Genomic DNA, 57,671 nt, shown 5'->3' on the forward strand with positions numbered 1-57,671 from the left:
ACCGCTTGGTTTTGTTGGTTTTTTCTGGATTCCTTCGGTTCCTGTTTTTAGATTTCTGAAAAATTTCTCTGAATTTGTCATAATCCAGTGTAATGATAAATCCTACGCCTGTTTCCACGATCTGCCCCTGAAGCGCAACCTGATATTCATTCTTACGGTACGCTCTAAGCATATATCTTCCGTCTCTGGAAAGGCTGTAATCTACCGTTACGTCTCCTGCAATATTCGTCATATTTTCATTTTGTCGGGCTTCTCCTTCCAGTGCAAAATTACTTCCTACAGAAACTTTCAGACGGTCGTTCAGCAGTTTTTTGCTGACTCCGACATTCAAATCTGTTCTTGTATTTTTAGATCCTGTAGAATAATCTTCAGAAGATTCAAGGTCAAAATTCAGATCTACTCCTTTAATAAGATCCGACGCAAGATTATTTAACTGTTGGGAAAGAATTTTACTCACACTCTGTCTTGCCAGCATTTCTCCCGAAAGTCCAGCTCCGGATTCGAAAGGATTTTCTCCCACAAATCTGTTGAGAAGAAGAAGGGCAAAAACCTGTTTGTTCATTTCAGATTCCTGAGTTCTCAGCTGAGAAAGTTTCTGATCTACAATATCTGTAACCGTAGAAGAAACCGCATTATTTTTCTTATCGGTGGTTATATCAAAAGTGATTACCGGCTTCAGCAGTTCTCCTTTCATCTTCAGTAGTGTGCTGAAAGGAATTCTCTGCTTAAACTGATTGAGTGTAGAAGCCTGTTCTCCGCTGATCTGCTGTTCCACAAGATCAATCGGTGCGGCTTCGGTTTTATAAACAGCGGTAATATCCAGATTTGCTGTTGTCGGTTCTCCGGTCCATGTAATCGTACTTCCTTTCTGGATATCAAATTTACGTTTCAGGATGCTTACCGTCATTTCATAACTTCCGGATTCCACTTCATAAACTCCTACGAGTGTCGTTTTTCCGGACGGATCGATCCCCCCTGTTAATTCTGCCTCCCCCTGAAGTTTTACAAAATCTCCGTTGGCTTTGTCAATCAGTAAAGATATTTTTGCTTTCTTGCTGATCTCAATATTCACATTAACGTCCATTCCCTTAATTTTACTCTGGGAATTTAATGAATCTGCTTTTACGGTCTTATTTAAAACAACCTGATCCTGATCGATAAATTCTACAATTCCGTCTCTTTCCTGAAGCGTAGGAGAAGACTGCGGAAGCACAAAAGTAAAGTCGGTGTTGTCTGCAACAGCCAGTCTTCCGTCCACCTTCGGCAAATCTAAGTTTCCGCGGATGTGCAATCCTGCATCAATAGAGAGAACGCCGTACATTATCGCATCGTTGGATTTTTCAGAATTCACTACTTTGAAATTCTGTGCATCTACATCGAGATTAAACGCAAAATCTCTGTATGTCTGCGTAAGAACCTGTCCGTCCACTCTAAGCGCGTTTCCGTCTTTATCGTTAATTTTAAAATTATCAAACTCAATTCCGCGGTTGGTAAAGTTGATTTCGTCATTCAGTTTTCTGAAATCGCTTCCTGTTTTGGCAATTTCCAAACCTACATCATTGAATTTTACTTTACCTAAAATATTCGGTTTGGATGCTGTTCCTGTAATCTTCAGATTTCCTGACAGATAGCCTTCCGTATTGGTAATTGCATTCATCGAGAATCCCTGTACAGATTTCATCTGAAGCTGATTGATCGCCATATTCATATCGAATGTGCTGGAAGAAGTATTGTAATCTCCCAGAATTTTCACATCATTATTATTTCCGGAAAGTGCAATATCCGCATTCAGAAGATTCGGAGCATTATTATTGACTTTTACGGCAAGGTTTCCGACAGGATTTCCGTAGACAATCAGATCAGATACATTGAGATCTGAAGTGAAGGTCATGTTTTTCGTAATATTTTTAAGCTGAGCCGTTCCGTTGATGGTTCCTCTTGCCAAAACCGTATCTTTTTTAATTAATTCGGTGATGGTTTCAATCTTAAAATCCTTCAGAGAAACATTCAGCGGAGCATTCGGAGTCTGGCTTTCAGATTGTAAGGCAATTTCGCTTCCTGCGTTGGAAAGTCTGAAATTATCTGCCAGAATTCCGTTTTTGCTGATCAGTATTTTATTTCCTTCAGAAACCGTCCAGTCAGAATAATTTAATTTTAAACCATTTGGATTTAGAGAAATTTCCGTGATGTCGTTCAGCGATTTTGCATTTCCGGCAATCAGGAATTGGGTAACTTCTTTCTGGTCTTTCGTGGTGATGTTATAATTAATGATATTATTGGCAACATCCCCTGTAATTCCTACTTTATTCAGTGCGAAGCTGGAGCTTTTTAACCCTGCAACATAAAGATTATATTGTAAAGCCTGATTTTCGTTCGTTACTTTTATGGTGGCATTTTCAATGGAATTTTCCCCGTAAAGAAGCTGCGGAATCTGTCCGTCGATCTCAATTTTCTGAGAATCTGCGTCGTAATTTCCATTTAAATTAATCGTTTCAAAACTTTTCAGTTCCGGAACAAATTTTCTGATCAGATCATCATTTTTAATTTTTGCATTGAAGGTAAAAAACTGTCCTGCCTGAATTTTCTGTGCTTTTCCGGACTTTTGAAACTGATAATATTGGTTAATTGTATTCGATAAAGCTCCGAAAATCTGCGTCAGCTTATATTTTCCTTTTAATTCTACATCTGCAATCTGGGAATTGAAAATAATATTAGTGGAATCCGCAGTTGAAGACGCTTTTAAATTCATTTCCTGAATCGGGTATACTTCTTTGGTATCAGAAAAAGCAAAGTCTTTTAAATTCAGATAACCGTTCAGATTGTCGGGATCAAGATTAGAAAAATCTCCGTCAATTTTTCCGGCAAGAATCATCGGATCTTTATAGAATCCCAGTTTGTTGAGGTCTAATTTTATGACTTCTCCGTTTACTTTTACCGTCGGATTTTTTTCGTTGTACACTCCGGAAGCGGTTAACATCATGTTCGCATTCGGATCTTTTGAATTTAAAACAACATTATACACACCGCGGCGGATTTTTCCGGTAAGATTCATGTTCTGATAACGGTATCCTTTATAAACAGCCGAAGCAACATGACCTTTAAGATCGGCATTGGCATTTTTAAAATCGAAACTTTCTCCTTTCGCGTAAATCTGTGCAGAAATAGCCCCGATTTCTTTATTCTGAATGATTTTCCCCAACTGAAGTCCCTGAAGATTGGCTTTTACATCATACAGTTCTCTGTTTTTTCTGCGCATATCCACATTTGCCTTAACGGAAGCATTTCCAAGCGTAGAGTAGAGGTTAAGGTCTGTTGCAACTACTTTCGTAGTTCCTTTTGCGATTCCTTTGATGCTGAAATTGGAAGGAAGCGAAATATTTTTCGGAATTGTATTTTTGGGAACTAAATTGTAAATGGTTTTTGCAGATGAAGATAATTCTGCTATTTTCAGATCGTAATACAACTGATCCGGATTTGTTGCATTTTTCACTCTTCCTGATGCGGCAACTCTTAGCTGATCGATACCTGAAATTTTCAGATTATTAATCAATAAATCATTGACGCTTCCTTTTACATTGGCATTAATATTTAAAACCGCGTTGGGATATTTGTTGAAAGGTGTGGTATTTCTTAAGGTCGGAACAATATTCAGGATATCAGAAAATCCGATTCTGGAATCTTTGATGTTGGCTGAAATCTGTACGGCTCCTAAATTAGAACTCAACTGTTCGATTGAATTGTAATTTAAAACCACCTCATCGCGAAGAATGGTTTTCGGAGTCTGTAAATAAAGATCTTTTAAGTACGCCTGTTTATCATTATATACAAAATCTGTATTGAATTTTTGAATATCCAATCCTCTTGCTTCCTGAATTTCTGCGGAATTTACGTTTCCTGCAAAAGTATTGTTCTGCATTTTAAAACTTCTGACTTCAAGATTCAGCTTGGAAAAATTCAGATGATTGAAATCCATTCCCTGTTTGGTAGGAGCAATCGCTGTATTGTTGTAGGCGACTTTTACATCATTTAAAACAAATTTTCCTAAAAGAAGGCTGAGTGCTTTTTGCTGTGCTGAATTTTTTGAAACTTCCGGCTCCGTTTTCGGATTGGCATTTTTTGCAGGAAGATATAAGTTGGCGTTAATATCGGCTCCGGAAAGAAACACATTATCCACATTGTAAGCGTTGTTTTCCAGATCGAGTTTGTTCACTTTCGTGCTTAGTTCTTTAAATAAAACTTTAGCGAAAGTTTTGGTATTGTCATCTCCGTAATCGATGTTGAAATTGGTGAGTTTAATTCCTCGTAAGCCAATCTGCATCGGCTTTTTGTTATTCAGGGAATCTACTTTTTTCTCTACTTTTTTTGAAACTTCTTCTACAAGATCCTGCTTCAGTTTCAGTTTTAAGCCGTCTAAATTGATGTCGTTGACGGCATAAGAATTCTTCTGAAGATCAAAGGTTTTTACGCTCGTATCAAAAGATTTAAAGTAAAGCTGAATATCATTTCTGGATTGCTGATCGTTGAAGGTAACGCCGATGTCTTTCAGATTGATTTTATCTAAAGAAATAATGAACGGTTTGGAAGTGCTTTCTTCCTTATCGCTTGTTGCAAAAGCATCCAGAATATAATCGAAGTTAAATTTTCCGTCGGGTTTTCTCACTACATTGGCTCTTGCTCCTTCCAGATCTACAGAGGTAATATCTGCGGTGGAGTTGATGAGTTTAAGCATATTTAAACCGACATCCAGTTTTTTTACCGCCAAAAGGGTGTCGATATCCTGACCTTTAAGATAAAGATTTTCCATCACAAGACTGTTCGGGAAACCGACGTAGACTCTTTCGAGACTAACTTTTGTTTTGATTTTTTTCTCCAGATAAACCACCAGTTTGTCTTTTATAAAATTCTGAACAACAGGAAGTCTCAGGCTGAGTATTAGTAACGAAAAAAATACCAGTATGGATATAATGGTAATTGCAAAACGCTTAAAGAGTTTTCTTTTATTGATTTTCAGTTTCAAAAGTGATCGGGTTTAAACAAATATAACAATACTTATCGTACTGTTACTATGTTGTGGTACACTTTTGTGAATACAAAAACCCTGCCTTGACTGCCAATTATGGAATTTAGTTTAGTTAATTGTCAAGTGAATAGTTGAAAATGGCAGTCAAGGCTCGGGTTTGGTTTTCTAAAAAGCCCCCTTTTAATCATTTTTCTGTTGAAAAGGTTTAGCAAAAATGAATATTCAAAATATTATGTTAGGTTTATGGATAGGGGGCTTGGCATGGTTTAAGTGTTGAGATAATTATTTTTTATTCGTTTCCGTTTTCCCATTTCACCAGCTCACCCTGTGGTGCAGCACCGCCCTGAGCCGGAGTAATAGGAGGAGTTTCCTGATTGATATGGTAAATATAGGCTGCAATTTTTTCTGCGTCTCTTCCGGTAATGGTTCCTTCTTTAATTAAAGGTCTCATCGTAGGATTGTTGGGAGAACCGTTTTCCAGCATCCAGATTACGTTTTTAAACAGGCTTTTCTGTTTTACATTAATCCAGTGTGTGTCTGTAAGGTTTGGTCCGATTCCGCCTTTTCCGTTTTCTCCGTGGCAGGTTACGCAGTTTGTTTTAAATAATTCCTGACCTTCCGCGATGTTATCTGCACTGTACTTTGCATTTTCCAGTGTTACCTGCGGAGCTGTTTTTTCAAATTCTGCAATGGAAGCCAGCATTGTCTTGGTTTCTGCATTCAGTTCTGCATCCGGATGTGCATAATCTGTGAAGGCAAAAGCGGTAAGGTATATGGCGCAGAAAATACATCCGAAGTAAAATAAACCGATCCACCATTTTGGAAGAGAATTGTCCAGTTCGGTAATTCCATCGAATCCATGATCGATAAGAATATCTTTTTCCTCTGTTGCAGACTGTTTTTTGAATGCTGAATTCCAGAGTTTCTGAAAGTAAGGCGTATTTTTATCTTTAATATAGGCTGCTTTTTCTTCGTCAGATAATTTCTTAAAATTTTCACCTTCAATTAAATCTCCGATGGAGTTCATAATCAGGAGAAGAATAATGGCAATAAGCATTAATCCCCAGAAAAAAGGTGAAGAAAAATATCCTGAATCGTGCGCGAACATTTCGAACGCCATAATCGTTAAACCTACTGTTACGAGAATGTAGATTGAAATCGGGGTTCTTGTTTTCATGTCAATTTAATTTAAATTATTCTGCACTTGCAGTTTTAATCTGAGTAGTTTTAATATCGGTTCCCAATCTTTGCAGATAAGCGATCATGGCTACGATTTCTCTTTTTTCCAGAGGAACGAATGAAGCTCCTTTTGCCGCACGGTCTTTTTCCACCTGATCTTTTACGTCTTTCGCTTCAGAATAAATTCTTTTTACGATAGCACCTGCCTGATTGTCTGCCCACTGGTTTGCGGAATCTATTTCTGCTTTTGAATAAGGAACGTCAAAGTAATTTTTCATTAATTTCATCTTGTCTACCGTCTTTGTTCTGTCCAGTGTATTGCTGATCAGCCATGGGAAACGCGGCATGATAGAACCCGCTGAGGTAATTCTTGGATTATACATATGTTTGAAATGCCATGAATCCGGGTTTCTTCCACCTTCTCTCTGCAGATCCGGTCCGGTTCTTTTAGATCCCCAAAGGAATGGTCTGTCATAAACAAATTCTCCTGCTTTGGAATACTGTCCGTTTTTGCCTTCAAATCTTACAATTTCATCACGGAAAGGGCGGATCATCTGAGAGTGACAGGCGTTACAGCCTTCACGGATGTATAGATCTCTTCCTTCAAGTTCCAATGGTGAGTAAGGTTTTACTGCGGTAATGGTAGGAACACTCTGTTTTAAGGTTAATGTCGGGATAATTTCTACCAAACCTCCAATGGCTACGGTAATGAAAGCCAATATCGCCATAACTCTCGGAGTTCTTTCGATCCATAAGTGAATTCCTTCGCCTTCTTTTCTTGCAGATCCGATATTTGCCAGTGCCGGAGCTTCTGCCGGAACGTTTTTCTGGAAAGATCCTGCTTTGATGGTTTTAATAACATTCACCACCATTAAAACAGCTCCTGAAATATAGAACAGACCTCCTAAGAATCTCATTTTATAGTAAGGAATAATTGCAGTTACGGTATCCAGCCAGTTTTTCCAAACTAAAGTTCCGTCCGGATTGAACTGTTTCCACATTAATCCCTGAGTAAATCCTGAAATATACATCGGAACCGCGTAGAAGATAATTCCTAAAGTTCCCAGCCAGAAATGCCAGTTGGCTAATTTTCTGGACCAAAGCTGTGTTCTCCACATTACAGGAATCAGATAATAAACGATACCGAAAGCCATGAAACCATTCCATCCTAATGCTCCGATGTGTACGTGACCGATTACCCAGTCTGTATAGTGGCCAATTTTATTTAAAGATTTTGTTGCTAAAAGCGGACCTTCAAAAGTTGCCATACCGTAGCATGTCACCGCAACAACAAAGAATTTTAAGATAGGATTTTCTCTTACTTTATCCCATGCTCCTCTAAGAGTCAGCAATCCGTTCAGCATACCTCCCCAAGACGGAGCGATCAGCATGATGGAGAAACCTGTTCCCACTGCCTGTGCCCAAGCCGGAAGCGCCGTGTATTGTAAATGGTGTGGTCCTGCCCAAAGGTAAACGAAGATCAGAGACCAGAAGTGAATGATTGATAATTTGTATGAAAATACAGGTCGGTCTGCCGCTTTTGGTAAGAAATAATACATTAAACCAAGAACCGGAGTTGTCAGTACGAACGCTACCGCGTTATGACCGTACCACCACTGAACCAACGCATCTTTAGCTCCTGCGTAGATAGAATAAGATTTCCATGTGGTAAAAGATAACGGAACTTCAAGGTTATTGAAGATATGAAGCATTGCTACGGCAAGCCAGGTTCCCATGTAAAACCAAATGGCTACATAAAGATGTCTCACTCTTCTTTTGGCAATGGTTCCGAACATATTGATCCCGAAAATCACCCATGAAATGGTAATTAAAATATCAATCGGCCATTCGTGTTCTGCATATTCTTTTGAGGTATTGATTCCCATTAAGAACGTAATTACCACAGAAACAATCATGATCTGCCATGTCCAGAAGTGAATCCATGACAATGTATCACTGTACATTCTTGTTTTAAGAAGTCTCTGCATACTGTAATACGCACCGCAGAAAAAGGAATTACAGACAAATGCGAAAATCACAGCACTCGTATGAAGCATTCTGATTCTCCCGAAACCTAAAGCTCCCTGAGTATTAATAAGCCCCTGAATATTACCGGATGCTAAACTTTTAATCGTTGTATCATCGGTTCCGAATAAAAATTCCGGAAGTTCAGGATAAAAAAGCATCAGCGCAGCAGTAAGCCCAAGTAAAAAACCCACCAAACCGAATGCGATTGTAGCATAGAGGAATGCTCTGACAATATTATTGTCATAATTAAATTTTTGCGTCTCCATAATTCCTATTGTGTTGTACTGAAGTTGATATTTTTCTATTAAAGCTTAATTTCACAAACAAATTTTAAGGTAATATTAAATATCATGTAGTGTAATAATGTTTTGACAAAGGTATTTACTAACTTTGTGTAAGTCTAATAGATATACTTCTAAAATATACCGAAAACTACTAAAACCGGAAGACATGAAAATATGTGGACAAAATATCAGAAAAATAAGACGGAGTAAGGATTTTACTCAGGAATATATGGCTTTTGAGATGGGGATTTCTCAGAAAGCATATTCCGATATTGAAAATTCCAAAGTAAAGATCAATCTCGATATTCTTACCAGAATTTCGGGTATTTTAGAAATAAAACCTTCTGACATATGCAGTATTTCAGATAAGTGCGGTAACGGCTATGAAGATAAATATAATGATCTGGTAGAGTATATGAAGAAAAAAGGAATTGAAGTTCCTAAAGAATATTTATAGTATTGTTAGATATAAATCGGAAAGGCTGCTTCTTTTGAGGCAGTCTTTTATTTTTTTAAACGAATTAAGCTTGAAGAAAATAAAAAATTAAACACGCTCATATTTTTTTCTTTTTTTCTTTTTCTTTGTTGCATTTAATTATTACCATTTAATGGTAGTAATTAAATGTAAAATTATAAATTTGCAATTATAATTTATTAATATGATAATAGAATTCAAGTTTAGGAATTTTCTTTCATTCAAAGATGAAGTCAATTTTTTAATGACGCCAGTAAAATCATTTAAGGAACTCAAACAAACAAATATCATAGAGACAGATAAGATTGACTTACTTAAAGTTGCCGCTATATATGGAGCAAATGGAAGTGGAAAAAGTAATTTTATAAAAGCATATTCACTTTTTATTAATTTTATATATAGTTCATTTATTGATTCTTTAAATAAAAAAAATAATGGAAAAATATTTAATAAACATTTTAAATTAAGTACATTATCTGAAAATGAGAATACAATGTTTGAAATTTCTTTCATACAAGGGAAATATATTTACAGATATGGCTATGAAATATATCAAAATGATGTGAAAAAGGAATGGCTTTACAGAAAACAAGAAAGAGAAATAATGCTCTTTAAACGTGAGAATCAAATTTTTGAGATTAATCAGGAATCTTTTAAAGAAGGAGCAAAATATAGTGGAGAGGTTAATAGTAATGTACTATTAATTAGCCATCTTGCTCAATACAATCGACCTGTAACCAAAGAAATTTTTAAATGGTTCAGTAAGACTGCTGCAATTAGTGGAATAGATGGAGGCCTTTATTCAGATTATACAAAAGATCTTTTAAAGGATGATAAAAACTTTAAAGAATGGGCTACTCTCGTACTTAAGTATTTAGAAATTGCAAATATAGAGGCTGGTGAAGAGGATGGAGAAATAATTACTTATCATAGAAAATATGATCAGAATAAATTAATTGTTGAAGCTGTTGCTTTTAAGCCATATATGGAATCAGACGGGACAAATAAACTAATTCATATTCTTGGTCCTTTATATTTTACTCTTCGAAATGGAGGAGTGTTATTTATAGATGAATTTGATTGTAAATTACATTCTAACCTTTCTAAAAAAATTTTAGCACTTCTACAGCAATTTAATACTGGAAATGCACAATTTATATTTTCTGCACAAGACACAAATCTTTTAGATAAGTCTTTATTAAGGAGAGATCAAATATGGTTTACAAATAAAGATCAATTTGGGGTATCTTCAATATACTCATTATCTGAATTCAATGCTAGGGCAGTACGAAACACTTCAGATTTCGCAAAAAAGTATCTTGATAACACTTTTGGTGGGGCTGATACTTTAGAAATAACAACTAAACTAACTGAAGTTCTATATGGCTAAGAAAAAACAAAAAAATGACCCACAATATGAAAGGCGTCAAGGAAATCGTGGCCCACAAACATCAGAAAAGCGTAAATTACATTTTTCTTTAGAATTTTTAATTGATAATACAGGAGAAGGTCAAACCTTTGCCGAATGGCAAGAATTAGGGCATATCGCAGAAATGCTTGAAATGATGAGGCACTTAAGTAAATTTACTTGTGAAGAAGCTTTACAGGATGGAAGTATTAAACAATACAAAAAATGGCCTATTAATTCAAAATTTAAGGAACCTAAATACTTACCAAACAAAAATTGGGGATCTATGCATATTACAAAAAAAAGCAAAGAAGTCGTGGCTGGATTTCTTGAAGATAATGTTTTCCATATAGTTTTCCTCGATAAAGATCATTTGTTCTATCCTATCTCCAGTCGTTAATTGTTTTAAAATATATTTATTGTCGTCTATTAAATTAACCAGAATTTTTAAAAACAGAAACAAAAAACCACCCTTGAAAAAGGATGGTTTTTGTAGACTCACAGGGATTCGAACCCCAGATGACTGAACCAAAATCAGTAGTGTTACCGCTACACCATGAGTCTCTGTTTGTTTTAGTGGTGCAAATTTACAGCTTTTTTTATTACATACAAGAAAATATTAAACTTTTTTTTAAATTTACTGTATATTTTATTCTCGGAAATGATGCAGATCGACTTCAATAATCTCAATATTAATCAATTATCCTTTGAAACAGAATTTGAAATCAAGGTGAAGAATTTTCTGAACGAATGGTTCTCGGATTCTGATACGGTAAAAGTACAGACTTCCGGTTCTACAGGAACTCCAAAAGTTTTTGGTATTGAAAAAAGCAGAATGATAAATTCCGCAGAGATGACCTGTGGTTTTTTGAGATTGAAAGAAGGAGATATTGCTTTAATCTGTCTTCCGGTCGAATATATTTCAGGGAAAATGATGATGGTTCGTTCGATAATGAGAAAATTAAAATTAATTGTTGTCGATCCTTCGATTAAACCCGTTGAAACTTTAGATCAACCTGTTGATTTCTGTGCTATGACGCCGCTTCAGGTAGAGAATTCTTTAGATAAACTGTATCTGATTAGAAATCTGATTATTGGGGGAGCCGCAGTTTCCGAAGGCCTGAAAAAAAAGATGAAGGAAGCTTTGAAAAAATCAGATTCTGAAACCTTTATTTTCGAAACTTACGGAATGTCTGAAACCCTTTCTCATATTGGTTTGAAACAAATTTTGCCACAGCCGGAAGAATATTTTACGGTTTTTGAAAATGTAGAAATATCTTTGGACGAAAGAAACTGTCTGAGAATTTTTGCCCCCAAATTAAATCCCGAAATTCTTCAAACGAATGATTTAGTTGAAATTAAAAATGGAAAACAGTTTAAATTTCTCGGGAGAATTGACAATGTTATCAATTCAGGAGGTGCAAAAATATTTCCGGAGCAATTGGAAGCCTTGGTAAAAAAAGAAATTCCGAATGAAGTGGTTTTCTTAGGAATTGATGATGTAAGTCTCAGTCAAAAATTAATTGCAGTAATTGAAGGCGAAAAATCGGACGATTTAATTAAAAAAATAAGAGAAATTCAGTTTGAAAAAAGTTTTCACAAGCCGAAAGAAATTGTTTTTGTTGAAAAAATTCCGAGAACGCCCAATGGGAAAGTATCGAGGAAAGAACTTTTAAAATTGATTTTATGAAAAGACAATTGATAAAAATTACAGTTATTTTTGTCATTTTTCTTACCTGCTCGATGTTTTATTTTCAATGGAGTGTAAGAGAAGCTGAAAAACAGGATCAGTATGAAGAGCCTTTATTCCAAAATAATATTGTTATAAAAGGAATAATTGATGATATCAGCGATTCCGGTAATCATTGTTTTAATATTATTTATCTGAAAAGTTTTAAAAGTACAGCACATTATTTTAATCCTTTCAGGAAAAATACTTATCCCTATGCAATTAATGGCAGAAATTGTGAAATATATTCTTGGGCTTGTGTGCATGATGTGGAACGTGGAGATTCAATAATTATAGACTCCAATAAAAGAAGTTTTTTGATTATTAAAAAAAATACGGTGAACAATTTAAGAAGCGATTTGTCTTTTGTGGATGGAGAACTCAGTTATATAAAAGAACATTCAAAATTGAAATTTTAAATGAAAGATTTTACCAGAGAACTAAGTTATAAGACTTCCCGCAGCAGCGGAGCAGGAGGACAGAATGTGAATAAGGTGGAAACTTCCGTAACTGTTCTTTGGAATGTTCAGGAATCCGAATTTTTTAATGAATTTCAGAAAAATTTAATTCAGGAAAAACTCAGGAACAGAATTAATGCAGAAGGATTTTTATTTTTAACTGTTTCAGAAAGCAGAACGCAGCTTGCCAATAAAAATAAAGCGACGGATAAAATTCTGGAAATCGTCAACAAAGCTTTAATTATACCCAAAAAACGTTTGGCAACAAAACCTTCAAAAGCTCAGAAGCAAAAAAGATTAGACACGAAAAAGAAATTATCGGATAAAAAAGAAAATCGGAAGTTTAAATATTAAACGAATTTCAGTATTACGGTTGATTTTTTTAATGTTAAACTTTATTTTCTTTGACATCAATTCACATATTCGTTTTATTTTTGCGGCAAATTTTTTAACTAATGATCAAAAAACTATTCGCATTGGGTTTATTCTCAATCTCAGTATTCTCTTTTGCACAAAAAGTTTCCATTTCTCCATCGGTAGGTTATGCGTGGAGATTGGCAAAAACTCCGGGTAACATTCCAAGAGATCAGAAAGAATACATTAAAGGAATTAAAAGCGGTCTTAATTTCGATGTTGCATTGCGCTACGAAGTAAAAAGAGGACTTCTTATCGGTTTTAAATATTCCAACTACAGTGCTTCTACAAGCGGAAGATTAAGTGTTGCAGACAATACGGGAAATATTGTTTCGGCAAATGTAAGTACAAAAGACCAGATTAATTTTTACGGTCCGGAACTTACCCTAACCAATGATGCTCACGAAACAAAGCACAAACTGTTTATGGATGTCGCTTTAGGAGCAATGACCTACACCACAAAAACAGGAACGGTAAAAGGAAAAGGAACAACATTCGGGGCGGAACTGGATCTTGCCTATCAGTATGAAGTAAGCAAGAACTTTTTAATCGGTCCGAAAATCGGACTTTCCGGAGGAACCCTTAGCAAAATGAGCTTTAACGGACAGTCTGTAGAATTTGGAGAAGACCAAAAAGAAGGTTTAACGAGACTTTCTTTAAGTGCAGCCGCTACATTCCGTTTTTAAGTTTTATCTTTGCAAAAATTATAAAAAATGAGCAAACCGATAACTGAGTTCATAGAAAAGTACTACCTGCACTTCAACGCAGCTGCATTGGTGGATGCTTCTAAGGGATATGTTGCACATCTTAAGGATGGCGGAAAAATGATGATTACTCTTGCCGGAGCAATGTCTACTGCGGAGTTGGGGAAAATTCTTGCAGAGATGATCCGTCAGGATAAAGTAGATTTCATTTCTTGTACAGGGGCAAATCTTGAAGAAGATTTAATGAATCTTGTAGCACATTCTCACTATGAAAGAGTTCCTCACTACAGAGATCTTACGCCACAGGAAGAGTGGGATCTTCTGGAAAGAGGTCTGAACAGAGTTACAGATACCTGTATTCCTGAAGAAGAAGCTTTCAGAAGATTGCAGAAACATATTTTTGAAATCTGGAAAGATGCAGATGATAAAGGTGAAAGATATTTCCCGCACGAATACATGTACAAAATGATCCTTTCCGGAGTTTTGGAACAGTATTATGAAATCCCGAGAGAAAACTCATGGATGATTGCTGCTGCGGAGAAAAATTTACCAATCGTCGTTCCGGGATGGGAAGATTCTACAATGGGTAATATTTTTGCTTCTTACTGCATCAAAGGAGAACTTAAATTCTCTACGATGAAATCAGGGATCGAGTATATGGCTTATTTAGCAGACTGGTACACTAAAAATTCAGCAGGAAAAGGAGTAGGATTCTTCCAGATTGGAGGAGGTATTGCCGGAGATTTCCCGATCTGTGTGGTTCCGATGCTGTATCAGGATATGGAAATGCATGACATTCCGTTCTGGTCTTATTTCTGTCAGATTTCAGACTCAACGACTTCTTACGGTTCTTATTCCGGAGCAGTTCCGAACGAGAAAATTACCTGGGGTAAACTGGATATCACAACACCGAAATTTATCGTTGAAAGTGATGCTACCATTTGTGCACCATTGATGTTTTCTTATATCCTTGAAAACTAATTGGATAAATTTCAATTAATTATATTTAAAAGGCTTATTTATTAAGCCTTTTTTTGTATCATACTTTTAATTTAACCGCAAAAGACTCAAAAGAACTCATTGAAAAAAATAGAAATTCAAAAGTTTGCAAAATGTGACTTTGTTAATTTTTTCATGTTTTGTAACCTTTTGAAATACTCTTTACATTCAAAATTCTTTGTTTCTTTTGTGGTTTAAAAACTAAATAACTTTTACTGTTATAAAACTTGGAAGCTTTTCAGAAAAATAAATTCGATGCTCTTACAGGAATGCGTGCTGTTGCTGCGATTATGGTATTTGTATATCATAACCGTAAATACTGGCGTAATGATCTTCCCTTTGAAATCATGCGTTTCATCAGCGAATGGCATATCGGAGTAACGGTTTTCTTTGTCCTGAGCGGATTTTTACTCGCTTACCGTTACGAAGAAAAACCTCTGGAGTCCAAAAAATCTTATTTAAAATACATTTTACTGCGGATCGCCAGAATTTTTCCGCTGTACTGGATTTTGCTGAGCGCTTTTTTTCTGGATGTAAAATATTCCAAAGATGTAGATACATATTTCTTACAGTATTCACTTTTTTACTCTTTATTTGAAAAGTACTCTGTCTCAGGAATCGTTCAGGCTTGGTCGCTTACGGTAGAATTTTTCTTTTATCTTTTCGCTCCGTTTTTATTTCTTTTGCTTAAAAAAAACTGGAGCTACTGTATTCTTTTTTTAGCCGGATTTTTTCTTGTAGGTTGGGGAATCGGTTATGGTCTACATGAATATAACGGAAATCCAAAAGGCTTTTTATATCCTCTGAAATTCATGACAGGAAGCACGTTTTTCGGAAGAAGCTCTGAGTTTTTCTTCGGAATGTTGCTTGCTTATGTAATGAAGAAAGAGAAAGGTATTCAGTTTTTAAAAAAATTAAAACGGTCTACTTTGTTGGGCGGTATTTCAATTATTCTCTTGACCATTGCCATTGCATTTTTTGCCCGAAATAACTTTGTTCATGGAGTAGAGCGATGGGAAGGAAGACTGATTCACGAATTTTTGCTTCCGGTCGCGATTATCACTTTCTTTTGGGGACTGATGTCTGAAAAAACATGGATTTCAAAGTTTCTTTCTTCAAAACTATTGATTCTTTTGGGAAATGCCTCATTTGTGTTTTACCTGATCCATCTGAGTTATTTCAATATGAAACTTAAGTCTTTCGTTTATCTTCCCGATAAAAATTTTGTTCTGTTGTGGATTTGTTCGATCATTATTTATCTGCTCATTGAAAAACCTCTGTATGAAAAATGCAGAAAATTAATTGCTAAAATTAAATAAACTTTTCTCAGTCTAATCCATCGAATTTATCAGGACAAAATAACGGTAGGCAAGAATTCCTTTCTGAATTTTTGTCAGTTTGCTTGGATCTTTATCACTTAATTTGGGTAAAATTGCCTTATTTATTTTATTCAAAAAGCGGAAAAACGATTTTTTCATAACTTTATATTTTACAGATTGAATTTCAATGGTCAATTCAAAAATAATGCAAAACAAAAATGGACGAAATATTTAAAAAGCAGGTTTGGGAAATCACTAAGTTAGTTCCGAAAGGCAGAGTAACGAGTTACGGAGCAATTGCCAAAGCAGTGGGTTATCCCAATCATTCCCGCCACGTTGGAAAAGCAATGGGAGGCTGTCCGAAAGACGTTCCAGCCCATCGTGTAATTTCAAGTTCAGGAACTTTATCGGTTCCGGAATTTCAGGAAAAACTGGAAGCGGAAGGAATTACTGTTGAAAATTTCAGGATTAAAAATTTCAAAAACCTGTTCTGGAATCCGCTGGAAGAACTGTAAGAAAAGAATATTTACCATTCAGAAGAGAAAAATTACGGCTGAGTCTGTTTTTTTGGCGAAAGACTTTTGTAAAGGCTAGTTTTGCTTCATAAATAATACGCTATGAAAACAAAACTTCTATTCTCCGCACTTTTTTTAATGACAGTCTGCTTTTTTAAAGCACAGATGGATGATAATTTCTACAAGCCGGGCAAGACACTTCGTCCTGTAGAAAATCTGGTTTACGAAGATTTTTCCATTCCAGTGGAAAAAGATACCATTACAGGAATTATTTTAAAGCCAAAATCGGGAAAAGCCAAAGGAACGGTTCTGTTTTTTCACGGTGCAGGAGGAAATGTAACTTCTTATCTTTTCATGACGAAACCTTTGGTTGAAAATAATTTTCAGGTAGTAATGGTCGATTTTCGCGGTTATGGAAAATCAACAGGTAAACCGACTCACCTTAACATCGCATCAGACGGACAGATTTTCTTTGATAAAATGATGCAAAGACCTGAAATTGCCGATATCAAAATTATTCTGTACGGAGCTTCCATGGGATCGCAGATTGCGGCTCATTTAGCGAAAAATAATAAAACCAAAATTGCAGGACTGGTAATGGACGGAAGTATTTCTTCTTTCACTGATATTGCGATGTATTACAAACCTGAACTCAAGGAAGTCATTTCCCGATATGTTATTTCTCCTTATTCTGCTAAAGAGGATTTACAGGATACGGAAGGTCTTCCTAAACTTTTTATCCACAGTAAAGATGATAAGGATGTTCCTTACGAAGAAGGATCTGAGAATTATGCCAAAGCTTCTTTGCCGAAAGAGTTTTTGGAATATTCTGGCAAACATCTGGAAGCAATGAATACTCAGGCTGGAAAAATTGTTTCGGCTATTGATAAGATACTGAATAAATAAAGAGGTTTGGGTTTCGGCGGCTTCGCCGCCGAAACCCAAACAAAAAATCCGGCGGAGCAAAGCTCCGCCGGATTCAATATAAAAATAGTCAATTTACTTTTCCAGTTGCTTATAACTTCTCTGGATGAAGTCCGTAAGCTCTTTTCCTTTCAATAGATTCTGCGAAAGTTTAGCAAGATCCAAAGCGTATTTAATCAAATCTGATTTCGCTTCTATATTTTCCGTTTTTAAAATCTGACCCGCAAGTTCGCTGTTGGAATTTACCACCAGATTATACATTTCCGGGAATCCTCCCATTCCGAACATTCCGCCGCCTCCTGTTGCCTGCATATCTTTCATTCTTCTCATAAATTCAGGCTGGGTAATTGTGAAAGGCGCATCGCTGCTGTCTAAATCTTCAAGCTGAACGGTAAATTTGGTATCATTGATAGACTCTTCAACGTTCTTCTTTAAAGATTCCTTTTCAGTCTCTGTTAATTTTGAAATAACAGGTTCGTCTTTTTTAATCAGATTGTTGATGTGATCTGCATCTACTCTTGCAAAAGAAATTTTATCTTTCGATGTTTCCAGTTTTTGAATCACGTGAGGAATAATCGGAGAATCCAAAAGAAGAACCTCATATCCTTTATCTTTTGCAGACTGGATGTAAGAGTGCTGTTCATCTGCGTTGGACGCATAAAGAACGACCAGTTTTCCGTCTTTATCGGTCTGAGTAAGTTTAATCTTTTCTTCCAGTTCATTCCAAAGGAAATATTTTCCGTCAGTGGTTGGATAAAGAGTGAATTTATCAGCTTTTTCTGCAAATTTTTCTTCGGTAACAATTCCGTATTCGATCACTACTTTAATGTCGTTCCATTTTTTCTCATAATCTTCACGGTTTTCGTTAATTAAAGATGCCATTTTGTCGGCAACTTTTTTTGTGATGTATGAGGAAATTTTCTTCACGGCTCCGTCTGCCTGAAGATAAGAACGGGAAACGTTCAATGGAATATCCGGAGAATCGATCACACCGCGAAGAAGCATTAAGAAATCAGGTACAATTCCTTTCACTTCATCGGTTACAAAAACCTGATTCTGATACAACTGAATTTTATCTTTTTCAATATTTAAATTGTTGTTCAGTTTCGGGAAAAATAAAATCCCCGTTAAATTGAACGGATAATCTACATTCAGGTGAATATTAAACAAAGGTTCCTCAAACTGCATGGGATACAATTCGTGGTAGAACTTCATATAATCTTCATTCGTCAGTTCGCTCGGCGCGATAGTCCATGCCGGAGTCGGATTGTTGATAATATTGTCAACTTCTTCCGTTTCTGCAACCGCATCTTCAGGAGCATCTTCCGGTAATGGAAGCGTATGTGTTTTTGTTCCGAATTTAATGGGAACAGGCATAAATTTGTTATACTTCAACAGCAGTTCACGGATCTTTCCTTCTTCCAGAAACTCTGTAGAATCTTCTGCAATATGAAGAATAATTTCAGTTCCTCTGTCTGTTTTATCCGTAGTTTCCTCTAAAGTAAATTCAGGACTTCCGTCACAGATCCAACGAACAGCAGGCTCATCTTTATAAGATTTGGTAAGGATTTCTACTTTTTCCGCAACCATAAAGGCAGAGTAAAATCCAAGTCCGAAATGTCCGATAATTCCTGAATCTTTTGCCGTGTCTTTGTATTTTTCCAGAAATTCTTCAGCACCCGAAAAAGCAACCTGATTGATGTATTTTTCAACTTCTTCACCCGTCATCCCGATTCCCTGATCGATGATGTGAAGTTTTTTGTTTTCTTTATCTACTTTTACCTCAATCTTCGGATTTCCGTATTCCACTTTTGCTTCCCCGATGCCTGTTAAATGTTTCAGCTTTAACGTAGCGTCCGTTGCGTTGGAAATTAACTCTCTTAAGAATATTTCGTGGTCACTGTAAAGAAATTTTTTAATAAGCGGGAAAATATTTTCCACAGATACATTAATATTTCCTTTAGTCATAATAATTTTGGGTTTTTAATTTTCTATACTTTCTCAAAAAAAATACCGTTTCCAAGAAAGTGACATTTTGACATTTTTTCAGAATAGGATTGTTGAAGATCAAAATTTTTCAAAAGAATAAAAATCAGCAATTTTTTAAGACTGATATTTTCTTTTTTTCCAATCAGATATCTAATTTTTAAATAAGACATTCCATTTTTGGTTAAATTGTTTATCCTGAAAATACCTTTATAATGCAGATTTATCCGCAAAAAGCCTTATTTTTAGTTCTTAAAATATTTAATAATGAATTTGAAAAGTGCAGTTTTGGTTCTGCTTCTCATGGCTTCGTATGTCTATGGGCAGAAAAAACCGTTGGATCATTCGGTTTACGATAATTGGCAGAATATCGGAGCCAGAAAAATATCCAATGACGGAAAATGGGTAGGATATTCAGTAGATGTACAGGAAGGAAATCCCGATCTTTACTTACATTCTGCAAAAAATAAAAGCACGAAGAAATTTCCGAGAGCCACAAAAATGGAATTTACCAGCGATTCCAGATTTGCAGTTTTCCAGATCCGTCCTTTTTACAAGGATATAAAAGCGGTAAAAGATAAAAAATTAAAACAGAACAAACTGACCAAAGATACCCTCGCTGTTTTTGATTTCACGAAAGGAACGACAGAGAAAATTCCTAATGTAAAAGGATTCAAAATTCCGGAAAAAGGAGGTTCTTTCGTAGCTTATCTGTTAGAAAATATGAAAGATAAATCTTCCGAAAGTCCTTCAGATAAAGATGATGACGACGAAAACAAAGATGATGATACAAAGGCAAAACCATTACAGCTGGTTGTCAGAAATCTTTTGAACGGAAAAAGTACAACGTATGACAATGTTGTTCGCTATCAGTTTAGTAAAAACGGAAAAGAGCTTGTTTTTGTTACAAAAAAACCGGAAGAAAAACCTAAAAAAGGGAAGGAAGAGAAAAAAGATTCATTGGAAGATAAATCTCTGGCTATAAAAGAAACAGATAAATCCAAACCGAAAAAATATACGCTTCAGACAGTTCAGGTTGTTGATCTTAAAACCGGAAACGTCAATAAAATCTCAGAAATGGAGGGAGATTTCTCACAGCTTGCATTTGATGAAGAAGGAAATCAGTTAGCTTTTGTTGGAACTTCTTCTGCACAGAATGATCTCGTAAAACTTTACCAATTGTATTATTTTAATTTTAAAGGAAATAAAAATAAAACCGTTACCAACGATCATTCTCAGATGAAGAAAAACTGGGTAGTTTCTGAAAACCGTTTACCGATATTCAGTAAAAACGGAAAACAGTTGTATTTCGGGGTGGCTCCGAAACCTGTTGCAAAAGACACTACATTGATTGCAAACGATCATGCTGTGGTTGATATCTGGAATTATAAGGATGATTATCTGCAAACGGTTCAGTTGAAAGAATTGAGAAATGATCTTAAAAAATCTTATGCTGCCGTAATGCAGACCGACAAACCGGAACATTTCACAAACATTGACGGAGAAGATCTCGATACTTTACGGCTGGTGAATGAAGGAAATGCAGAGTTTGTATTGGGAATTACCAGTATGAATAACCGCATTCAGTCACAATGGGAAGGTTCTGAAAAGAAGACTTATTTTATTATCGACAATAAAACAGGCGAAAGAACAGAAATGATAAGAAACCTGAATGGCTCAGTTGCCGTTTCTCCATTGGGAAAATTTGTCGTGATTTTCGACAGGGAAAAAGGACAGTGGCTGAGTTATAATGTAAAAACAAAACAGACAGTACCGCTCAATAAAGATTTGTCCGTTTCTTTTGTAGATGAAGAGTTCGACATGCCGGATTTTCCTAGCGCATACGGAATTGCATCTTGGACGGATAATGATGAATCCATAATCATCAAAGACCGATACGATCTTTGGGAATTTTTTCCGGACGGCTCTACAAAGCCCAGAAACATCACCAACGGATTCGGGCGCAAAAACAAGATTACTTTTGATACGTACGATTTAGACAAAGACATTAGAAGTGTAAACCGAAAAAAATCGATTTATTTGTCAGCATTTGATAATGTTTCCAAAGCCAACGGGGTTTTTAAAACAACCGTTCAGGTCGGTTCTGATCCTGTGAAAATTCAGATTGAAAATGTTTGGGGATATCGCAGTCTTCAGAAAGCAAAAAATGCAGAAGATTATATTTTAGTAAAAGAATCCTACACCGATTCTCCGAATATTTTCACCACTTCCGATTTTAAAAATCAGGAAAAACTAAGCAACACCAATCCTCAGCAAAGTCTTTACAATTGGGGAACAAGTGAATTGGTTAACTGGAAAACTCCGAAAGGAAATTCATCGACAGGCGTTCTATACAAACCTGAAAATTTTGATCCTAACAAAAAATATCCGATGATTGTTTATTTCTACGAAAAACTATCGGATAATCTGAACCGTTACGTAGCACCGTCTCCGACTCCTTCAAGATTAAATATCTCTTATTTTGTAAGCAACGGATATCTCGTTTTCACACCCGATATTTCGTATGTAGATGGCTTTCCGGGGGAATCCGCAATGGAATATATCAATTCCGGTGTTGAAAAGCTGAAAGAAAATTCATGGGTGAATGGCTCAAAAATAGGAATTCAGGGACAAAGCTGGGGCGGTTATCAGGTTGCCTATCTCATTACGCATACGGATATGTACGCTGCAGCATGGAGTGGTGCACCTGTCGTGAACATGACTTCTGCATACGGCGGAATAAGATGGTCTTCAGGAATGAACCGACAGTTTCAGTACGAAAAATCGCAAAGCAGATTAGGAAAAAATCTTTGGGAAGCTCCTGAACTGTATATTAAAAATTCACCGCTTTTTACCATCGATCAAGTGAAAACTCCGGTGGTGATTATGAGTAACGACAAAGACGGAGCTGTTCCGTGGTATCAGGGAATTGAGATGTTTACCGCATTGCGCCGTTTAGGAAAACCGGCTTGGCTGTTGAATTATAATGGTGACGACCATAATCTGATAAAACGCCAGAACCGAAAAGATATTCAGATCCGTGAACAGCAGTTTTTCGATTATTATCTTAAAGATGCAAAAGCGCCTGTCTGGATGACGAAAGGGATTCCTGCAACCCAAAAGGGAAAAGACTGGGGATTTGAATTAACCGATGAAAAGCCTTAGTGTGTAAACAACAAATCGGCGGAGCTGAAAGCTCCGCCGATTCATTTTATCGCGTTATCAAAAAACTTATTTATTCTTAAGTTCCTCTTTAATTTTGTTTTCCAGTTCTTCTGCAAGTTCAGGATTGTCTTTTAAAACATCTTTTACTGCATCACGACCCTGTCCAAGTTTCGTTTCTTCGTAACTGAACCATGAACCGCTTTTCTTTACAATTCCCTGTTCTACAGCCTGATCCAGAATTTCTCCCGTTTTAGAAACCCCTTCACCATACATGATGTCGAATTCTGCCTGTTTGAAAGGCGGGGCAACTTTGTTCTTAACAATTTTCACTTTCACACGGCTTCCGATCGCTTCATCACCCTGTTTTATTGGCGCACTTGCTTTTCTGATGTCCACTCTTACGGAAGCATAGAATTTTAAAGCGTTACCACCCGTTGTCGTTTCAGGATTTCCGAACATTACTCCGATTTTCTCTCTCAACTGGTTGATGAAAATAACCGTACATTTTGTTCTTGAAATGGTTGCTGTTAATTTTCTTAAAGCCTGAGACATCAATCTTGCGTGAAGACCCATTTTAGAATCTCCCATTTCCCCTTCGATCTCTGCTTTTGGCGTAAGCGCAGCAACCGAGTCAATTACCACGATATCAATCGCTCCCGAACGGATCAGGTTATCAGCAATTTCCAGTGCCTGCTCTCCGTTGTCCGGCTGAGAAATAATAAGGTTTTCAAGATCGATTCCCAATTTCGCGGCATAAGTTCTGTCGAAAGCGTGCTCTGCATCAATAAACGCTGCAATACCTCCTGCTTTCTGAGCTTCTGCAATCGCGTGAAGCGTTAAAGTTGTTTTACCTGAAGATTCCGGACCGTAGATCTCAATGATTCTTCCTCTCGGATAACCACCCACTCCAAGAGCGATATCCAATCCCAAAGATCCTGAAGGAATCACCTCAATTGTACTGTCTACGGAATTTTCTCCTAAGGTCATTACCGTTCCCTTTCCGTATGTTTTATCTAGTTTGTCCAGCACCAAAGCCAGTGCTTTTTTCTTATCGTCTATATTACTCATCTGATGTTTAAATAATTTATCAAAAATACAAAAATTTACGCTCAAAAACTAATCTTTCCTACCACTAAAAGTTGTTTTTATAGTTAAAAAAACATAAAATTCAGATGCACATCAAAAAGAAAAACGGAATCTTTAAAACTTTTGTTTTATGCTTTATCAGGAGCTTTTTCGCGCTTTCCGCTGCAATCTTTTTTTTCAAAAAAGGATTTTCGCTGCAATCTCGGCTAGGGTAGAAGTCATCAAATAAATTGCAGTCTTTGCAGTAGATTTTTAATGGAAATTAGAATTTTGGGTGATGCTGAGATAATCGCTCAAGACTTTCATCTGATCTTTATTCCCTTTTTTTATTCTTGCTTCACGGCTCACGAGTCGGTCAGCAATTTTGGTAATCATTCTTTTCGTTACAGGAAAAGCCTTTCTGTTGGAAACTTCCGGAATTTTCAGTCTTTTGCACACTTCATCATCCAGTAAAAACCATGTACAGCAGATGTGGAGATAGCGAAGATTCTTTCTCTGAAAGTTGTATTTCAGGATCGGGTTTTCCAGCGATTCATTCAGAAGAGAATGAGCCAGCAAAACAGAATCTGCATCTGCAGAAGACTGAACCGAAGTCCACAAATAGAAATACTGCGTTGCCTGTACTTTATCATTCGGTAAAAGATCTTCCGGAATTCCCAGAAGATAACCTACATATTTCCAAAGGTGGAAAAGTCCTTTTTCTTCCTCTTCAGAAAACGTGTTTCCCAGTTTGTGCAGACTGTGCATAAAGACGAGACTGAAACCAATATACGTTGCCATCATATCCCATGAATTAATGGGTTCTCCCCAGTTTTTCGTGTCCCATTCTTTATAATATTTCTTAATGGAAACTCTTGCGTAAGAATGGATCAGGCGGGTTTTTATGGCAAATTCATATCCTTTTTTATGAACTTCCAAAGCATCATATCGGGTAACATTTACCCAAAAATCAAGCGTTTCAGAAAGTCTTTTTACAGCGCCTTTTTTTAAGGCTTCCGTTGCAATAAGGGGTTTGTTGAGGTAAGCATAATCATAACCTCCGATCAGGCAGTAATCGCGAAGAGAGATCAGAGAATCCACATTGCTTCTCATACAGAGTTCAGCACCGCTTTTAATCAGATCATAATCCAGCCAGTCAGGAATTTCCTGAGTCTGCAGGAAAAGCTGTTTTACACTTTCCGGAACATCATCATTCTCAGAAACGCCATTTCGGATGTAGCCTTCAATTTCTCTAGAAGCTTCATGAAATTTTTGAGTCAGATAAACATCTTTTACAACCTGATCTCCGACTTCATCCACATCATAAAAATAAGATGAAAATTTTTCAAAATCTTTAAAACTGACCTCTGCTCCTGAAAAATCAAGAAGCTGCCTTCCGTTGCCTTTTGTCCAGAAATCTATAAAATGCTGCGAATCTTTAAAGCGTGGCTGTAAAACTGTTTTCTCCATTGAAGGCTAAAGTTACAAGTTTTGCGCCGCAATTCCAGAGTGAGATTTATCAGGAAAACTCTTGTTAATAAACTGATTATTCACAATTAATAATTCACTATTCACATTTAACATTTTATATCAATCCCCATTCAAACGCTTTTTTCAACAGTTCTTTGCTGTTTCTGGAGTTTGTTTTTGCTAAGATATTCTTTCTGTGAGTACGGACAGTATGTTCTGATAAAATCAGCATTTTTGAAATTTCCGGTCCGGAATATCCTTTGGCAATAAGCGAAAGAATTTCTGTTTCTCTTTTGGTTAAATTAATTTCCGAGCCGAATTGTAGAACCGGATTTTCAATTTTAACCTGAATAAAATCTTTCCGATGACCGATTCCTGTCATGAGAACCGTATACGGATTCTGCTTTGTAATATGATGGATATTGGTATGAATATTAATGGACTGTCCCAGGTTTTTATCCTCATCTTCCCATGTAAGAACCGCCTGATGATGAAAAAGCTCGTAATTTCCTGAAGCGGTTTTCATCCGGAAACAGTAACTGGGTTTAAGAAAAAGCTGATGTTCTTTACCGATATTCATTAAAATTTCTACCACTTTCTGTTCTGCTTTGGTAATGAATTCTATATCATCGGGATGAACCAGATCAATCACATCTTTTAGATTCTGCGGATATTCTTGTAACCCATGAATTTTTAAAATATCAGGATGATGGTTAGAAATTACACTGTTGGTAAGATTTAATACGTAATAATAAAATTCTCCTATCGCAAACATTTCACCAATGATACGCTCAATCGGAGGGATATTGGAAATGTGTTTCTCCTGTCTTCCTACGCCTGAATAGGAATTCCAGACTTCAACCAAGGGATGTTTTTTTTCCGAATTATCCATATAAAAGATTTGTAACTAAAATAGTTAAAGTTTCTTTAAAATACCACAAAAGGGGGATTTTTTTATATCAATAAAATTTGAAAATTTGTATACGCCAATAATCATGAAAACTCATTCTAAATTTTTTTTCCGTTTTTTCGGGTAATGTTTTCATATTTTCTTTAAAAAAACAAAATTTACATAATATCATTAATATGTCAGAAATAGTTTAGAATTTTCTGTTAGCTGTTTGAAAATGATAAACTGGAATCCTCTGCAATTTTGCAGGGGATTCATTATTGTATAATCTTACTGTTTAAAATTAATTTGTCGAACTTAACTGTCAGGTCCACGATAGCCGAACATTTGATAAATATAGAAACCCAGAATGAGAGCATAAAATACCGAAGCTACCGTAAGAATAAGAACAACAATATTATTTTTACTTTGCTTGGTGAAAAATTTAATAAATCCATACGATATTATTACCAAGCCGACCGCAAAAAGATAAAATATATGTCCTGAATATATCATTTGTAAGCCCCATAAAATTCCGCCGATAGTGCCGCCAAGAATTCCTCCCCAGAATACTTCCTATATAAGTACTTGTCTTTATTTCTACATCTTTTTTCTCAGCTTCTATTCTGCTGCTCACAAGGTCTGTAATCTCCTGAACTTCTTCTCTGGACAGTATTTCAGAATGTATGATTGAATTAATGTCGTTTTTGGTATTTCCTTTTTTATAGAGCTGATTTGCCTCATGATGAACTCTTCTCTTTTCCTCTTCTTTTTCAACCAGTTTATAATATCTTTCCTTCAGAGCACTGAATCCGCCTCTTTCTTCTACCACTGTTTCAAGCGCTTTTTTCGCGTCTTCGGTATATCCGTTTGAATTCAGATAGACATTCATAAGCTCAGAATCGGAATATTTAGAATATCTTTCAATAAGTTCATCCAGCATGTTTACTAATTTTAAGCGGTTAATTTAACCAAAAAAACCTTCCCATCAGGAAGGTTTTCATATTTTAAGCTGATACTTTATTAGTTAGATAAAGAAGCAGCATGGATCAGCATATCTACTAACTTGTTAGAATACCCCATTTCGTTGTCATACCAGGAAACAAGTTTTACAAAGTTTGGAGAAAGCATAATTCCTGCATCTTTATCAAAGATTGAAGTTCTCTTATCTCCTACGAAATCCTGAGAAACTACAGCATCTTCAGTATATCCAAGAATACCTTTCAATTCACCTTCAGAAGCAGCTTTAATAGCAGCACAGATTTCATCGTAAGAAGTCGCTTTTTCTAATCTTACTGTAAGATCAACTACAGAAACGTCAACAGTTGGTACTCTGAAAGACATTCCTGTTAATTTTCCGTTCAAAGAAGGGATAACTTTTCCTACCGCTTTTGCAGCACCTGTAGAAGAAGGGATGATGTTGTTTAAAGCAGCTCTACCACCTCTCCAGTCTTTCATTGAAGGACCGTCAACCGTTTTCTGAGTAGCCGTTGTAGCGTGTACCGTAGTCATTAAGCCTTCTACGATTCCAAAGTTATCGTGGATCACTTTTGCTAATGGAGCCAGACAGTTAGTTGTACAAGAAGCGTTTGATAAGATTTTGATATCATCTGTAAGTTCTGTGTGGTTTACACCCATTACAAACATTGGCGTATCATCTTTAGAAGGAGCAGAAAGAATTACTTTTTTTGCACCTGCAGCAATATGTTTTGCAGCACTGTCTTTATCTAAAAATAAACCTGTAGATTCTACAACGTAATCTGCACCTACTTCGTTCCATTTCAAATTGCTTGGATCTTTCTCAGCAGTTACTCTGATTCTTTTTCCGTTTACCACAAGGTCATTACCTTCTACAGAAACCTCACCCGGAAAAATTCCGTGTACAGAATCGTATTTAAGCATATAAGCCATGTATGTAGCATCGATAAGGTCGTTGATTCCTACTACTTCGATGTTATCTCTTTCAGTCATTGCTCTGAAAACAAGACGTCCAATTCTACCAAACCCGTTGATACCTACTTTAATTGTTGACATAATAGTTTGTTTTAAATTATATTAAAATATTAGATTGCTAAAATTTCTGAAATCAGTAAAAGATCTTTATTGATTTCGTTGTGTTTTTTAATGGCTTCTTCAATCGGAGTGTATACCAAATCATTGGAACGCATTCCTGCCATTACGTTGGTTTGTCCTTCCATTAATCCTGTTACGGCTCCAAACCCCAGTCTGCTTGCTAAAACTCTGTCTGCACAGCTTGGAGAACCGCCTCTTTGCATATGACCTAAAATTGCGACACGAATATCGTAGTCTGGGAATTCCTTCTTTGTTTTTTCTGCAAGTTCATACACGTTGGCCAATTTCTCACCCTCTGCAACGACAACTATGCTTGAAGCTTTTCCTGTTTTTTCCGCACTTCTGAAATTAGCAAAAAGTTCATCGATGCTGTCTTTTTTCTCAGGAATCAAAATATCCAGAGCTCCGGTTGCCAGTCCGCTGTTCAGAGCGATAAAACCTGCATCACGACCCATTACTTCCACAAAGAAAACTCTGTTGTGGGAAGTTGCCGTATCACGGATTTTATCAATCGCTTCCATTGCAGTATTTAAAGCAGTATCATAACCAATGGTATTATCCGTCCCGAAAATATCGTTATCAATCGTTCCCGGAACACCAATTACACGGATTCCGAATTCCTCGTTGAAGATTTTTGCTCCTGTGAAAGTTCCGTCTCCACCAATACAAACCAAACCGTCAATGCCATATTTTACACAATTGTCGTAGGCTTTTTGACGGCCTTCTTTGGTTCTAAATTCCTGTGATCTGGCAGATTTCAGAATCGTTCCGCCCTGGTTGATTATATTTTTTACGGAACGAGGCCCCATTTTAAGGAAATCATCGTTGATCAAGCCATTATAACCTTCTCTTACTCCGTAACATTCTATTTTATAATAATTTGCGGTTCTTACTACCGCCCTTAATGCTGCATTCATACCCGGAGAATCTCCTCCCGAAGTAAGAACTGCAATTTTTTTTACAGCACTCTCTTTCATCTAGTAAAAAATTTCGAACACAAATTTACAAAAACAAGTTCAGATAATCGCAGTAACTTAAGAAGAGTTTTACATATAAATGATGAAACCTGAATAAAATTTATCGGTTTATAAAAAAATATCAATGTTTTTACGTGAAAATTATCGAGATGAAAATTATTTTAATGCTTTTCGGTAAGATATTTCCAGTATCTTCTCGGAACGTGCTGAATATGAAGCTTCATATTTTTTCTCTCCACAATATTGGTTTTTGTAAAATATCTTTGCCAAAGCGTCTGATAATTTTTTTCTTCATCGTGAAACTTTTGCTGATATCGGTTCAGATCTATTTTTTCATCGGGATAGAAAAAATCGCAGGTTTCCAAGTCGTACAGAATTCCGTAATTTCTTCTCAAATCATAAATCATCCATTTCTGATCCTGATAACGGTCTTTGAAATGTTTCCGGATTAAAGGGAGTACATTGAAATCAGGATCTATTTTGGCGAAGAAAACACCGTCCTGCATTTTTTCAAAACGGACAAAAGCCGTCATTCTGTGTCTTTCCCGACTGACGGATTTACAGATTTTTGAGATCTTCAGAATGTCATTATCTGCATAATTTTTCAGAATATTTTCATCGGAATGTTTTACGGATTGTTTTACGGCAGACAAAATAAGCTGTTCCAGTTCCGGATCTTCAGATAAATAAACTTTCAGAAGCTCGTGAATTCCGGCTTTTCCGATATTCTGTTCTAATTTGTTTAAAACCCTTTCAGATTTATCATTTTGAGTAATGACTTCATGAATTTCCGCAAAGATATTTTCCTGATGAAACCTTTCTTTACTTACAATTTCCACGTCCTTATATTTATATTCAAAAACTTCGAATACAGCGGTTAAAAGTCCGTCGAAACTGCCGTCGTAGAGTAGGGTAGTCATCTGAGTTGAAAGGGAGTGTTTTAGTGTTTTAGAGTTTGTAATCTTTTGTTATTATGTTGATGTTATTTCATTATTTATAATATTTTGCTACAGGAAAAATTTCGGAATATCTCTGCTTCCGTGCAAAACTCTCACAATTCTGATATGATGATCTAAAATCCTGTAAAAAATAACGTGATTGTCTTTCGGAAAGCTATATAAACCTTTTTTTATTTCATCTCGCTTTTTGCCTAAATATGGATTTAAAAATAAATTCTGAAAAATTTCTTCAATTTCCAAAAGATATGTTTCTGCCTGATTGAATCCAAATTCATTCAAAGTATAATCAAAAATATCCTCCAGATCTTTATCAGCAATTTCCGATAAGATATAGGTTTTCTCAGACATTGCTGATTCTGTTCTTTTTAGCCTGAATAATATTCTTTACAGAACGAGAGCTTTCAACATCATTCCAGCCTTTTTCTATTTCAGCTTTTAAATCCTGAATTACACGGTGCCGGTAAACCTCATGAAGCCGCAATGCATCACGCACAACTTCACTGGCATTCTGAAAATCACCGGATTCTATTTGTTTTGAAATATATTCTTCCTGCTTTTTTGTGAAACTGACATTCATAATAAATTCTTTCTTCGAAGTTATAAATAATATCCAAATTTAGCAAATATGGACATTGGGAATTATTTTCTGCGATTTAAGATAAGATCAAAGGAGTGAATTTAAAACAACGTCAACTGTTGCGAAAACTGATTATGAAATTTCGAAGAACTTCCGCCAATCAGCAATTTCTTAAGATTTTGATTTGTCAGATATTTTAAAAAGGCGTTTCCTGCGTTAAAATCAATGAAATATTTGGCGCGGTTTACTGCAGCTCCCAACTTTTTAAGATGATCCATATTCAGAACCTGAAATCGTCTTGCGCTTACAATTTTCTGTGCTGTTTTTACTCCAATTCCCGGAATTCTCAAAATCATCTGATAATCCGCAGTTTGAAGATTAACAGGAAACTGATCTAAATGTCGCAGAGCCCAGCTTAATTTGGGATCTACTTCAAGATCTAAAAACGGCATATTCGGATCCAGTATTTCTTCAGCTTTAAAACCATAAAAACGCATCAGCCAATCCGACTGATACAAACGGTTTTCACGAAGCATCGGAACTTCAGTCGTAAGAGCAGGTAATCTTTTATCTTCTAAAACAGGAACATAACCGGAATAATACACTCTTTTCAGGCTGAAATTTTTATAAAAATGATCGGCAACTTTAATGATCTGTAAATCATTTTCATTCGTAGCACCGACAATCATTTGCGTAGATTGTCCTGCAGGAGCGAATTTGGGCGTTTTCCTGAACAGTTTTTTCTCATCTTTATATTGTGCAATTCCGTTCTGAATATATTTCATCGGGTTAAGCATATCCTGTCTGTTTTTTTCAGGAGCCAGCAATTTCAGTCCGCTTTCGGTTGGGATTTCAAGGTTGACGGATAAACGGTCGGCGTACAAAGCGGCTTCCTGCATCAGTTCATCACTTGCTCCCGGAATGGACTTTAAATGAATGTAACCATTAAAGTTTTCTTCAAGACGCAGTTTTTTCGCCACACGAACCAGACGTTCCATGGTCGTATCTGCATTTTTAAAAATTCCTGAACTTAAAAATAAGCCTTCAATATAATTTCTGCGGTAAAAATTGATCGTTAAATCTACCACTTCTTCAACGGTAAAAGCAGCTCTTTTAATATCATTTGAACTTCTGGAAACACAGTAAGCGCAATCGTAAATACAATGATTGGTCAATAGAATTTTGAGAAGAGAAACACATCGTCCGTCTTCCGTATAAGTATGGCAGATTCCGCTTGCGGAGCTGTCTCCCAAAGCACCTTTTTTATTCTTTCTCGAACCACCGCTTGATGAGCAGGAAACATCATATTTCGCTGCATCGGCAAGGATTTCAAGTTTTTCTTTCAGGCGGTCAAAATTCATTTCGCATTCTTTTTTTACTGATTTCTATTATCCATAAATCACATTAAATTTCAAGAAAATATTCAGATGATAAAAGTCTTTGATTTTTTAAAACTGATGTGTCTTATTTTTTAGTTCATTTAATTTAATTCTAATGTGACTTAAGTGTTTAAAAAATAAACTTAATTAGATTTAAAATTTTATATTTTCCGTTCAAATTTAATTCCAAAATTGATAAATGTCAATCTTTTTTGATAGAAGTTATCAACAGTTTAAAGTGACAAATTTAGTATATTTACGCTCATTAAATTTATGTTATGAATCATAAACCCGTTGAAGGTTTTTCCAAATTAACAAAACAGGGGAAAATCGACTGGCTCGTAAATGAGTATCTTGAAGGAAACGAAGAATATCAAAATATATTAAACCAATACTGGAACGAAAATGCTGATTTGCAGAAACTTCACGACGAATTTTCTGAAAATACCATTTCCAATTTCTATATGCCTTACGGAATTGCTCCGAATTTCCTCATCGATGGAAAACTGTTTGCGCTTCCGATGGCAGTGGAAGAAAGTTCTGTAGTAGCGGCAGCTTCAAAGGCAGCAAAATTCTGGATTGATAAAGGAGGTTTTAAAACTACAATCATCAACAACGAAAAACTGGGACACACCCACTTTATTTTTAATGTTGAATCTCATAAGCTGCTTCATTTTTTCAATTTTAAACTGAAGAAAAAATTACTGGAAGCAACGGAAGACATCACAGCGAATATGAGAAAGCGCGGTGGTGGAATTTTAGACATTAAACTGGTCGATAAAACATCCGAAATGCCCAATTATTATCAGTTGAAAGCAAGTTTCGACACCGTAGATTCGATGGGTGCCAACTTCATTAATTCCTGTCTGGAACAGTTTGGTAAAACTCTGAAGCAGGAAGTTGCGGTAAGCGAGGATTTTTCTCAGGAAGAAAAAAATTCTTTGCAGATCGTGATGAATATTCTGTCCAATTTTACTCCGGACTGTATCGTAAGAGCTGAGGTTTCCTGCAAAATCGAAGATCTGAAAGACGACAGCGGAATTTCCAACGAAGAATTTGCATGGAAATTCAAACAGGCGGTAACGATTGCTGAAATTGAGCCTTTCCGTGCGACCACTCACAATAAAGGAATTATGAATGGAGTAGATGCGGTTGTTATTGCAACAGGAAACGATTTTCGTGCAACGGAAGCCTGTGCTCACGCCTACGCAGCGAGAAATGGGAGATATTCTTCTCTTACGCACTGTACAACAGACAACGGAATTTTCAGATTCTGGATCGATCTTCCGATTTCGGTAGGTGTTGTTGGCGGTTTAACGAATCTTCATCCTTTGGTAAAGTTCTCTTTAGCTCTTCTTGGAAAACCTTCGGCTCAGGAATTAATGAGTATTTTGGCGGTTTCCGGATTAGCTCAGAATTTTGGAGCGTTACGATCTTTGGTGACGACTGGAATTCAAAAAGGGCATATGAAAATGCATCTGCTGAATATTTTAAACCAGTTAGGCGCGACAGAAGAAGAAAAGCAGCACTTTGTGACATATTTCAAGGACAAAACCGTGAGTCATCATGAAGTGATCAATGAGTTTAACAGATTAAGGGATAATTGAATGAAATTATTATTTCAATTGTATAAAAATCTAATAAAAAAAGGAGGTTTTTTTTTATTTTTAATTATTTCTTTAAATGTTTTTAGCCAAAATAAAAATTCTGACATAAAATTTAGTTTAGCCAAAATATATCAGAAATATGATTACAAATTACGTCCTTATATAAATAAAGTACAAGATTTTAGAAAGATACATGATAATCTGCCATCAGAAAAAAGACTAGAATACGCTTTTAAAATAGAAAAAGAAGAAAGAGAAGCTCTTGATATTTTGTCTAAGGGAGAGAAGCTTAGATTAAAAGAATTGAAAAAGCTGTTAGAGAATATAAGGGATAATGAGAAACTCATTAAAAAAAATGTTATTAAAAATAATCGGAATTACAAATTTGACAAGAATAGCCCTGAGTCTATTTTTAAATTTGTTAAAACCTTAATTACTGAACAGTGTAAAAACAAATATTCAAAATATTTTGAAACTCATAACTTTCAATATTTTTCAACTATATCAATGCTTATTGATGCTGATGGAAAAGTGAAAGAGGTCACAACAACAGGAGATAATGAAGAGTTTAATGTTTTTTGTGCTTTACTTGTGTATGAACAAAATTTACTGATTAAGCCCCAGATAAAAGATGACTATTTTGTTTTAAGCGGAATTACAATCATGGTTAGAGAATATTAGAAATAATTATAAATGAAAACAATAACATTAATTTTCGGTGCTGTTTACGGGATGCTTTCTGTTATTCTGGGAGCTTTCGGAGCACACGCTTTGAAGAAAATATTATCTGTGGAAAGACTGGAAAGTTTTGAAACGGGAGTGAGATATCAAATGTATGCTGCATTTTTTCTTTTAATTGCAGGCTACATTTTAAAATTTGAAACCAAAACAGAAAACTGGATTTCGTGGTTTATGATTTTCGGGACAATGCTTTTCTCATTCAGTATTTATGGATTGAGTATGCAGGATTATTTCGGAATGAATCTGAAATTTCTCGGACCGATTACTCCGCTTGGAGGATTATTGATGATCCTGAGCTGGACGCTGCTGATCTTTTACTTCGTGAAGATGAAAGCTTAAAAATAAAGAAACTTCAGTTTTAGATAAAATTTAATGAATCGCAAGGTTAGACAAGAGTTTAATTCTTCATTTTTCAGATATTTAAGTTAAACAAAGGCGTAAAACTTATCAAAGAAATACAAAACTTTGTATTTCTTTACTAAACAAAGTGCCTTAGTTTTTCTTAAAATAATTCCCAAAAATGAAATTTCTTTGTATGCCTTTGCGGTAAATTAATAAACACAATCAATCAAAAACATAGAAATCATTTTATCTTAAAATAAATTAAAAAAGGAATTCTGCAGTCAGAATTCCTTTTTTATTACCTCAAAAAATTTTCATTCAGCCATTTCAGTTTATTGTAGCTTTTCAGGAATTTGGCTTTCAGCTCAATGTTTTTTTCTCTCGCATCCAATAATTTATTTTCTCTGGAATTGATCAGGAACAAAGAACTTTCCCCATTGCTGAACCTCGTTTCCTCCGCATTTAGAAGCCTTTGGTAATTATTCAGATTTTTTGTGGAAATATCAATCTGGGTGAAATAATTATTCACTTCATTTTTATAGGTTTCAATTTTCGTGCTCAGTTCACGCGTTTTAAGCTGAGAATCCTGCTGGTTTTGAGAAATCTTCAGCTTGGCAATTTCATAATCTGCTCTTGCCTGTCTCTGAAATATGGGAATCTCCAATTTCAGTCCGTACTGAAAATTATTATCAAACAAAGGAAGAAAATCGACACGGTAATTTTCTTTATTGAAAAAATTATACGTAAAATCCAGTTTCGGAAGGAAGCTTTGCCATTTCAGTCTTTTTTCACTTTCGAGGATATTCTGCTTCTGAAAATAATATTCCAGTGAAGCGTGATTCTGTAGCTGTTTCGATTCTAAATTTTGCACCAGAAATTCATAATCGGTATATCCGGAATGCTCATCAAGATTCGAAGACGGAAAAATAAGCTTTGAAATTTCATAAAACTCCTGATTTTCTTTCCAGAGGTACATCTGAAGTTCCTGCGTACTTTTCACAAAACTTAAATAAGCATCTCTTTCCTGAAGCTCAAAACTCTGCAGTTGCGAAGAGGCTTCCACCGTATCTATTGCCGGTCTTTCTCCAAACTCGTACGTCTTTTTGGTAAGTTCGAGTCTTTTTCGGTTAATTTCTACCGCAGATTTCTGCAATTTGTAGATCTCATAATTTTTCACCCATTCCCAATACGTATTTTCAGCATCCAAAAGAAGTTCATTGGTGAGAACGGTCTGTTCTGCTTCTGTCATTTTCAATCCGAATTTTGCCTGATCCAGCATGGCTCTTCTTTTATCATACAGAAGATTTTTTGCCAAAGGAATTGTAACTCCGAATTGGTATAAACCTCCTTTTGTTTCGCTGCTGTTCAGTTTTTCGCCATCCAGATAATTGTAGCTTCCGGTAAGGTCGATTCCGTACCACGTTGGAATGCCGAGTTCTAGATTTCTCTGTTCGTAATATTTTGTTCCGTCAATATTTTTCTCTCCCAGTTTTCCTGCGAGTACCGGATCAAAATTTCCTCTCGCCTTGGTAATTTCAGCATTGGCAATTTTATTCTGAAGCTGATATTTAAAAGCTAACGGATGATAATTTTTTACAATATTCAGAAATTCCTGATGCGAAAGTTTCAGAGAATCCTGCGCAGACGAAAACTGAACACACAACAGAATGAGAAGTGTGGTAACTATTTTTTTAGCATAAGCAACATTCATATTTCTATTTATTTGGGCAGCTATTCCGCCCTCCGTTCCCGCTTTTTGCTCGTCGTTCCTCCTCACAAAAGAGCTCCACTCAGGTCGGGCTGCACCATTATTGTGGAAAAAATACTCAAGAATAAATTGTAAGTAATTCATAAACAAAGTTTTATTATGAGTTTTTCGTTGTTTTTTTAATTTTATTTTTAATAAAAAAGGCTTCTATAGTTCGACAAGCTCACTATAAACTGAGCTCATCCTGACAGTATTTAAATAAATCAGTTAGTATTAGAAATGTCATCCTGAGCTTGTCGAAGAATCTATGAACTAAACCGCTTCTACTGTTAGAGTTTATACAAATTAGTAAAATTTGAAATTATCAATAAGGTAGGGTTTTAGCCCATTCACAAATAGAACGATTTAGTTGGCTTTAGTCAAAGCCTGTTTTAAATTTCGGCTAAAGCCTGTGTAAAACGTCCCTGTTGATATCGGGCTAAAGCCCGACACTATTGATAAAAAATAAACTCCATTTATTGATTTCTGAATATTGCCTGTAACGATAAGTCAGATTATTTTTTAGACTTTTCATCTTTTGCAGATTTTTCGGTTTTTACTTCATAATAATCGGGAGGGAATCCGTTGATGTTTCGCCATAATTCGTACCAGATCGGAACGTCATTAAGAATCGCAATTCCCTGAACTCCGGTTCCCATTTTAATTTTCGGAGGCCATTGTTTTTCATTTTTATCCTGAATTACCAAGGCTTTGAACATTCCGTTTGCGCTGATGTTGTTTTCTACCGCGATTACTTTTCCTGCAAAAGTTCCGTAGCTGGAATTCGGCCAACCAGAAAAGACAATTGCCGGAAAACCATCGAAAATACACATTACACGCTGTCCTTCTTTTACCAGAGGCAAATCGACAGGTTTAATGTAAATTTCAACAGCGTAATCTACTTTTTCAGGAACAATAATTCCGATGCTTTCACCGTCTTTCAGGATTTCCCCGATTCCGGCTTTATTGATCTGTACAACCTGTCCGTCCTGAGAAGCGATCACGAAATACAAACCTTGTCTTGCTTTGTAATTCGCAACCTGATTTTCAAGTTTCGCAATATCGCCGTCGCTTCCTTCAATTTGTCCCATACTTTGGAAACGTTCTCCTTCCGTTTTGCTCAGTTTCTCATTATAATCCTGAATGGTAGCATTCTGTTCGATGTTTACATTCACAATTTCCTGCCGTGTTTGCGCCAACTTATTTTCGGTTGCCGTTTTTTTGGCTAAAGCATTCTGATAAGAAACACTTCTCTGCTGGAATTGCGTAAGCGAAACCAAACCTTCATCGTACATTTTCTTCTGTCTTTCGTATTGGTCGGAACTCATTCTCAACTCGTTTTTTGCTGCTTCCAGTTCGGCTTCTTCTCCGGCTAATTTATTATTGAGCTGACTGATTTTCACTTTAAGCTGATTTAGTTTTAAATCTCTTGCGGAATTTAAAGCCTGCAACTGGCTATTGGTGGTTCCAACTTTGGCTTCGTAATAGTCTCTAACGCCTTTTTTGGCTTCTACCTGCATTTCGGTTCTTTTCACCAAAAGCGGATCCAGATAATCTTCTTTTACTTCGGAAAGTTGAAGCAAAGTATCGCCTTTTTTTACATAATCCCCGTTTTTCACATACCATTTGATAATTCTTCCGGGAATCGGCGAATTTAGTTGTTGTGGACGCTGTTCCTGATAAAGCGTACTCACATTTCCCATTACCTTAATATTTTGTGTCCACGGTAAAAACAGAGTGATAATTCCGCCAATCAGGATGAAAAGAAACCATCTTTTAACCCTTGATTTTCTGTGGATGTGGTATATTTTATTGACTGACTGCAGTTCCATCTCTTTTAGTTTTTGTTAAATAATTTTTTCACATTTCCGTCTTCTACCTGAAGATGCTGATCGGCTTCCAGAATAAGATTTTTATCTTCTGAAACAATGATAATGGTGGTTTTTTCTTTTAGTTTTAAAAGATATTCCGTCATTTTAGTTTTAAATATATCATTCATTCCATCTAAAGGATCTTCAAGGATTAATAATCTTCGTTCGCCTGCCAAAGCTCTCAGGAGAAGAATTTTCTTTTTGGAACTGAACGAAATTTCCGTATCGGTTTCGCTGACGTTGGTGAAAAATCCGTTGCTGAACTGACTGGAGAAATCTTCGATGCCTATTTCTTCTGCAATTTCCAGAATCTGTTCTGCGGAGGTTTCATTTTGTCCGAGAGTGATGTTTTCGTAAACCGTTCCTTTAATGATCGTCATGTCTTCCAGATACATCCCGATCTGGCTTCTGAGCGATACTTTATCAATATTTTTCAAAGGGATTTTATCAAATAAAATACTTCCGGAAGTCGGATCGTAAAATCCGGTCATCATATTCAGCAGTAAAGATTTTCCTGCGCCGAGCTGCCCCGAAATGACGGTTAAACTATTTTCCGGAATCTTAAAATTGATGTTTTCCAGAATCCTGTGATGATCATTGAAAGCAAAATTTACGTCTTTAAATTCAACTTCAAAACCATCATTGTTCTGATCGAAGGTAATTTCCCCGAATTTTTCTTCCTGAAGCGTGGTCACTTTATTCAGTTTTGCTAAAGCTGCAATCACGTCATAATAACTTTCCAGACTGATGATAAGCTTTTCCACAGCAGACATAATGCTCAGAACAACGATTTCCGTAGCGATAAACGCTCCGATGTTCAGTTGCTGATTCACCAAAAGGTAAGTCCCGATCACAAGCATCACCAAAGTAATCACCACTTTAAAAGCAATAATAGTTTTATACTGGAAAACCAGAACGCGGAAGTGAGAAGTTCGGTCATCGAGATATTTTACCACTCTTTCGTCGGTTCCTGAAAGATGTGCTTCTGTTTTGGAATTCAGCTTAAAGGTCTTAATGGAAGCTGCAATATCTTCAATCCAGGAAGCTACCTCATACTTTTTATCGCTCTCTTCGATGCTGGATTTAATTCCGCTTTCCATGGTAAATCTGAAAATAATGACTACACAAATCACCACCAAAGCTCCGAACACCAAAAACCACGGATGGTAAAAGGAAAGAAGAAGGATTCCGAATAAAATCTGGATGAGCGCGGTCGGAATTTCAAGTAAAATTTTAGAAATTCCTTTCTGGAGATTCTGGGTGTCGAAAAAACGATTAACCAGTTCGGGAAGATAATATTTTCGTGTCGCTGAAAGATTCACTTTCGGAAGTTTTTCGGCAAAAGCAAGGGAAAATTCAACAAAAATTTTCTGCTGAATTTTTTCGATGATCTGCATTACTTTCAGTCTGAAATAGCCGACAAGCCAGGTTCCCAGAACTACAAAAGCGATCAGAATATAAATAGAAGTTGCCATTGTAGCTCCCATTACAAAGCTGACGATAGACTGTATTCCAAGCGGAACGCTCAACTGAACAAGACCATTCAGGATGGCATAAAAATAAATATTGGTGACATCTTTCTTTTCCTTTGTAACGTATTTGAAAAGGTTGTAACCGTGCTGTTTGGGAGAAGTTTCCATTTGAGTCTTATTATTTTATAAGGTTGAAGGTGATAAAACGCAGATAATCCAAAACATACTTTTTGTGATCTATTTTATTGATATGATTGTCGGTAAGTTTCGGAAGATGTTCGCTGAAAAACTGCTGATCGTGAGCGGTTTCCAGTAGAGTGCTTGCAAATGATTTCGGATAAGGGAAATCCGGCTTTGCTTCTGCAATGATGTCTCCGATAAATGCGCAAAGACTTTTTAAAGGACTGAAAACCATTTCTTTATTGATTTCGTCCACTTCTTTTACCAGATAAGCTTTGCTGCTTTCTGCAATAACGATGTTGTGAAGTTTTGTAAGATCATAATCTTCTATTTTATCATCAGTTTCATCATTATGCGTGATGATTTCGAGGATTTTTTCCATTTTTTGCTGAGGTTCCCTGATTTCCTGAAGCCTCAGTTTGGAAATGAATTCGATGTAAGACCAGTACCAATTGAGAATATAGGTAAGAAGTTTATGCTTTGAAGAAAAATACCGGTAAACCGTTGCCTCTGTAGAGTTGATCTTTTGGGCTAGTTTTTTAAAAGTAAAACTTTCAAAACCGGTCTCGTAGATCAGTTCTATTGAATTTTTGACAATGGCACGTCCGATCTCGCTGTTTTCGGGATCTTTAAGATAAAGGTGTTCGTTGACTTTAAATTTTACCTGAAATTCCATGATGTATTAAATAACTATATTTTTTGATAGCAAAATATATACCGAAAAATGTTTTAATATTATTTATAATAGTAATACTATCGTATTGTAATTTCTATGAAATGGATTCTCCATAGAAAAGTTCAATGATCTCTCATTAAAAATTATCTTTGTGATAAATTATAAACGATGTATAGATTTTTGCTAATTGTTGTGGTTGTTCTATTTTCCGTAGTTCAGGCGCAGATTCCGAAAGTGAGCAGCGGAAAGATTGAAAGAATATCGGATTTTAAATCTCAGTTTGCAACACCGAGAAACATCGATGTATGGCTTCCTGAAAATTATTCAGCATCTAAGAAATATGCAGTTCTGTATATGCAGGACGGACAAATGCTTTACGATTCTGATCTCACGTGGAATAAACAGTCCTGGAATGTGGATGAAACTGTTGCGGAACTGATTAAATCAAAAAAAATACAGAACACCATTGTTGTAGGAGTGTGGAATGATTCCAAAATGAGGCATTTCGATTATTTTCCGCAGAAACCTTTTGAAACTTTATCCGTAGTGGAAAAAGATACCGTTAATCATCAGTTGAAAAAAGCAGGAAGAGCCAATGAAAAGTTTTCTCCCAATTCAGACAATTATTTAAAGTTTTTGGTGAAGGAACTGAAACCTCTTATTGATAAAAAATATTCAACCTTTAAAGACAGATCTCATACTTTTATTGCTGGAAGCAGCATGGGCGGACTGATCTCCATGTATGCCATTTGCGAATATCCTCAGATTTTTGGCGGAGCAGCCTGCCTTTCCACACACTGGACCGGAACTTTTACCAATGAAAATAATCCTTTTCCTGAGTCTGCTTTACGCTATTTAGACAAAAATTTATCCGATCCCAAAAACCACAAAATCTATTTTGACTGCGGAGATCAGACTTTGGATGCATTGTATCCTGAAATTCAGAAAAAAGCGGATGCAATTATCAGAAAACACGGTTACTCTGAAAAGAACTGGAAAACGTTATACTTTCCCGGTGAAAATCACAGCGAGGAAGCATGGGCAAAAAGACTTTCGAAGCCTTTGGAGTTTCTTCTTGCTAAATAAAAATATTCAGTAAAAGTTTAAAAATGATTCTTTAAACTGGGGAATTTTAAATGAACAGCTTTTTTCAATAATCAGTATTCCTGGATTTTGATTGTTAATAAAATCAATGCATCTTTGAGATTTAAAATTAATAACACATGAGTTACAAAACGTACAATATTATTATCAAAATTAATGAAGAATCTGAGAAGGAAGATCTGAAAAATAGGTTGACCGAACATTTTAAGTTTTACAATATCAGAGAGTTCTTTACACCCTTTAGAGGAATTGTCTGTCAGGCGAATAACAAATTTAAGGAATATTCTTTTGAACAGTTTCCGGATCAGTTCTTCAGAGATCAGGATGAGGTTGAAGACTATTATTCTGAATCTGAAAATCATGCGCTTGAATTTTCTAAGAAGAACGGAGATCTGGAAGTGGTGTATGTGGAAGTAGATTGTTTCGGAGGAAGATGTGCTTCAAATGGTTTTGTGATACAGAATGGTGTGAAAACCAAAAATGAAGATGTTTTTCATTCCGCACACATGAAACTGCTTCATGCAATTGATCCTCAATATGATTCATGGCATTTTTATCCTTTCACCAGAACTTTTTTTACTGATAAAGGCGGTATCAATGGTGAAATCCTGAATTTTACTTTTCTGGCGGTTCTGATGGCCTTTAATATGGAAGTAGAACACAATCCTGACTTTGAATTTAACGCGGCAGAAAATGAAATGCAGATTCTTCTTAAAGATAAGTTTGAAATTTATCTGATGAATCTGGGAAGAGAAAGAATTAAAGTATTGGGAAGATTATTCGATAACAGGGCAGAAACGAATAATGAAGTAAAAAACCTTTTAAACGAAGCATTGCAGGGATTGGAGTATTATATAGAAATAGATAATTTTGAAAACGGAGAGAAAGATTCGGTTTCCAGTATTTCCAGAGAAAAGTTTCAAAGTGTTGCCAGAGTGAGTTACAGAGCGCAGATTTTTAATGAAATAAAAATTGATTTTTCGACTGATGAAAAAGAACCTGTTAAGAATGTCACAACAAAGAAGGAAGGTTTTTTCGGTAAAATTTTTAAAAATATTTTCGGAAAATAAGTACAGTTACCTTTGGTTACAACATTTTAGGAAGGGCAAATTTACAATATAATTTTGGGGTAATTTACATTTTATTAAACTGATAAAAAGCATCCTTACAGACATTGCTTTCTTTAAAATAAAAGTTGATAATTCATCTGTTTTTATTAAATTTGTCAACCTTTAACTATTAAAATAAAATAATAAAAATAATATGAATCTTCACGAGTATCAATCAAAAGAGATTTTATCAAAGTATGGAGTAGCTATCCAACGTGGTTTCGTTGCAAACAACGTAGATGAAGCTGTAGCTGCTGCTGAAAAACTAACTGCTGAAACAGGTGCACAGGGATGGGTTGTAAAAGCTCAGATCCACGCAGGTGGCCGTGGTAAAGGGGGTGGTGTAAAGTTCTCTCCAAACATGGATAAACTTAAAGAAAACGCTCAGAACATCATCGGAATGCAGTTGGTAACTCCACAGACTTCTGCTGAGGGTAAAAAAGTAAATTCTGTTTTGGTTGCAGAGGATGTATATTATCCGGGAGAAACGGAAACTAAAGAATTTTATGTTTCTATTCTTTTAGACAGAGCTGAAGGTAAAAATACAATCGTATATTCTACTGAAGGTGGGATGGACATTGAGCACGTTGCTGAAGTAACGCCTCATTTGATCCACAAAGAAATCATTGATCCTGCTTTAGGTCTTCAGGGATTCCAGGCTAGAAAAATTGCTTTCAACTTAGGTCTTGAAGGGAATGCTTTCAAAGAATTCGTAAAATTCATCGGTTCTCTATACAATGCGTACACAGGAATTGATGCATCTCTTTTCGAAATCAACCCTGTGTTGAAAACTTCTGATAACAAAATTATCGCTGTAGATGCTAAAGTAACTTTGGATGACAATTCATTGTTCCGTCACAAAGATTTAGCTGAGCTTAGAGATACAAGAGAAGAAGATCCAATGGATGTAGAAGCTGGTGAAGCGGGTCTTAACTTCGTAAAATTAGACGGTAACGTTGCCTGTATGGTAAACGGAGCAGGTCTTGCAATGGCAACAATGGATATCATCAAATTATCAGGTGGTAACCCTGCAAACTTCCTTGACGTAGGTGGAACAGCAGATGCACAAAGAGTACAGACGGCTTTCGGAATCATCTTAAGAGATCCAAATGTAAAAGCAATCTTAATTAATATCTTCGGAGGTATCGTAAGATGCGACAGAGTTGCTCAGGGAGTTGTAGACGCTTACAAAGCAATGGGCAGCCTTCCTGTTCCATTGATCGTAAGATTACAGGGAACTAACGCTGTTGAAGCTAAAAAATTAATTGACGAGTCTGGTCTTCCGGTTCACTCTGCAATTACTTTGGAAGAAGCTGCAAACAAAGTAAAAGAAGTTTTAGCATAAGACTGAAATTTTTAAAATACATTAAAACCGTTTCATTTTTTGGAACGGTTTTTTCTTTTTTTAATCAAATTAAATATCTTTTGTAATTTGTAGCTGAAAAAATTTAATATACCATGAAAAACATACAAATTCCGAAACCGTGTTCAGAAAGCTGGGAAATGATGTCTCCGCAGGAAAAAGGACGATTCTGTTCCGTCTGCAATAAATGTGTGATTGATTTTACACAGAAACAGCCCAACGAAATTCTACAAATCATCGATGAAAAGCAAGATGAAGAAATCTGCGGAAGATTTTATAATCATCAGTTGGACACAGGTAATCAATCTGAAAAGATAAGAGCTCAATTCTTTAAACATATTCCTGTGCATTTTCAGAATAGCAGAATCGTATTAACTCTTCTTTCCGTTATTTTATTTTTAACGGGCTGCTCAAAACAAAAAGAAGAATCTTACGCAACGACAGGTCTTGTGATGATGGAAGAAGATTCTATCCCTGAAAATAAAAATTATGTCATAGGCGAGGCTAAAATAAACGAAAACGATTCCTGTGCGAAAATTTCGAAAAAGGATAGTTTAATAATGAAAGACACATCTTCAAAAAATAGATAACTCAAAATAAAGAAAGTGATATAATTAAATAAGTTATTCATTTTAAAATTGTTATCTTTACAGGAAAGGCTTAAAAATGAGACTGCGTTTATCCTTTTTTCTCTTTTTATTTCTTACTTGTCAATCTCAAATTGTCAGCCATTACTTCCTATCTCACGGAAAAGAAATTCAGTTCGAAGATAAAAACCATTATCCTTTTTCTTTAATTCAGAAAGATTTTATTGTGATTAATTCTCAGAAAAAGATGGATGAAATTTTTAAAATTATTCATCAGAAAAATACAGGAAACAGATTTTCGCCTGTTCCTTCCATCACCGAAGATGAAACGTATATTATTGTAAAACCTCAGTTAAAAAACTCCAATGATATTTTAATTGAAGCCATTACTTTTGATAAAAATATCCTCTGCATAAAAGCGAAAGAATTCAGCAATCCGGATTTTAATGAACAAAGCAGAATTCCGCCTGATATCTTATTAAAGCTAAAAGAAAATTTGCTTATTAAAAAAGTCACCATTCAATACTAATATATAAAATTACTGTCATGAAAACTAGAACCTTTATCGTCTCGTGCCTTTTGATTGCAGCACAGGTTTTTGGTCAGCAGAACTACTGGTCGAAACTACAAGAAACAAAAACAGAACGGGAAAATCTGAACCCGAGATGGACGACTCCCAATAATTTTTCTCTATATCAAGTTGATCTGGGAAAAATTAAATCCGATCTTAAAAAAGCACCCCAGCGTTTTTCGGGAGATGAAAGCCTTATGATTAAATTTCCGGATTCTGACGGGAAAATAAGAGATTACATCGTTCAGGAAGCTTCTGTAATGGAGCCGGAACTACAGGCGAAATTCCCTGAAATACGTTCTTACACAGGCTGGCAAAAAGAGCATCCCGAAAATACAATCCGTTTCAGTGTTACCCCTTCTACAGGAATCAGTGTCATGTATTTTGATAACTGGGAAATCAGTTATCTCGACAGTTACACAAAAGACAATTCTGCATTTATTTTATACAAGAGAAAAGATCTTCCGAAAAACGACCGGCTTTTTGAATGTCATGTCGAAAACGAACTGGATAACTTAAAAAATAACGGAACAGCCAATAAAGCTCCTCTGGTTTCGGACGGACAGTTCAGAAAATACAGACTCGCTCTCTCTGCGACAGGGGAATATACCACATTTCATGGCGGAACAGTTGCTCTGGCAATGGCAGCAATGGCAACAACAATGACCAGAGTAAACGGAATTTATGAAAAAACGATCTCTACAACCATGATGATGATCGCGAACAATAATCTGTTGATTTATACCAATGCGACAACAGATCCTTTTACCAATGGAAACCCAAGTAGCATGATAAACGAAAACCAGACCAATACAACGGCGGTCATCGGAACTGCGAACTACGATATTGGCCATGTTTTCGGAACAAACAGCGGCGGTTTGGCAGGATTGGGAGTGGTATGTGTTTCAGGCAGTAAAGCAAGAGGCGTTACAGGTTCCGGAGCTCCGATTGGAGATCCTTTCGATATCGATTATGTTGCGCACGAAATGGGACATCAGTTTGGAGCAAACCACACATTCAGAGCGGCAACTTCTTCATGTGCTGGTAACTTCAATAACGCGACTGCTTTCGAACCGGGAAGCGGATCTACGATTATGGCTTATGCAGGGATCTGCGGAGCAACCAATAATGTTCAGAATAACAGTGATGCTTACTTTCATGCGGCAAGCGTTTTGGAAATGTACGCTGTTTTGCAGAGAGCTTCAGACTGCGCCGTAAAAAATTCTAATAGCAATGGAGTTCCTACCGCTGATGCCGGAGCAGATTATACCATTCCGCAGGGAACTGCTTTTGTCTTAACGGGAACAGGAACAGATCCGGATGGAGATCCTTTAACCTACCTTTGGGAACAGTATGACAATACAAGCAATACGCAGCCTCCGGTTTCCACAGGAACAGCCGGACCGGTCTATCGTTCTTTAACTCCTACTGTTTCTCCGTCAAGATATTTTCCCGTGCTGAGTTCGGTGGTAGCGAATAATCTTATCCCGAAATGGGAAGTTACTCCAGGTGTTGCCAGAACTCTTAATTTTTCTTTGTTGGTAAACGATAATAAAGCAACAGGAAATCAGGCAGCAAGAGATGTTATGGTGGTTACCGTAACGAATGACGGACCGTTTAAAGTAACTTCTCAGGCTACGACAGGAATAAATTATAATGGAAATACTTCCGTTCCCGTAACATGGAATGTAGCAGGAACAAGTACAGGAGCAATTAGTACACAGAACGTATCTATTTTACTTTCTAAAGACGGTGGCTTAACGTTCCCGACTGTTTTGGCAGCAAGTGTTCCGAATAATGGTTCCGCTAATGTTACGATGCCAAATGAAAATGTTTCGTCTGCGAGAATTATGGTAAAAGCGGTGGGAAATATTTATTATGCACTCAATACATCGAGTTTCTCTATTACTCAGACTGTTCTTACAACGGCTGAAACTAACGTGAGAAACTTCTCGATTTATCCGAATCCTTCTCATGATGTTGTCAATATCAGACTTAAAAATTCATCTCAGAAAGCAGATTATACGCTTTACGATGCTTCAGGCAGATTAATTAAAGGCGGAAATTTCCAGGGTGAAACTCAGGTAAAAGTTAATGATCTGATGAACGGAAATTATGTGATCTCTCTGGTTTTTGAAAACGGGGAGAAAATAACAGAAAAATTAATCATTAAAAAATAAATTACTGATTCATAAAAACAGAAAAGCAACCACTATTCGGTTGCTTTTTTTATTTAGTCCTGATTTTCGTTGATTAAATGATCTCCGTTCGTAATACTGATACTTGTAGGAGTAACAAGCTGAATTCTGTCCTCATCAAGACGCTGTTTGATCTTTAAATAAGCTTCGCTCTTGAGCTGAACCATATTCGCGCCCACCTTCATCCAGAATTTAGCCTGAATATTGAAAACGCCCTGTTTCAGATCTGTAAAAATAACTTCTGCAGTATCCAGTTTATCCACATTTTCGAGATTTTTAATAATGTCGAGCATTCCTTTCTGTGCTTTAGAAATATCTTCATCGGCAGGAATTTCGAAATTTAAAATAATTCTTCGCTGAGGTGATGCGGTAATGTTGTAAAACGGAGCATTAAAAACCACCTGATTCGGGATGTAAGCTTTTTTCCCGTCGTCAGTTATAATTTTCGTTGTTAAAAAACCAATTTCCTGTACGGTTCCGGAGTGGGTTCCTATCGTAATATAATCTCCTACTTTAAAGGCCTTATCTATTCCGATCAGCATTCCTGAAAATATACTGGACACCAGATCTTTTAATGCAACCCCTGCAATAACCCCTGCAACTCCTAAACTTCCGATGAATTTCCACAGAAAACCGCTGAAACCCATAATTTCCAGTGCAATGAAAGTTCCCATTACCATAATCAGGAATCTGAATACACTGATTAACGTGACCAGTGAACTTTCTTTTTTGCTTTTCGGAAAAAATTTGTGGAAAAGTTTTACGGCGCCCTGACTGAGATATTTACTGGTGAATAAAAAGAAAGAAAATACCAGAATTCCCACAATAAGTTTTGGGGTAAGTTCTGCAAATTTCAGATACCAGTTCTGTATTACATTATAAACAACATCGATATAGCCTAGACCACTTTTCTCCATGAATAAAAAAAATTTTAGTTAAAGATATAATTTTTAAACAAAAATTTTGCCAGTTCCAAAAACTCTACTAAATTTGTAGACTATTAAGAACAAAATATTATGTCAATTAAACTAGGAGATACCGCACCCGATTTTCAGGCAGAAACTTCTGCCGGAGATATTAATTTTTACGAATATTTAGGAAATTCATGGGGAATTCTGTTTTCGCATCCCGCAGATTATACTCCGGTCTGTACTACAGAACTTGGGTATACTTCGAAATTGAAGGAGGAATTTGATAAGCGCGGAACCAAAGTAATTGCGCTGAGTGTGGATGGAGTAGAAGATCATCAGAACTGGATTAAAGATATTAATGAAACCCAGAATACGGAAGTACAGTTCCCGATTATTGCAGACAAAGACAGAAAAATTTCAGAACTGTACGATTTTATTCATCCGAACGCTTCTGCAACGGCAACCGTTCGTTCTTTACTGATTATCGATCCGGAAAAGAAAGTACGGCTTATTATAACTTATCCTGCTTCCACAGGAAGAAATTTTAATGAAATTCTGAGGGTTCTGGATTCTCTTCAGCTTGTAGATTCCCATAAAATTGCTACTCCTGTTAACTGGAAAGCCGGAGATGATGTTATTGTTCCACCTGCGATTTCTACGGAAGATGCCAGAAAAATTTTCCCGAAAGGAGTGAAAGAAATAAAGCCGTATCTGAGATATACGCCACAACCGAATACATGATTTATTTGATTTTTTATAGTTTAGTTTTAATTTGTACGAAAATCGCCTCGAAAAACTTCGAGGCGATTTCAATTGTAGTGTATATGTGAATGTGAAGTGATTGGATCGTAATCTTACTTTACATCATTTGCGATTTGTTTTGCTTTAGATGTAGGAAGGTAGATGCTGAAACCTAAATTGAATGTAATATTCGAATTTAAACCTTCGCTACCAAATCCTGCTCTTCCTCTGTATTTTACTAAACCTTCAAGACCGATGTTTGGGGTAATGAAGTAAGAATAACCAGGACCTACTCCGAAATCGAAACCTGTTGTAGAGTCTGCATTTTCTACAGATCTTCCTCCGATCCCTGCATTTCCTTCTAAGAACCAACGTCCGTGGTTTAGTAAGTTATCTACACCTTTTTCTCCCGGAGAAAGAAAATAACGTCCTAAAGCACCCACTCCATACGTAAATTCTGTAGGAGAACCATTAGTTACCTTGTTGAATCCTAAATCTACATAACCACCGACAGCTACGTTGTCTTCAATGAAGTATGCTCCTTTAGGCTGAATAGCAATGTTATAACCACCACCAGTATTTAAACCGAAATTACTGGATATTAAGCTACTACCTACCAACCAGTTTCCTTTCTGGATCTGTGCATTCATTGTTCCCGCCAAGCCGGCTACTGCCATTATTCCTGTAAAAATTAACTTTTTCATAATTTATTATTTTAATATTTTAATGTTTATATCATTTGTGATTTCAGAAAATCAATAAATGTGCCATTCTAATCAATAGGTAGTGAAATCATGATAATAACAAATAAGGTATAACTCTTATGAAATGCCGATGGAAAGGAGCTTTTTTTAGCTTTAAAATTATACTAAAAGCAAAATAACCGACACTACAAGACCTGCAACGGTGAAAATAATACCTCTTTTGAAAGCTTTGCTTTTAGGATTAAACATCCAGAAACTTGAGATCACAAAAAAGAAAAGAGAAAATCCAAAGAAAGCATTTAAAGGAGAAAGCCTGTCTTTAGACTGCGATTTATGAAGTTTCGTCATTTTATCCAGTACAAATGGCAGTTCTTTCTTCGTGTATTTTGCCTGTCCTGTAGCAGCATCATAAGTTCCCTGTTTAAATTTTAAAACTGTTCCTTCTGTTTTTTCAACCTCAAGACCTTTAATTCTCAATTCTTTTCCTAATGCTTTTTCATCAAGATTTTTTTCTACAACTTTATCGTACTTTTTTTCTTTTTTCAGAAAATCGGTGTCTCTGTAAATTAACAAAACACCACTTACTGCGTAAACAGCCATTATTCCGGCAAGGAAATAGCCCAGATAACGGTGCGTGATTCTCATAAAACTTCTTGTGTCTTTAATCTTATCCATATATATTGTTTTTGTTTTTAAAATTTCAAAAGTGGAAACTGCAAAATTGCAATTCCCACTTTACATGAAGAAATTATTGTGATTCTTTTTTACAGCCTATACGTTAATGTAACATAGTAGTTTCTCGGCGTAATCGGGTTCACGGAATAATTTTCGTGAACGGTGTAATTCTCTACATCAAAAAGGTTTCCGACTTTCCCCTGAATAGAGAATTTCTTCCAGTCATATCCTGCTGATAAAGAAACCGTAGTATAATCTTTTAATTCGAAAATTCTGCTTACCCCGTTTCTCTGCTGCAAACTGTTAGCTCCTGTTTTGGTATCATTCCATCCGGCAAGTCTGTCTCCGATGTAGTATACTCCGGCTCCCACTTTCAAGCCCGGAACGAATTTTGTGAATTTATAAAATACCGAAGCATTCGCAGTAGTTGCAGGAGTTCTTACCAGTCTTTGGTTTTCTACATATCCGAAAGCTTCCGGAGTATCCAGATATACAGAATTGTTATAAGAGAAACCTCCGATAATGGATAAATTTTCTGTTGGATTTCCTGTAATATCAAGCTCAACTCCGCGACTTCTCATTTTTCCTGCAAAATCTTTGGTAAGTCCTGTCGGATCTACAGGATTTCCTTTATCATCCAATGCATTCTGATAATAATTTCTGTATAAAATCTGGTAAACCGTTAGATTAACCGCCAAAGCATTGTTCCATAAATTCTTTTTGGCACCCACTTCATACTGATCGATATTCGTAGGCGTTAAAGCTTCTCCGTCTCTTAATTTTCCTACATTGGCAACAAAAGAGTTTGTATAGGTTGCAAATGCTGAAAAATTATCATTCGGCATATAAACAAAACCTAATTTCGGAGATATTGCCTGATCGGATGACGATGAATTATTAACCAGCGATTTTCCCGTCGTGGAATTCAGATTCACTAAACCGCTTGTAACGGTTTTAAATTTAGTATTGATCGTGGGCATATTTTCAATATAAGACCAACGCAATCCTGCAATAACTTTAAATTCTTTCGTCAGACTGATAAAATCCTGAGCATACACTCCGATTCTTCTCGTATTAATTCTGTTTTTCTCTAACCTTTCAGCAGCAGGAGCACTTCCGTTTGCCCAGGTATCAGGATTGTCCAGATAAAGAATACCATTGCTGTTTCCGTTGGTTCCATACAGATAGCTGTTTCCGTAAGCCAGTCTGTTGGTTGGATTATAGTAAGTATAAGAATCTCCAACTCCATAATCTGCATCTGCCCCGAATAACAATTTATGGCTTATTTTTCCTGTATTGAATTCACCATTTAAATTTACCTGTGCCGAAGTATAATTCTGTTCGTTATACGTTCTGTTCAAAGGTCTTTTCCAGAAAAGCCTGTCAGTTGATTTTTCGTATCCCCACTGAACTCTTTCCGTAGAAAAATAATCTTTCGTGTAATTCTGGTAAGATACCGTAGCGTTTAAAGACCATCTTTCATTAAACTGATGATTGAAGGTAACATTGGTAGTAACCTGCTCTACATTCTGATATTGCCAGTCAGCTCCTAAAAAAGCATTTCTCGGAAGAAGATTATTCATCTGGTAAGTATATCCGTCACGCTGCGTAATAGATCCGATTCCGAAGTCCGGAGTAAAATCATTTTTAAGATAATCTGCCTCAACAATGATCTGTGATCTGTCGCTTAAATTAAATAAAAACGAAGGATTGAAATAATACTTTTCAGACTGCACCACATCTCTGAAACTTTCCGCATATTCATACGCTCCGTTCACACGGAAAGCAATATTTTTTGAAAGAGGACCGTAAAGATCCACTGTCGGTTTATAAGAATTCCAGCTTCCCGTATTCATCCCCACGCTTCCGCCAAAGTTGAATTTAGGCTTTTTAGTAATCATATTAATAACACCACCTGCAGCCGTATTTCCGTACAGCATTGCATTTGCCCCTTTAAGAACTTCCACTCTTTCCAGTCCGCTAACTTCCGGGAAAACGCCGCTGTTAACTCTGGAGCCGTTCTTGAAAATATTATCATTTCCCAGAATGAAACCACGTCCTCCGAAACTGTCCTGAGAATTTCCTCTGGAAGAAGTTACATAGATTCCGTTTACGTTTTGCAGAACATCACTCAGTTGTTTTGCCTGCTGTTGCTCGATAATTTCGTGAGTAACAATCGCAATCGGCTGAGGAGTTTCCATCATCGTAAGATTAGACTTGGTAGATAATGGTCTTGCCTTGTTGGGATTTCCGGTTTTATGAAGATTAACGTCTTCAATAGTCTGGATTCTAATGGTATCAGCTTCAACATATTTCATCTGCGCGTCCAAAGAAAGGGCTGCGAATACTAATCCTATTGTGGCTAGCTGCTTTTTCATGATAGTCTATTGTTATTTAGAGTGGTTTTAAATAAAGTGCAAATGTATATTATTATTTAGAATTAATAAAAATTATAAACTGATTTTTATCATTAATCTTTAATTTAGAAATTGTGTTTTCCCTTATTTTAGTAGGGATGAGAACTTTAGATTAAATATCTTTGTTAAAAAATAAATCTATGCAGTTAGTAAAAGTCGGACTTTGTGCGTTCGGAATGAGCGGAAAAGTTTTTCATGCCCCGTTTTTGAAAGAACATCCGGGATTTTTTATTTCCGCAATTGTGGAAAGAAGTAAAGAAGAATCTAAAGAAAAATATCCTGAAGCAAAAATTTACCGTTCCGTAGAAGAAATGCTTGAAAATGCCGATATCGAACTCGTGGTTGTGAATACTCCGGTACAGACACATTTTGAATATGCAAAAATGGCACTGGAAGCGGGAAAAAATGTAGTGGTTGAAAAACCTTTCACCGTAAATGTTGCAGAAGCAGAAGAACTGGCAAAACTGGCGGAAGAGAAAAAATTATTTGTAAGCGTTTATCAGAACAGAAGATTTGACCGCGATTATCTTCAGGTACAAAAAATCATCAATGAAGGAAAACTCGGAAATATCAAGGAGGTGGAAATCCGTTTCGACCGATTCCGTACCGAACCAAGCGGAAAGGCACATAAGGAAAATCCTGAAGCTGTTGGTTCGGGTTCTCTGCATGATTTGGGATCGCATCTGGTGGATCAGGCAGTTCAGTATTTTGGGTTTCCCGAAAAACTCTTTGCGGATGTTTTTTCTATGAAAGGAAAAGAATTTGCCAATGATTATTTTGAAATTATTTTATTTTATCCGAATGATTTAAGGGTAAGACTGAAATCTTCGGTATTCACCAAAGAAGCGCATTTTGCTTATGCCGTTCACGGAGAAAAAGGAAGTTTTTTGCAGGAAAGAACCGATAACCAGGAAAATGAGCTCGTTGCAGGAGATGTTCCGGAATATGGCGAAGAATGGACAAAACCTTTAACGGAAACCGACGGAATTCTGAATTATCTAAATGAAAATAAAGAAACTGAAAGAATTCTCACTTCAAGCGAACCGGGAAATTACATGAATTACTATCAGCAGATTTATGAATTTATCGTTTTCGGATACGCATTGCCTTCACCTGCGGAAGAAATTATCAAAAATATGAAAATCATCGATGCGGCTGTGGAAAGTGCAAAACAGGAGAAAGTGATTTACTTGTAGAGTCTTTATGGTGAGAGAGTTGTAGAGTTTGAGGGTTTGAGTGTCTTAGTGTGTGAGAGTTGTAGAGTTTTAGGGTTTGGGAGTTTTATTGCAGTTTAGAGTTATGAATCTTAAAGCAAGATTTTTAAAGTAAGAAAATTTAATATCAATTAAAATATAACGCTCCACACTCTCAGACTCTCAAACCCTAAAACTCTCTCACCCTCAAACTCAACTACGCTTCACCCAAGATCTCCTGAAGTTCAAGCCATCTCATTTCATGGTTTTCCAAAGTTTCAGAGATAGATTCCAGATCGGCAGAAAGTTTGGATATTTTCTCGTAATCCGCTTCATTATTAAGCTGATCTAATATTTTCGCTCGTTTTTCCTCTAATTCAGGCATTTCTTTCTCGATGGTTTCGAGTTCACGCTGTTCTTTAAAGGAAAGTCTTTTCTTTTTTGCGTTTGTATTGTTTACAGCAGGAACTGTTTCTTTTACAGGTTCAGATTTTACGGAAACAGATTTCTCCAAAGCATCCTCCTTGCTTTTCGCTTCGCGGTATTCTGAGAAATTACCTGTAAAATCACGAATTTTCCCTTCTCCTTCAAAAGCAAGAATATGATCTACGATTCTGTCCATAAAATACCTGTCGTGCGACACAATGATTAATGAACCCTGAAACTGCTGTAAAAAGTTTTCAAGAACCGTTAAAGTCGGAAGATCCAGATCATTCGTAGGCTCATCAAAAATTAAAAAGTTTGGATTCTGGTATAAAATATACATCAGATGAAGTCTTCTTTTTTCGCCACCCGAAAGTTTGGAAATAGGAGAGTATTGTGTCTGATCGTCAAATAAAAACAATCTTAAAAACTGGGAGGCAGAAAGACTTTTTCCGTTGGCTAAAGGATAAAATTCAGCAACTTCTTTAATGAAGTCAATTACCCTTTCATCTTCTTTATAAGTAAGACCCTTTTGCGAGAAATATCCGAAATGGATGGTTTCCCCGGTTTCAATTTCTCCTTTATCCGCTTTTTCAAACCCCTGAATAATATTTAATAAAGTAGATTTTCCCGCTCCGTTTTTCCCTACAATTCCTACTTTTTCCCCTCTCTGGAAAGAATAACTGAAATCTTTCAGCAACAATTTACTTCCAAAACTTTTGTCAATATTTTTAAGCTCAAGAATTTTATTTCCAAGCCTTTTCATTTCAAAATCAAGCTCTAACCCCTGTTTTCTTGTGTCTGTTTTGGCTACTTTTTCCGTTTCGTAGAAAGCATCAATTCTGGATTTGGATTTTGTAGTTCTTGCTTTCGGCTGTCTTCTCATCCATTCCAGTTCCTTTCGGTAAAGGTTGTTGGCTTTATCAATCGTCGCATTCATATTGTCTTCGCGGATCATCTTATTTTCAAGATACGTCGCGTAAGAACCATTGTGAATGTAAAGATTTCTGTCTTCCATTTCCCAGATCGTATCACAAACGCTGTCGAGGAAATATCGGTCGTGTGTTACCAATAGTAAAGTTATTTTTGCTTTACTCAGATAACTTTCCAGCCATTCCACCATTTCCACATCGAGGTGGTTGGTTGGCTCATCCATGATTAACAAAGTATGGCGGTGTTCGGCTCTGGTTTCTGTTAATAGTTTTGCCAAAGCAACACGCTTAATCTGTCCGCCGGAAAGTGTTCCCATTTTAGCTTCCAGATCGGTGATTTTTAGCTGTGAAAGGATCTGCTTCATTTCATTTTCCAGATCCCACGCTTTATGCGCTTCCATTTCAAGAAGAGCTTTTTCAATGAAATCATTGTCTGTGGAATGCAGAGACTGATGATAATTTTTCAGCGCCATAATCGGAGCCGAATCTAAAGTCATCATAAATTCATCAATGGTAAGATTCGGGTCAAAATCTATTTCCTGATCAAACAACACTACCTGAATATCTTTATTGATGATTACCGTTCCGCTGTCTGCAATTTCTTTTCCCATCAGGATTTTAAGAAGAGTGGATTTTCCGCTTCCGTTTTTGGCAACAATAGCAATTTTATCCCCTTCGTTGATATGAAAAGTAATATTTTCAAATAAAACTTTTATTCCGTAGGATTTGGTAAGATTTTCGGCAGAAACGTAATTCATTATAGTCTGATGGTTAGATTTTGAAACTTAAACTGAGCCGCAAAAGTACGAAAATGTATCAGAAAAAGCAGAAATACAATCCCGAAGCCTTACACAAGTTTTTCTCAATATTAAAACAATAATGAATTGTCTTATGTATTGAATTGTAGTTGTCTTTGGTTTTATTTAATTATAAAATTTTAGTTAAAATTAAATATTTATTAAATTTAATGTATTATTTAATAGATTTTTGATGTAGATTTATATTCCTAAGATTATTAAAAATTAAAACTATGATGCAAATCAACTATTGGGCTGTTTTTGCAGCCGCACTTGTCCCTTTAATAATGGGATTTATCTGGTATCATCCTAAAGTTTTCGGAAAAGCATGGATGAAAGAAGTCGGTTTAACCGAAGATAAAATGAAGGGTTCCATGATCGGAGTTTTTATATTTTCCATCATGTTATCAGCTTTAATGGCTTTGTTCTTACAGTTTGTAACCATTCATCAGTTTGGTGCGCTCGGAATGGTCGGCGGAGATGAAATGAACGCCAATCCTTCTTATCATGCCTTCATGAAAGACTACGGAATGGCTTACAGATCCTTTGGTCACGGCGCACTGCATTCTTCCATGACGGGATTTTTATTCGTGCTTCCCATGATTGCCATCAATGCAATGTTCGAAAGAAAATCGTGGAAATATACATTAATTAACGCTGCTTTTTGGACGGTCTGCATTACCATTATGGGCGGAATTATCTGCGGTTGGTATGCTCCGGACGGTTTTCACTGGGCAACACAAAAATAAATGTAATGTTTTAAAAAGTTAAGGCTACTTTTGCGTAGCCTTTTTTATGTCATATATTTTAAAAATTTATCACTCAGCTGCCGATTTGCCGGAAGAGTGGAACGTGGTGATCGGAAATCATAATATCCTGCTTTCCGAAGAATACTTCTGTGCTTTAGAACATTCCCGACCTCAGAATATGGAATGTTTTTTTATCGGTTTTTTCAAAGAAAATGATCTGATTGGCGGTGCTTTGTTTCAATATCTAAATTTTATTCAGCATAAAACATTTCAGAAAAATGAAGTGTTCTGTACCATCAGGAATTTTGTGGCAAGACAATTGAGTAAAGATGTGATGATTTTAGGAAATAATATGCTTACCGGACAGAACGGATTTTATTTTGATCCTTCAAAAATTACTGCTCAAGAATTTATTTCGCTGCTCAATGAAGCGGTGATGAAAATGCAGCAGGAAATAAGAAAGACGTCCTTAATTATTTATAAAGATTACCAGTCAAACTTTCTGAAATACTTTGAAGGAGAAAAACATCGGAAATACTTCAGATTTTTCGTTCAGCCGAATATG

At 36.1% G+C, this 57,671-nt stretch carries 48 protein-coding genes and 1 tRNA gene (2 of these 49 cut by a window edge); 25 read left to right on the plus strand and 24 right to left on the minus strand.

Annotated features, from left to right (window positions below; translation table 11 throughout):
• The 3 genes from AC52CF_RS02780 to ccoN form a co-directional block, all read right to left on the minus strand.
• Positions 1–5,017 carry the 5' portion of a translocation/assembly module TamB domain-containing protein gene (locus tag AC52CF_RS02780; RefSeq protein ID WP_496517820.1) on the minus strand. The gene continues 2 nt to the left of window position 1, outside the view, so the window shows 5,017 of its 5,019 coding nt (coding positions 1–5,017); it begins with the start codon at positions 5,015–5,017; only part of the stop codon is in view: it crosses the left edge, with 1 base visible at position 1.
• A 292-nt stretch (positions 5,018–5,309) separates the two neighbouring features.
• Positions 5,310–6,197 carry a c-type cytochrome gene (locus tag AC52CF_RS02785; protein ID WP_235129625.1) on the minus strand — a complete coding sequence of 296 codons (888 nt, stop codon included), beginning with the start codon at positions 6,195–6,197 and terminating at the stop codon, positions 5,310–5,312.
• 16 nt (positions 6,198–6,213) lie between these two features.
• A complete protein-coding gene (gene ccoN, locus AC52CF_RS02790) occupies positions 6,214–8,493 on the minus strand; it encodes a cytochrome-c oxidase, cbb3-type subunit I (RefSeq protein ID WP_290264755.1) in 2,280 nt (759 codons plus the stop codon).
• A 184-nt stretch (positions 8,494–8,677) separates the two neighbouring features.
• On the opposite strand from ccoN, the gene AC52CF_RS02795 reads away from it, so the two are divergent.
• The 3 genes from AC52CF_RS02795 to AC52CF_RS02805 all read left to right on the plus strand — a co-directional run bounded on the left by AC52CF_RS02795 (position 8,678) and on the right by AC52CF_RS02805 (position 10,794).
• Complete coding sequence (locus tag AC52CF_RS02795; RefSeq protein ID WP_290264757.1) at positions 8,678–8,968, plus strand: helix-turn-helix domain-containing protein; 291 nt, start codon at positions 8,678–8,680, stop codon at positions 8,966–8,968.
• Between the two features lie 202 nt (positions 8,969–9,170).
• Positions 9,171–10,376 (plus strand): AAA family ATPase, encoded by a 1,206-nt coding sequence (locus AC52CF_RS02800; RefSeq protein ID WP_290264760.1) that lies wholly within the window; start codon positions 9,171–9,173, stop codon positions 10,374–10,376.
• Complete coding sequence (locus AC52CF_RS02805; RefSeq protein ID WP_290264763.1) at positions 10,369–10,794, plus strand: hypothetical protein; 426 nt, start codon at positions 10,369–10,371, stop codon at positions 10,792–10,794. The genes AC52CF_RS02800 and AC52CF_RS02805 overlap by 8 nt, the downstream gene beginning before the upstream one ends.
• Positions 10,795–10,887: 93 nt before the next feature.
• Here AC52CF_RS02805 and AC52CF_RS02810 read toward each other — a convergent pair.
• A tRNA-Gln gene (locus AC52CF_RS02810) sits at positions 10,888–10,958 on the minus strand.
• 100 nt (positions 10,959–11,058) lie between these two features.
• On the opposite strand from AC52CF_RS02810, the gene AC52CF_RS02815 reads away from it, so the two are divergent.
• The 8 genes from AC52CF_RS02815 (at position 11,059) to AC52CF_RS02850 (ending at position 17,438) form a co-directional block, all read left to right on the plus strand.
• Complete coding sequence (locus AC52CF_RS02815; protein WP_290264981.1) at positions 11,059–12,084, plus strand: AMP-binding protein; 1,026 nt, start codon at positions 11,059–11,061, stop codon at positions 12,082–12,084.
• Positions 12,081–12,542: a hypothetical protein gene (locus tag AC52CF_RS02820; RefSeq protein ID WP_290264766.1), complete on the plus strand. Its 462-nt coding sequence runs from the start codon at positions 12,081–12,083 to the stop codon at positions 12,540–12,542. The genes AC52CF_RS02815 and AC52CF_RS02820 overlap by 4 nt, the downstream gene beginning before the upstream one ends.
• A complete protein-coding gene (gene arfB, locus AC52CF_RS02825; protein WP_290264769.1) occupies positions 12,543–12,935 on the plus strand; it encodes an alternative ribosome rescue aminoacyl-tRNA hydrolase ArfB in 393 nt (130 codons plus the stop codon).
• 101 nt (positions 12,936–13,036) lie between these two features.
• On the plus strand, positions 13,037–13,681 hold the full coding sequence (locus tag AC52CF_RS02830) for a hypothetical protein (RefSeq protein WP_290264773.1): 645 nt from the start codon (positions 13,037–13,039) through the stop codon (positions 13,679–13,681).
• Between the two features lie 27 nt (positions 13,682–13,708).
• A complete protein-coding gene (locus tag AC52CF_RS02835; RefSeq protein WP_214590873.1) occupies positions 13,709–14,680 on the plus strand; it encodes a deoxyhypusine synthase family protein in 972 nt (323 codons plus the stop codon).
• Positions 14,681–14,925: 245 nt separating this feature from the next.
• Positions 14,926–16,017, plus strand: a complete 1,092-nt coding sequence (locus AC52CF_RS02840; RefSeq protein ID WP_250902191.1) for an acyltransferase family protein — start codon at positions 14,926–14,928, stop codon at positions 16,015–16,017.
• A gap of 218 nt (positions 16,018–16,235) precedes the next feature.
• A complete protein-coding gene (locus AC52CF_RS02845) occupies positions 16,236–16,532 on the plus strand; it encodes an MGMT family protein (RefSeq protein ID WP_214590872.1) in 297 nt (98 codons plus the stop codon).
• A 102-nt stretch (positions 16,533–16,634) separates the two neighbouring features.
• The gene (locus AC52CF_RS02850) at positions 16,635–17,438 is read left to right on the plus strand and encodes an alpha/beta hydrolase (protein WP_214590871.1); all 804 of its coding nucleotides are present in this window, start codon (positions 16,635–16,637) and stop codon (positions 17,436–17,438) included.
• A gap of 93 nt (positions 17,439–17,531) precedes the next feature.
• Here the strand turns inward: AC52CF_RS02850 and htpG are convergent, their stop codons facing one another.
• Complete coding sequence (gene htpG, locus AC52CF_RS02855; RefSeq protein ID WP_214590870.1) at positions 17,532–19,424, minus strand: molecular chaperone HtpG; 1,893 nt, start codon at positions 19,422–19,424, stop codon at positions 17,532–17,534.
• A gap of 285 nt (positions 19,425–19,709) precedes the next feature.
• Between htpG and AC52CF_RS02860 the strand changes: the two genes are divergently transcribed.
• Positions 19,710–22,607: a S9 family peptidase gene (locus AC52CF_RS02860; RefSeq protein WP_496517821.1), complete on the plus strand. Its 2,898-nt coding sequence runs from the start codon at positions 19,710–19,712 to the stop codon at positions 22,605–22,607.
• A 66-nt stretch (positions 22,608–22,673) separates the two neighbouring features.
• On the opposite strand, the gene recA is transcribed toward AC52CF_RS02860, so the two are convergent.
• The 10 genes from recA to AC52CF_RS02910 form a co-directional block, all read right to left on the minus strand.
• Entirely contained in the window at positions 22,674–23,675 is a 1,002-nt protein-coding gene (gene recA / locus AC52CF_RS02865; RefSeq protein ID WP_087712199.1) for a recombinase RecA, read from the minus strand.
• Positions 23,676–23,945: 270 nt separating this feature from the next.
• Complete coding sequence (locus tag AC52CF_RS02870; protein ID WP_496517822.1) at positions 23,946–25,142, minus strand: oxygenase MpaB family protein; 1,197 nt, start codon at positions 25,140–25,142, stop codon at positions 23,946–23,948.
• Positions 25,143–25,257: 115 nt separating this feature from the next.
• On the minus strand, positions 25,258–26,034 hold the full coding sequence (locus tag AC52CF_RS02875; RefSeq protein ID WP_496517823.1) for a response regulator transcription factor: 777 nt from the start codon (positions 26,032–26,034) through the stop codon (positions 25,258–25,260).
• A gap of 442 nt (positions 26,035–26,476) precedes the next feature.
• A complete protein-coding gene (locus AC52CF_RS02880; RefSeq protein ID WP_214590866.1) occupies positions 26,477–26,974 on the minus strand; it encodes a hypothetical protein in 498 nt (165 codons plus the stop codon).
• Between the two features lie 80 nt (positions 26,975–27,054).
• A complete protein-coding gene (gene gap / locus AC52CF_RS02885) occupies positions 27,055–28,065 on the minus strand; it encodes a type I glyceraldehyde-3-phosphate dehydrogenase (RefSeq protein WP_108411166.1) in 1,011 nt (336 codons plus the stop codon).
• A gap of 29 nt (positions 28,066–28,094) precedes the next feature.
• The gene (gene pfkA / locus AC52CF_RS02890; RefSeq protein WP_076390826.1) at positions 28,095–29,081 is read right to left on the minus strand and encodes a 6-phosphofructokinase; all 987 of its coding nucleotides are present in this window, start codon (positions 29,079–29,081) and stop codon (positions 28,095–28,097) included.
• Between the two features lie 161 nt (positions 29,082–29,242).
• On the minus strand, positions 29,243–30,001 hold the full coding sequence (locus AC52CF_RS02895; protein WP_214590865.1) for a TIGR03915 family putative DNA repair protein: 759 nt from the start codon (positions 29,999–30,001) through the stop codon (positions 29,243–29,245).
• Positions 30,002–30,088: 87 nt separating this feature from the next.
• Complete coding sequence (locus AC52CF_RS02900; protein ID WP_214590864.1) at positions 30,089–30,388, minus strand: type II toxin-antitoxin system RelE/ParE family toxin; 300 nt, start codon at positions 30,386–30,388, stop codon at positions 30,089–30,091.
• The gene (locus AC52CF_RS02905; protein WP_214590863.1) at positions 30,381–30,617 is read right to left on the minus strand and encodes a type II toxin-antitoxin system ParD family antitoxin; all 237 of its coding nucleotides are present in this window, start codon (positions 30,615–30,617) and stop codon (positions 30,381–30,383) included. Before AC52CF_RS02905 ends, AC52CF_RS02900 begins: the two co-directional genes overlap by 8 nt.
• 101 nt (positions 30,618–30,718) lie before the next feature.
• Positions 30,719–31,978 carry a putative DNA modification/repair radical SAM protein gene (locus AC52CF_RS02910; protein WP_108408965.1) on the minus strand — a complete coding sequence of 420 codons (1,260 nt, stop codon included), beginning with the start codon at positions 31,976–31,978 and terminating at the stop codon, positions 30,719–30,721.
• A 296-nt stretch (positions 31,979–32,274) separates the two neighbouring features.
• Here AC52CF_RS02910 and AC52CF_RS02915 point away from each other — a divergent pair, with 296 nt between their 5' ends.
• From AC52CF_RS02915 to AC52CF_RS02925, 3 genes are read left to right on the plus strand one after another with little or no spacing between them, the layout of a single operon-like run.
• Entirely contained in the window at positions 32,275–33,603 is a 1,329-nt protein-coding gene (locus AC52CF_RS02915) for a hydroxymethylglutaryl-CoA reductase, degradative (protein ID WP_496517824.1), read from the plus strand.
• Positions 33,604–34,284 (plus strand): hypothetical protein, encoded by a 681-nt coding sequence (locus tag AC52CF_RS02920; protein WP_496517825.1) that lies wholly within the window; start codon positions 33,604–33,606, stop codon positions 34,282–34,284.
• Positions 34,285–34,296: 12 nt separating this feature from the next.
• Positions 34,297–34,683, plus strand: a complete 387-nt coding sequence (locus AC52CF_RS02925) for a DUF423 domain-containing protein (RefSeq protein ID WP_288460199.1) — start codon at positions 34,297–34,299, stop codon at positions 34,681–34,683.
• Positions 34,684–34,984: 301 nt separating this feature from the next.
• Here the strand turns inward: AC52CF_RS02925 and AC52CF_RS02930 are convergent, their stop codons facing one another.
• From AC52CF_RS02930 to AC52CF_RS02945, 4 genes are all read right to left on the minus strand, one after another.
• Positions 34,985–36,538 carry a TolC family protein gene (locus tag AC52CF_RS02930; protein ID WP_496517826.1) on the minus strand — a complete coding sequence of 518 codons (1,554 nt, stop codon included), beginning with the start codon at positions 36,536–36,538 and terminating at the stop codon, positions 34,985–34,987.
• A gap of 410 nt (positions 36,539–36,948) precedes the next feature.
• On the minus strand, positions 36,949–38,265 hold the full coding sequence (locus AC52CF_RS02935; protein WP_496517827.1) for an HlyD family secretion protein: 1,317 nt from the start codon (positions 38,263–38,265) through the stop codon (positions 36,949–36,951).
• 5 nt (positions 38,266–38,270) lie between these two features.
• The gene (locus tag AC52CF_RS02940; protein WP_496517828.1) at positions 38,271–39,944 is read right to left on the minus strand and encodes a peptidase domain-containing ABC transporter; all 1,674 of its coding nucleotides are present in this window, start codon (positions 39,942–39,944) and stop codon (positions 38,271–38,273) included.
• 10 nt (positions 39,945–39,954) lie between these two features.
• A complete protein-coding gene (locus AC52CF_RS02945) occupies positions 39,955–40,632 on the minus strand; it encodes a TetR/AcrR family transcriptional regulator (RefSeq protein ID WP_214590855.1) in 678 nt (225 codons plus the stop codon).
• Between the two features lie 168 nt (positions 40,633–40,800).
• Here AC52CF_RS02945 and AC52CF_RS02950 point away from each other — a divergent pair, with 168 nt between their 5' ends.
• The 6 genes from AC52CF_RS02950 (at position 40,801) to AC52CF_RS02975 (ending at position 47,546) form a co-directional block, all read left to right on the plus strand.
• Positions 40,801–41,718 carry an alpha/beta hydrolase gene (locus tag AC52CF_RS02950; protein ID WP_214590854.1) on the plus strand — a complete coding sequence of 306 codons (918 nt, stop codon included), beginning with the start codon at positions 40,801–40,803 and terminating at the stop codon, positions 41,716–41,718.
• Positions 41,719–41,855: 137 nt separating this feature from the next.
• A complete protein-coding gene (locus AC52CF_RS02955) occupies positions 41,856–42,806 on the plus strand; it encodes a hypothetical protein (protein ID WP_214590853.1) in 951 nt (316 codons plus the stop codon).
• Positions 42,807–42,999: 193 nt separating this feature from the next.
• Entirely contained in the window at positions 43,000–44,190 is a 1,191-nt protein-coding gene (sucC, locus tag AC52CF_RS02960) for an ADP-forming succinate--CoA ligase subunit beta (protein ID WP_076390839.1), read from the plus strand.
• Between the two features lie 113 nt (positions 44,191–44,303).
• Positions 44,304–44,798, plus strand: a complete 495-nt coding sequence (locus AC52CF_RS02965) for a hypothetical protein (protein WP_214590852.1) — start codon at positions 44,304–44,306, stop codon at positions 44,796–44,798.
• A 76-nt stretch (positions 44,799–44,874) separates the two neighbouring features.
• The gene (locus tag AC52CF_RS02970) at positions 44,875–45,324 is read left to right on the plus strand and encodes a hypothetical protein (RefSeq protein WP_214590851.1); all 450 of its coding nucleotides are present in this window, start codon (positions 44,875–44,877) and stop codon (positions 45,322–45,324) included.
• A 17-nt stretch (positions 45,325–45,341) separates the two neighbouring features.
• Positions 45,342–47,546 carry a reprolysin-like metallopeptidase gene (locus AC52CF_RS02975; protein ID WP_214590850.1) on the plus strand — a complete coding sequence of 735 codons (2,205 nt, stop codon included), beginning with the start codon at positions 45,342–45,344 and terminating at the stop codon, positions 47,544–47,546.
• A 53-nt stretch (positions 47,547–47,599) separates the two neighbouring features.
• Here AC52CF_RS02975 and AC52CF_RS02980 read toward each other — a convergent pair whose 3' ends face one another.
• Positions 47,600–48,481: a mechanosensitive ion channel family protein gene (locus tag AC52CF_RS02980; RefSeq protein ID WP_214590849.1), complete on the minus strand. Its 882-nt coding sequence runs from the start codon at positions 48,479–48,481 to the stop codon at positions 47,600–47,602.
• A gap of 99 nt (positions 48,482–48,580) precedes the next feature.
• On the opposite strand from AC52CF_RS02980, the gene AC52CF_RS02985 reads away from it, so the two are divergent.
• Positions 48,581–49,216 carry a peroxiredoxin gene (locus AC52CF_RS02985; RefSeq protein ID WP_214590848.1) on the plus strand — a complete coding sequence of 212 codons (636 nt, stop codon included), beginning with the start codon at positions 48,581–48,583 and terminating at the stop codon, positions 49,214–49,216.
• A gap of 113 nt (positions 49,217–49,329) precedes the next feature.
• Here AC52CF_RS02985 and AC52CF_RS02990 read toward each other — a convergent pair whose 3' ends face one another.
• The 3 genes from AC52CF_RS02990 to AC52CF_RS03000 all read right to left on the minus strand — a co-directional run bounded on the left by AC52CF_RS02990 (position 49,330) and on the right by AC52CF_RS03000 (position 52,973).
• A complete protein-coding gene (locus tag AC52CF_RS02990; protein ID WP_087712244.1) occupies positions 49,330–49,920 on the minus strand; it encodes a hypothetical protein in 591 nt (196 codons plus the stop codon).
• Between the two features lie 159 nt (positions 49,921–50,079).
• On the minus strand, positions 50,080–50,595 hold the full coding sequence (locus AC52CF_RS02995) for a hypothetical protein (RefSeq protein ID WP_343662666.1): 516 nt from the start codon (positions 50,593–50,595) through the stop codon (positions 50,080–50,082).
• 89 nt (positions 50,596–50,684) lie between these two features.
• Positions 50,685–52,973, minus strand: a complete 2,289-nt coding sequence (locus AC52CF_RS03000) for a TonB-dependent siderophore receptor (protein WP_496517829.1) — start codon at positions 52,971–52,973, stop codon at positions 50,685–50,687.
• Between the two features lie 179 nt (positions 52,974–53,152).
• Between AC52CF_RS03000 and AC52CF_RS03005 the strand changes: the two genes are divergently transcribed.
• On the plus strand, positions 53,153–54,208 hold the full coding sequence (locus AC52CF_RS03005) for a Gfo/Idh/MocA family oxidoreductase (RefSeq protein WP_496517830.1): 1,056 nt from the start codon (positions 53,153–53,155) through the stop codon (positions 54,206–54,208).
• A gap of 214 nt (positions 54,209–54,422) precedes the next feature.
• On the opposite strand, the gene AC52CF_RS03010 is transcribed toward AC52CF_RS03005, so the two are convergent.
• On the minus strand, positions 54,423–56,318 hold the full coding sequence (locus AC52CF_RS03010; RefSeq protein WP_496517831.1) for an ABC-F family ATP-binding cassette domain-containing protein: 1,896 nt from the start codon (positions 56,316–56,318) through the stop codon (positions 54,423–54,425).
• Between the two features lie 272 nt (positions 56,319–56,590).
• On the opposite strand from AC52CF_RS03010, the gene AC52CF_RS03015 reads away from it, so the two are divergent.
• Together AC52CF_RS03015 and AC52CF_RS03020 are read left to right on the plus strand one after the other, a co-directional pair.
• Positions 56,591–57,106 carry a DUF1761 domain-containing protein gene (locus tag AC52CF_RS03015; RefSeq protein ID WP_308196689.1) on the plus strand — a complete coding sequence of 172 codons (516 nt, stop codon included), beginning with the start codon at positions 56,591–56,593 and terminating at the stop codon, positions 57,104–57,106.
• 46 nt (positions 57,107–57,152) lie between these two features.
• Positions 57,153–57,671: the 5' portion of an 8-amino-7-oxononanoate synthase gene (locus tag AC52CF_RS03020; RefSeq protein WP_496517832.1), read on the plus strand. The gene runs 612 nt beyond the window's last position; only the first 519 of its 1,131 coding nucleotides appear in the window; its start codon is at positions 57,153–57,155; its stop codon lies off the right edge, out of view.

The sequence above is a fragment of the Chryseobacterium sp. 2P genome (assembly GCF_059579425.1).

Excerpts from the sequence above, each read along its gene's own strand:
- AC52CF_RS02990 (WP_087712244.1), bottom strand. The coding sequence starts at position 49,920 with ATGAAAAAGTTAATTTTTACAGGAATAATGGCAGTAGCCGGCTTGGCG.
- AC52CF_RS02860 (WP_496517821.1), top strand. The coding sequence starts at position 19,710 with ATGAATTTGAAAAGTGCAGTTTTGGTTCTGCTTCTCATGGCTTCGTAT.
- AC52CF_RS02805 (WP_290264763.1), top strand. The coding sequence starts at position 10,369 with ATGGCTAAGAAAAAACAAAAAAATGACCCACAATATGAAAGGCGTCAA.
- AC52CF_RS02970 (WP_214590851.1), top strand. The coding sequence starts at position 44,875 with ATGAGACTGCGTTTATCCTTTTTTCTCTTTTTATTTCTTACTTGTCAA.
- ccoN (WP_290264755.1), bottom strand. The coding sequence starts at position 8,493 with ATGGAGACGCAAAAATTTAATTATGACAATAATATTGTCAGAGCATTC.
- AC52CF_RS02880 (WP_214590866.1), bottom strand. The coding sequence starts at position 26,974 with ATGCTGGATGAACTTATTGAAAGATATTCTAAATATTCCGATTCTGAG.
- arfB (WP_290264769.1), top strand. The coding sequence starts at position 12,543 with ATGAAAGATTTTACCAGAGAACTAAGTTATAAGACTTCCCGCAGCAGC.
- recA (WP_087712199.1), bottom strand. The coding sequence starts at position 23,675 with ATGAGTAATATAGACGATAAGAAAAAAGCACTGGCTTTGGTGCTGGAC.
- AC52CF_RS03015 (WP_308196689.1), top strand. The coding sequence starts at position 56,591 with ATGATGCAAATCAACTATTGGGCTGTTTTTGCAGCCGCACTTGTCCCT.
- pfkA (WP_076390826.1), bottom strand. The coding sequence starts at position 29,081 with ATGAAAGAGAGTGCTGTAAAAAAAATTGCAGTTCTTACTTCGGGAGGA.
- AC52CF_RS02905 (WP_214590863.1), bottom strand. The coding sequence starts at position 30,617 with ATGAATGTCAGTTTCACAAAAAAGCAGGAAGAATATATTTCAAAACAA.
- AC52CF_RS03010 (WP_496517831.1), bottom strand. The coding sequence starts at position 56,318 with ATGAATTACGTTTCTGCCGAAAATCTTACCAAATCCTACGGAATAAAA.
- sucC (WP_076390839.1), top strand. The coding sequence starts at position 43,000 with ATGAATCTTCACGAGTATCAATCAAAAGAGATTTTATCAAAGTATGGA.
- AC52CF_RS02930 (WP_496517826.1), bottom strand. The coding sequence starts at position 36,538 with ATGAATTACTTACAATTTATTCTTGAGTATTTTTTCCACAATAATGGT.
- AC52CF_RS02940 (WP_496517828.1), bottom strand. The coding sequence starts at position 39,944 with ATGGAAACTTCTCCCAAACAGCACGGTTACAACCTTTTCAAATACGTT.
- AC52CF_RS02900 (WP_214590864.1), bottom strand. The coding sequence starts at position 30,388 with ATGTCTGAGAAAACCTATATCTTATCGGAAATTGCTGATAAAGATCTG.
- AC52CF_RS02955 (WP_214590853.1), top strand. The coding sequence starts at position 41,856 with ATGAGTTACAAAACGTACAATATTATTATCAAAATTAATGAAGAATCT.
- AC52CF_RS02820 (WP_290264766.1), top strand. The coding sequence starts at position 12,081 with ATGAAAAGACAATTGATAAAAATTACAGTTATTTTTGTCATTTTTCTT.
- AC52CF_RS02875 (WP_496517823.1), bottom strand. The coding sequence starts at position 26,034 with ATGGATAATTCGGAAAAAAAACATCCCTTGGTTGAAGTCTGGAATTCC.
- AC52CF_RS02895 (WP_214590865.1), bottom strand. The coding sequence starts at position 30,001 with ATGACTACCCTACTCTACGACGGCAGTTTCGACGGACTTTTAACCGCT.
- AC52CF_RS02985 (WP_214590848.1), top strand. The coding sequence starts at position 48,581 with ATGTCAATTAAACTAGGAGATACCGCACCCGATTTTCAGGCAGAAACT.
- gap (WP_108411166.1), bottom strand. The coding sequence starts at position 28,065 with ATGTCAACAATTAAAGTAGGTATCAACGGGTTTGGTAGAATTGGACGT.
- AC52CF_RS02950 (WP_214590854.1), top strand. The coding sequence starts at position 40,801 with ATGTATAGATTTTTGCTAATTGTTGTGGTTGTTCTATTTTCCGTAGTT.
- AC52CF_RS02835 (WP_214590873.1), top strand. The coding sequence starts at position 13,709 with ATGAGCAAACCGATAACTGAGTTCATAGAAAAGTACTACCTGCACTTC.
- AC52CF_RS02870 (WP_496517822.1), bottom strand. The coding sequence starts at position 25,142 with ATGGAGAAAACAGTTTTACAGCCACGCTTTAAAGATTCGCAGCATTTT.
- AC52CF_RS03005 (WP_496517830.1), top strand. The coding sequence starts at position 53,153 with ATGCAGTTAGTAAAAGTCGGACTTTGTGCGTTCGGAATGAGCGGAAAA.
- AC52CF_RS02935 (WP_496517827.1), bottom strand. The coding sequence starts at position 38,265 with ATGGAACTGCAGTCAGTCAATAAAATATACCACATCCACAGAAAATCA.
- AC52CF_RS03000 (WP_496517829.1), bottom strand. The coding sequence starts at position 52,973 with ATGAAAAAGCAGCTAGCCACAATAGGATTAGTATTCGCAGCCCTTTCT.
- AC52CF_RS02845 (WP_214590872.1), top strand. The coding sequence starts at position 16,236 with ATGGACGAAATATTTAAAAAGCAGGTTTGGGAAATCACTAAGTTAGTT.
- AC52CF_RS02800 (WP_290264760.1), top strand. The coding sequence starts at position 9,171 with ATGATAATAGAATTCAAGTTTAGGAATTTTCTTTCATTCAAAGATGAA.
- AC52CF_RS02925 (WP_288460199.1), top strand. The coding sequence starts at position 34,297 with ATGAAAACAATAACATTAATTTTCGGTGCTGTTTACGGGATGCTTTCT.
- AC52CF_RS02965 (WP_214590852.1), top strand. The coding sequence starts at position 44,304 with ATGAAAAACATACAAATTCCGAAACCGTGTTCAGAAAGCTGGGAAATG.
- AC52CF_RS02785 (WP_235129625.1), bottom strand. The coding sequence starts at position 6,197 with ATGAAAACAAGAACCCCGATTTCAATCTACATTCTCGTAACAGTAGGT.
- htpG (WP_214590870.1), bottom strand. The coding sequence starts at position 19,424 with ATGACTAAAGGAAATATTAATGTATCTGTGGAAAATATTTTCCCGCTT.
- AC52CF_RS02945 (WP_214590855.1), bottom strand. The coding sequence starts at position 40,632 with ATGGAATTTCAGGTAAAATTTAAAGTCAACGAACACCTTTATCTTAAA.
- AC52CF_RS02920 (WP_496517825.1), top strand. The coding sequence starts at position 33,604 with ATGAAATTATTATTTCAATTGTATAAAAATCTAATAAAAAAAGGAGGT.
- AC52CF_RS02910 (WP_108408965.1), bottom strand. The coding sequence starts at position 31,978 with ATGAATTTTGACCGCCTGAAAGAAAAACTTGAAATCCTTGCCGATGCA.
- AC52CF_RS02975 (WP_214590850.1), top strand. The coding sequence starts at position 45,342 with ATGAAAACTAGAACCTTTATCGTCTCGTGCCTTTTGATTGCAGCACAG.
- AC52CF_RS02795 (WP_290264757.1), top strand. The coding sequence starts at position 8,678 with ATGAAAATATGTGGACAAAATATCAGAAAAATAAGACGGAGTAAGGAT.
- AC52CF_RS02980 (WP_214590849.1), bottom strand. The coding sequence starts at position 48,481 with ATGGAGAAAAGTGGTCTAGGCTATATCGATGTTGTTTATAATGTAATA.
- AC52CF_RS02830 (WP_290264773.1), top strand. The coding sequence starts at position 13,037 with ATGATCAAAAAACTATTCGCATTGGGTTTATTCTCAATCTCAGTATTC.
- AC52CF_RS02995 (WP_343662666.1), bottom strand. The coding sequence starts at position 50,595 with ATGGATAAGATTAAAGACACAAGAAGTTTTATGAGAATCACGCACCGT.
- AC52CF_RS02850 (WP_214590871.1), top strand. The coding sequence starts at position 16,635 with ATGAAAACAAAACTTCTATTCTCCGCACTTTTTTTAATGACAGTCTGC.
- AC52CF_RS02915 (WP_496517824.1), top strand. The coding sequence starts at position 32,275 with ATGAATCATAAACCCGTTGAAGGTTTTTCCAAATTAACAAAACAGGGG.
- AC52CF_RS02815 (WP_290264981.1), top strand. The coding sequence starts at position 11,059 with ATGCAGATCGACTTCAATAATCTCAATATTAATCAATTATCCTTTGAA.